39 protein-coding genes, 1 pseudogene and 1 riboswitch (1 of these 41 only partly in view) are annotated in these 55,997 nt (G+C 45.4%); of the genes and pseudogenes, 15 read left to right on the top strand and 25 right to left on the bottom strand.

Annotation, left to right across the window (positions count from 1 at the left end):
• The 3 genes from L865_RS0104470 to prfB all read right to left on the bottom strand — a co-directional run.
• The coding region (locus L865_RS0104470; RefSeq protein WP_028772129.1) for a transposase at nucleotides 1-177 on the bottom strand (177 nt) is incomplete at its 3' end.
• Nucleotides 178-456: 279 nt separating this feature from the next.
• Nucleotides 457-1,959 carry a lysine--tRNA ligase gene (gene lysS / locus L865_RS0104465; RefSeq protein WP_028772128.1) on the bottom strand — a complete coding sequence of 501 codons (1,503 nt, stop codon included), beginning with the start codon at nucleotides 1,957-1,959 and terminating at the stop codon, nucleotides 457-459.
• Nucleotides 1,960-1,971: 12 nt separating this feature from the next.
• Nucleotides 1,972-3,070 (bottom strand): peptide chain release factor 2 gene (prfB, locus tag L865_RS0104460; protein ID WP_211237689.1). Its coding sequence is split into 2 segments (ribosomal slippage): nucleotides 1,972-2,994 and nucleotides 2,996-3,070, totalling 1,098 coding nucleotides; the frame shifts between segments, so codons are not numbered across the junction.
• Between the two features lie 224 nt (nucleotides 3,071-3,294).
• On the opposite strand from prfB, the gene L865_RS0104455 reads away from it, so the two are divergent.
• Together L865_RS0104455 and fdhF are read left to right on the top strand one after the other, a co-directional pair.
• A complete protein-coding gene (locus L865_RS0104455; protein ID WP_028772126.1) occupies nucleotides 3,295-4,278 on the top strand; it encodes a pentapeptide repeat-containing protein in 984 nt (327 codons plus the stop codon).
• Between the two features lie 247 nt (nucleotides 4,279-4,525).
• On the top strand, nucleotides 4,526-8,755 hold the full coding sequence (gene fdhF / locus L865_RS0104450; RefSeq protein WP_028772125.1) for a formate dehydrogenase subunit alpha: 4,230 nt from the start codon (nucleotides 4,526-4,528) through the stop codon (nucleotides 8,753-8,755).
• Nucleotides 8,756-8,823: 68 nt separating this feature from the next.
• Here fdhF and L865_RS0104445 read toward each other — a convergent pair whose 3' ends face one another.
• Nucleotides 8,824-10,491, bottom strand: coding sequence for a methyl-accepting chemotaxis protein (locus L865_RS0104445; RefSeq protein WP_028772124.1), 1,668 nt, complete (start codon nucleotides 10,489-10,491; stop codon nucleotides 8,824-8,826).
• Between the two features lie 117 nt (nucleotides 10,492-10,608).
• A complete protein-coding gene (gene chrA, locus L865_RS0104440) occupies nucleotides 10,609-11,757 on the bottom strand; it encodes a chromate efflux transporter (protein WP_028772123.1) in 1,149 nt (382 codons plus the stop codon).
• Nucleotides 11,758-12,138: 381 nt separating this feature from the next.
• On the opposite strand from chrA, the gene L865_RS0104435 reads away from it, so the two are divergent.
• Nucleotides 12,139-13,617: an FG-GAP repeat domain-containing protein gene (locus tag L865_RS0104435; RefSeq protein WP_028772122.1), complete on the top strand. Its 1,479-nt coding sequence runs from the start codon at nucleotides 12,139-12,141 to the stop codon at nucleotides 13,615-13,617.
• 194 nt (nucleotides 13,618-13,811) lie between these two features.
• On the opposite strand, the gene rlmC is transcribed toward L865_RS0104435, so the two are convergent.
• The 3 genes from rlmC to ohrR all read right to left on the bottom strand — a co-directional run bounded on the left by rlmC (nucleotide 13,812) and on the right by ohrR (nucleotide 16,714).
• The gene (gene rlmC, locus L865_RS0104430; protein WP_028772121.1) at nucleotides 13,812-14,951 is read right to left on the bottom strand and encodes a 23S rRNA (uracil(747)-C(5))-methyltransferase RlmC; all 1,140 of its coding nucleotides are present in this window, start codon (nucleotides 14,949-14,951) and stop codon (nucleotides 13,812-13,814) included.
• Between the two features lie 69 nt (nucleotides 14,952-15,020).
• Nucleotides 15,021-16,187, bottom strand: coding sequence for a glycerol-3-phosphate dehydrogenase/oxidase (locus L865_RS0104425; RefSeq protein ID WP_028772120.1), 1,167 nt, complete (start codon nucleotides 16,185-16,187; stop codon nucleotides 15,021-15,023).
• A 68-nt stretch (nucleotides 16,188-16,255) separates the two neighbouring features.
• A complete protein-coding gene (ohrR, locus tag L865_RS0104420; RefSeq protein ID WP_051484436.1) occupies nucleotides 16,256-16,714 on the bottom strand; it encodes a transcriptional regulator OhrR in 459 nt (152 codons plus the stop codon).
• A gap of 322 nt (nucleotides 16,715-17,036) precedes the next feature.
• On the opposite strand from ohrR, the gene L865_RS23125 reads away from it, so the two are divergent.
• The 3 genes from L865_RS23125 (at nucleotide 17,037) to L865_RS0104405 (ending at nucleotide 19,479) form a co-directional block, all read left to right on the top strand.
• Nucleotides 17,037-17,465: a hypothetical protein gene (locus tag L865_RS23125; protein ID WP_051484435.1), complete on the top strand. Its 429-nt coding sequence runs from the start codon at nucleotides 17,037-17,039 to the stop codon at nucleotides 17,463-17,465.
• Between the two features lie 243 nt (nucleotides 17,466-17,708).
• A complete protein-coding gene (locus L865_RS0104410; RefSeq protein ID WP_028772118.1) occupies nucleotides 17,709-19,121 on the top strand; it encodes a TlpA family protein disulfide reductase in 1,413 nt (470 codons plus the stop codon).
• A gap of 160 nt (nucleotides 19,122-19,281) precedes the next feature.
• Nucleotides 19,282-19,479 (top strand): hypothetical protein, encoded by a 198-nt coding sequence (locus tag L865_RS0104405; RefSeq protein WP_028772117.1) that lies wholly within the window; start codon nucleotides 19,282-19,284, stop codon nucleotides 19,477-19,479.
• 55 nt (nucleotides 19,480-19,534) lie between these two features.
• Here the strand turns inward: L865_RS0104405 and L865_RS0104400 are convergent, their stop codons facing one another.
• The 5 genes from L865_RS0104400 to L865_RS0104380 all read right to left on the bottom strand — a co-directional run bounded on the left by L865_RS0104400 (nucleotide 19,535) and on the right by L865_RS0104380 (nucleotide 25,030).
• A complete protein-coding gene (locus L865_RS0104400) occupies nucleotides 19,535-20,668 on the bottom strand; it encodes a GGDEF domain-containing protein (protein WP_028772116.1) in 1,134 nt (377 codons plus the stop codon).
• Between the two features lie 114 nt (nucleotides 20,669-20,782).
• Nucleotides 20,783-22,348: an alkyl hydroperoxide reductase subunit F gene (gene ahpF / locus L865_RS0104395; protein WP_028772115.1), complete on the bottom strand. Its 1,566-nt coding sequence runs from the start codon at nucleotides 22,346-22,348 to the stop codon at nucleotides 20,783-20,785.
• 151 nt (nucleotides 22,349-22,499) lie between these two features.
• Entirely contained in the window at nucleotides 22,500-23,069 is a 570-nt protein-coding gene (ahpC, locus tag L865_RS0104390; protein ID WP_028772114.1) for an alkyl hydroperoxide reductase subunit C, read from the bottom strand.
• A 232-nt stretch (nucleotides 23,070-23,301) separates the two neighbouring features.
• On the bottom strand, nucleotides 23,302-24,045 hold the full coding sequence (locus L865_RS0104385; RefSeq protein ID WP_028772113.1) for a spermidine synthase: 744 nt from the start codon (nucleotides 24,043-24,045) through the stop codon (nucleotides 23,302-23,304).
• A 247-nt stretch (nucleotides 24,046-24,292) separates the two neighbouring features.
• Nucleotides 24,293-25,030, bottom strand: coding sequence for a dienelactone hydrolase family protein (locus L865_RS0104380; protein WP_028772112.1), 738 nt, complete (start codon nucleotides 25,028-25,030; stop codon nucleotides 24,293-24,295).
• Nucleotides 25,031-25,268: 238 nt separating this feature from the next.
• Here L865_RS0104380 and L865_RS0104375 point away from each other — a divergent pair, with 238 nt between their 5' ends.
• The 3 genes from L865_RS0104375 to L865_RS0104365 are packed head-to-tail and all read left to right on the top strand — an operon-like array spanning nucleotide 25,269 to nucleotide 26,526.
• The gene (locus L865_RS0104375) at nucleotides 25,269-25,679 is read left to right on the top strand and encodes a hypothetical protein (protein WP_028772111.1); all 411 of its coding nucleotides are present in this window, start codon (nucleotides 25,269-25,271) and stop codon (nucleotides 25,677-25,679) included.
• On the top strand, nucleotides 25,639-26,199 hold the full coding sequence (locus L865_RS0104370) for a class I SAM-dependent methyltransferase (RefSeq protein ID WP_245608390.1): 561 nt from the start codon (nucleotides 25,639-25,641) through the stop codon (nucleotides 26,197-26,199). The genes L865_RS0104375 and L865_RS0104370 overlap by 41 nt, the downstream gene beginning before the upstream one ends.
• A gap of 33 nt (nucleotides 26,200-26,232) precedes the next feature.
• A complete protein-coding gene (locus tag L865_RS0104365; protein WP_028772109.1) occupies nucleotides 26,233-26,526 on the top strand; it encodes a hypothetical protein in 294 nt (97 codons plus the stop codon).
• Nucleotides 26,527-27,067: 541 nt separating this feature from the next.
• Here the strand turns inward: L865_RS0104365 and L865_RS0104360 are convergent.
• Together L865_RS0104360 and L865_RS0104355 are read right to left on the bottom strand one after the other, a co-directional pair.
• Complete coding sequence (locus L865_RS0104360; RefSeq protein ID WP_028772108.1) at nucleotides 27,068-27,319, bottom strand: hypothetical protein; 252 nt, start codon at nucleotides 27,317-27,319, stop codon at nucleotides 27,068-27,070.
• A gap of 429 nt (nucleotides 27,320-27,748) precedes the next feature.
• Nucleotides 27,749-29,887: a winged helix-turn-helix domain-containing protein gene (locus tag L865_RS0104355; RefSeq protein ID WP_028772107.1), complete on the bottom strand. Its 2,139-nt coding sequence runs from the start codon at nucleotides 29,885-29,887 to the stop codon at nucleotides 27,749-27,751.
• A 191-nt stretch (nucleotides 29,888-30,078) separates the two neighbouring features.
• Between L865_RS0104355 and rluA the strand changes: the two genes are divergently transcribed.
• Nucleotides 30,079-30,756 (top strand): bifunctional tRNA pseudouridine(32) synthase/23S rRNA pseudouridine(746) synthase RluA, encoded by a 678-nt coding sequence (gene rluA / locus L865_RS0104350; RefSeq protein WP_028772106.1) that lies wholly within the window; start codon nucleotides 30,079-30,081, stop codon nucleotides 30,754-30,756.
• 136 nt (nucleotides 30,757-30,892) lie between these two features.
• The gene (gene asnC / locus L865_RS0104345; protein WP_028772105.1) at nucleotides 30,893-31,354 is read left to right on the top strand and encodes a transcriptional regulator AsnC; all 462 of its coding nucleotides are present in this window, start codon (nucleotides 30,893-30,895) and stop codon (nucleotides 31,352-31,354) included.
• 86 nt (nucleotides 31,355-31,440) lie between these two features.
• Here the strand turns inward: asnC and L865_RS0104340 are convergent, their stop codons facing one another.
• From L865_RS0104340 to L865_RS0104325, 4 genes and pseudogenes are all read right to left on the bottom strand, one after another.
• On the bottom strand, nucleotides 31,441-35,241 hold the full coding sequence (locus L865_RS0104340; RefSeq protein WP_028772104.1) for a S8 family serine peptidase: 3,801 nt from the start codon (nucleotides 35,239-35,241) through the stop codon (nucleotides 31,441-31,443).
• Nucleotides 35,242-35,601: 360 nt separating this feature from the next.
• Nucleotides 35,602-36,709: pseudogene (locus L865_RS23120) on the bottom strand (succinylglutamate desuccinylase/aspartoacylase family protein).
• Nucleotides 36,710-36,712: 3 nt separating this feature from the next.
• Nucleotides 36,713-38,092, bottom strand: a complete 1,380-nt coding sequence (gene lysC, locus L865_RS0104330) for a lysine-sensitive aspartokinase 3 (protein WP_028772103.1) — start codon at nucleotides 38,090-38,092, stop codon at nucleotides 36,713-36,715.
• A gap of 132 nt (nucleotides 38,093-38,224) precedes the next feature.
• Nucleotides 38,225-38,403, bottom strand: a riboswitch (Lysine riboswitch).
• 143 nt (nucleotides 38,404-38,546) lie between these two features.
• Complete coding sequence (locus tag L865_RS0104325) at nucleotides 38,547-38,975, bottom strand: DUF3293 domain-containing protein (RefSeq protein ID WP_028772102.1); 429 nt, start codon at nucleotides 38,973-38,975, stop codon at nucleotides 38,547-38,549.
• Nucleotides 38,976-39,553: 578 nt separating this feature from the next.
• Here L865_RS0104325 and arcA point away from each other — a divergent pair.
• Nucleotides 39,554-40,273 carry a two-component system response regulator ArcA gene (gene arcA / locus L865_RS0104320; RefSeq protein WP_028772101.1) on the top strand — a complete coding sequence of 240 codons (720 nt, stop codon included), beginning with the start codon at nucleotides 39,554-39,556 and terminating at the stop codon, nucleotides 40,271-40,273.
• A 130-nt stretch (nucleotides 40,274-40,403) separates the two neighbouring features.
• Here arcA and L865_RS0104315 read toward each other — a convergent pair whose 3' ends face one another.
• The gene (locus tag L865_RS0104315) at nucleotides 40,404-42,653 is read right to left on the bottom strand and encodes a S9 family peptidase (RefSeq protein ID WP_028772100.1); all 2,250 of its coding nucleotides are present in this window, start codon (nucleotides 42,651-42,653) and stop codon (nucleotides 40,404-40,406) included.
• 262 nt (nucleotides 42,654-42,915) lie between these two features.
• Between L865_RS0104315 and L865_RS0104310 the strand changes: the two genes are divergently transcribed.
• The gene (locus L865_RS0104310; protein ID WP_028772099.1) at nucleotides 42,916-43,905 is read left to right on the top strand and encodes a class 1 fructose-bisphosphatase; all 990 of its coding nucleotides are present in this window, start codon (nucleotides 42,916-42,918) and stop codon (nucleotides 43,903-43,905) included.
• A 198-nt stretch (nucleotides 43,906-44,103) separates the two neighbouring features.
• Here the strand turns inward: L865_RS0104310 and L865_RS0104305 are convergent, their stop codons facing one another.
• Nucleotides 44,104-45,891, bottom strand: coding sequence for a flavocytochrome c (locus L865_RS0104305; protein ID WP_028772098.1), 1,788 nt, complete (start codon nucleotides 45,889-45,891; stop codon nucleotides 44,104-44,106).
• 416 nt (nucleotides 45,892-46,307) lie between these two features.
• On the opposite strand from L865_RS0104305, the gene L865_RS0104300 reads away from it, so the two are divergent.
• Both L865_RS0104300 and L865_RS0104295 read left to right on the top strand, forming a co-directional pair.
• Nucleotides 46,308-48,284 carry an ATP-binding protein gene (locus tag L865_RS0104300; RefSeq protein ID WP_028772097.1) on the top strand — a complete coding sequence of 659 codons (1,977 nt, stop codon included), beginning with the start codon at nucleotides 46,308-46,310 and terminating at the stop codon, nucleotides 48,282-48,284.
• The gene (locus L865_RS0104295) at nucleotides 48,285-49,661 is read left to right on the top strand and encodes a sigma-54-dependent transcriptional regulator (RefSeq protein WP_028772096.1); all 1,377 of its coding nucleotides are present in this window, start codon (nucleotides 48,285-48,287) and stop codon (nucleotides 49,659-49,661) included.
• A 70-nt stretch (nucleotides 49,662-49,731) separates the two neighbouring features.
• On the opposite strand, the gene L865_RS0104290 is transcribed toward L865_RS0104295, so the two are convergent.
• The 4 genes from L865_RS0104290 to L865_RS0104275 all read right to left on the bottom strand — a co-directional run.
• On the bottom strand, nucleotides 49,732-50,991 hold the full coding sequence (locus tag L865_RS0104290) for a dicarboxylate/amino acid:cation symporter (RefSeq protein WP_028772095.1): 1,260 nt from the start codon (nucleotides 50,989-50,991) through the stop codon (nucleotides 49,732-49,734).
• A 478-nt stretch (nucleotides 50,992-51,469) separates the two neighbouring features.
• A complete protein-coding gene (locus L865_RS0104285) occupies nucleotides 51,470-52,690 on the bottom strand; it encodes a hypothetical protein (protein WP_028772094.1) in 1,221 nt (406 codons plus the stop codon).
• 1 nt (nucleotide 52,691) lies between these two features.
• Nucleotides 52,692-53,345, bottom strand: a complete 654-nt coding sequence (locus tag L865_RS0104280; protein WP_028772093.1) for a condensin complex protein MksE — start codon at nucleotides 53,343-53,345, stop codon at nucleotides 52,692-52,694.
• On the bottom strand, nucleotides 53,345-55,997 hold the 3' portion of the coding sequence (locus L865_RS0104275) for an ATP-binding protein (RefSeq protein ID WP_028772092.1). Its footprint extends 1,022 nt past the window's final position; 2,653 of the gene's 3,675 nt are visible here — the last part of the coding sequence; its start codon lies beyond the right edge, outside the window; its stop codon occupies nucleotides 53,345-53,347. The genes L865_RS0104280 and L865_RS0104275 overlap by 1 nt, the downstream gene beginning before the upstream one ends.

Genomic DNA, 55,997 nt, shown 5'->3' with positions numbered 1-55,997 from the left:
TTGATTATCAATGGTGACGTGTTGCTTTTCTGGCTTATCAAACTTGTTAATCCAGTTGTGCAAACTTTTGGGAGTAACGCCTAATCTCTCTGCCACATCGGCGATCTGGTGACCACGTTCTGTAACTTGTTTAACGGCTTCGATTTTAAATTCGTCGGGATATCGCTTTCCGCGCATGTAACACCTCATATTTTTGGTTCATTATAACTCTATGAAGTGTCTACTGTTCTAGGGGCTTACCAAGGCTGGTGCATTAAGCTTTGCGCTGAAAACTCTGAAGCGACAAGTAAAACATATATAGATGGAAAAGAAACCCCACAATTCCCCATCCATATAATAGAGAAATCAGTTGCAAGTATAAAAAACAGAATAGCTTGATAAACCAACTTCACAAAAAAACCAGCCCTGAGGCTGGTTTTTTTTATGTGATTCTTAAGCCAACGGCTTAATCAATCATTACCCTTGTGGGCGCATCGCAGGGAATAGGATCACGTCACGAATTGTGTGAGTGTTGGTGAACAACATCACTAGACGATCGATACCGATACCTTGACCAGCGGTTGGTGGCAGACCATGCTCTAGTGCAGTGATGTAGTCAGCATCGTAGAACATGGCTTCATCATCACCGGCATCTTTAGCATCAACTTGCGCTTTAAAGCGGTTGTCTTGATCTTCAGCATCGTTAAGCTCAGAGAAACCATTAGCCACTTCGCGGCCACCGATGAAGAACTCAAAGCGGTCGGTAATGAAGTGGTTTTCATCGTTACGACGTGCTAATGGTGAGATATCTGCTGGGTAACCCGTAATGAAGGTAGGTTGCATTAGCTTAGGCTCAGCGGTTTCACCAAAAATCTCTTCCAGTAGCTGACCGCAAGTCCAGAACTTCTCGATGGTCATCCCAATGCTTTTAGCAAGGTTGCGCATGAATTCAACGTCTTTAACTTCTTCGTAAGTCATAGACTGAATTGTTTCGTTGTCTGGATTGTACTTCTTAATCGCATCTAGCATGCTCATACGGGCGTATGGGCCACCAAAATCAACCGTGTGCTCGCCATATGGTAACTGTGGAGAACCACAAAGTTCGGTTGCAATTGAACTTAGCATCTCTTCAGTCAGATCCATTAGATCGTTGTAATCTGCATACGCCATATAGAATTCCATCATAGTGAATTCTGGGTTATGACGAGGTGATAAGCCTTCGTTACGGAAGTTACGGTTAACTTCAAATACGCGCTCAAAGCCACCGACAACCAAACGCTTAAGATAAAGCTCGGGTGCGATACGCAGATACATTTCGATATCTAGCGCATTGTGGTGAGTAATGAATGGGCGAGCTGAAGCACCACCAGGGATGCTGTGCATCATTGGGGTTTCCACCTCCATGAACTCTTTTTTCACCATGAAGTTACGAATAGCGGTAACCACTTTAGAGCGCATAACAAAAGCTTCGCGCGAATCTTCGTTAACGATGAGGTCAACATAACGCTGACGGTAACGCGTCTCTTGATCTGACAGACCGTGGAATTTCTCTGGTAATGGACGCAACGCTTTAGTCAGCAGTTGGTAGTCTTCCATGTTGACATATAAGTCACCTTTACCTGAAAGGTGAAGTTGACCGGTTACGCCAATGATGTCGCCAATATCAAGACCTTGGTATGTCGCTTTTAGGTCTTTCTGCACATCTTTACCAGCATAAGCTTGGATGCGACCAGAGACATCTTGAATCACTAAGAATGGACCACGCTTAGCCATAACACGACCAGCGATTGAACGCTGGATGCCCATGCCTTCAAGCTCTTCTTTTGAGAAGTGGCCATATTCTTTCTGAATGTCCGCTGCCTTGTGTTTTCGATCGAAGTTATTTGGGTGACCGTTAGCTGGGCAGTTCGCACGAATGTGCTCTAACTTAGCACGGCGTTCTGCAATTAACTTGTTCTCATCTTGTGTTTGTTCAGTCATCTTCTTCTCTCGTTAAAGGCCAGATTTCAGGCTAGCTTCAATAAACTTGTCCAGATCGCCATCAAGGACGCTCTGGGTATTCCGGCTTTCTACGCCGGTACGTAAATCTTTAATACGGGCATCATCAAGTACGTAAGAACGAATTTGGCTACCCCAGCCAATATCAGACTTAGCGTCTTCTGCTGCTTGCTTATCTGCATTTTGTTTGAGCATTTCTAGCTCATACAGTTTTGCTTTTAATTGCTTCATCGCCGCATCACGGTTTTTATGCTGTGAGCGGTCATTTTGACACTGCACAACCGTATTGGTCGGTAAATGGGTAATACGGATTGCCGATTCTGTTTTGTTGACGTGCTGACCACCCGCCCCTGAAGCGCGATAAGTATCGACGCGCAAATCGGCAGGGTTGATATCAATCTCAATCGAGTCATCAATTTCTGGGTAGACAAAAACCGAGCAAAAAGAGGTATGGCGTTTACCCGACGAATCAAATGGCGACTTACGAACTAAGCGGTGTACCCCGGTTTCGGTACGCAGTGAACCAAAGGCATACTCACCGGTAAATTTAACGGTCGCACCTTTAATCCCCGCCACATCACCGGCGGTCACCTCAATAAGTTCAGGCTTGTAGTCGTGGGCTTCACCCCAACGCAAGAACATACGCAATACCATATTGGCCCAATCTTGAGCCTCTGTACCGCCTGAACCCGATTGAATATCAAGATAACAATCTGACGCATCATGTGGGCCTGAGAACATACGACGAAATTCGAGTTCTTCAAGACGTTTCTCTAAATCTGCCAATTCACTATTAGCATCATTAAATGTCTCTTCGTCGTTTTCTTCTATCGCTAACTCTAACAAGCCTACAATATCTTCTAGGCCGCTATCCATGTCATTGATGGTTTTCACCACGGCCTCAAGCGATGCTCGCTCTTTGCCTAACGCTTGGGCATTGTCAGGGTTGTTCCACACTTCCGCACTTTCTAGCTCTCGGCTAACTTCTTCTAGACGCTCACTTTTAGCATCGTAGTCAAAGATACCCCCGAAGAAGTTGGGTGCGATCAGCCAGCTCCTTGATTTTAAATTTAACCGGATTTACTTCAAACATGACTCTAATCTACTTTTGGTTACGTTAGGCAAAATTACAAACCGCGTATTTTACCCCAATCGAGCCTGCACGCCTAGAGAAGATGAACACTAATTGAGCCCCTAAGATATGCTCTATAGCCAGCATGGTCTAAAACCTCGCCGTTAGGCCTATTAACTAGGCTAACAAAGATTTTTAAAGCGCTTGCTTTCACAAATCTTCTTGCTGCTGTCTATACTTTTTTGATGAACGATAAAACACCAACATGCTGCTATCACGAAGATGAAGGGTTTTCATGCCATGAGCCGGCTGAGCCATCTGGCTTATGCTATTGGCACGACCCTAAAATAGTTAAAGACCATCCCGACGACGCTGCCCGCCTTGAAGCCTATGCCCGCCAAGGGGGAATGCTGCGGGGGATTGCATTAAAAAATGCCAAGCTTGCAGGCATAGACTTAGTGCGCCACCATCAAAAAACCGGCTTTGATATGAGCCATGCAGAGCTGTACCGTGCCGATCTACAAGGTGCGCACTTATTTAACCTCAACCTCCAAAACGCCAGCTTGATGAAAGCAGATTTGCGAGATTCCAATCTGCACTGTGCCAATCTTATCAACTGCAATCTGCTCGGAATAAAGTGGAATGGCGCTCGCATCGAAAATATCAATGTTGGTAAAGTTATCAAGCAAGAGCGCATGGCCAAAGAAGCCGAAAAAGTCGGTGAAGCTGAAATTGCCAAAGACTACTTTGAGCAAACAGAAGAGATTTACCGCGATCTACGCAAAGCCGCTGAACGAGAAGGGCTATTTGCCATGGGAGGCCACTTTTTACAAAAAGAGCTCACCATGCGCCGTCACTTAATGCCCAGATTTAGCAGCCAACGTTTCATCTCTAAAGCCATTGATTTGTTTTGTGGTTATGGTGAAGCCCCCATGCGGGTGATTGGCTTCTCTTTGGCATTGATTTTTATCTGTGCCATTTTGTATATGTTCACCGGGCTAAATTACAGCGATGAAGTGCATATTTTCAATTTAGACAACGGCCTAAAAGCCAATTTAGTATTGCTGTTTAACTGTATTTATTACTCCGTCGTCACCTTTACCACGTTGGGATATGGTGACTTTACTCCCATTGGACTATCTAGAGCCATTGCCGCCATTGAGGCCTTTACCGGCAGCTTTACCATTGCCCTGTATGTGGTGGTATTTGTAAAAAAAATGACCCGTTGACGACCACAACGTTAGCAACAGCCAATCAACCCTCACACTAAAAAACAACCACCAGCCGATAACAAGCCTGTGAATTTTGTGACTCCGACAGCAAATTTATCGATCCCTACCCGTCCACCGCACAGATGTACGCCCGCTTATGGTTATACTGCTAATCAATATCAAAAAGTGACCCGCTAATAATGTATTGACTCAATGTGATGGAATGCCGAGTAATCTCTTCAGGGTCCAACTAAGGGCAATTGCAATGATTACATTCACTCTTGATGGGCAAGCAGTAGATGCTGTACAAGGCGAGTCGATACTCACCTGTGCAAAACGTTTAGATTTCGAAATTCCCAACCTTTGTCATCATCAAGGTGAAAAGCAACAAGAGTGCGGCCTATGTGTGGTTGAGGTGCAATCAGCTGACGGCAACACTGCCGTGGTCAAAGCCTGCCAGACCCTAGTATGCAGCAATACCCGTGTCATTACTCAGTCGAGCCAGCTAACTGAGCTTAGGCAACAAGCACTTAATCACCTGTTAGACGATCACTTTGCAGACTGCGAAGCCCCTTGCCAGCAGGCTTGCCCAGCCGGTGTCGATGTACAAGCCTACTTGCACCACATTGCTCAAGGTAATCATCAGCAAGCGGTTAAAATAATTAAGCAAACCTTGCCATTACCCCAATCAATTGGTCGAGTATGTCCCGCCTTTTGTGAAGATGCCTGCCGACGCTCGGCGGTAGATTCCCCAGTGGCAATTAGGCAACTCAAGCGCCATGCCGCCGATCTCGATGCGGCAAAAAGCCCTTATATCCCCGAGCGAGCACCACTCACACACAAGAAAATTGCCATTATTGGTAGTGGTCCAGCGGGGATAAGTGCTGGCTTTTATTTAAGCAACAATGGCCATGATGTCAGTATATTTGAAGCCATGCCCCAAGCGGGAGGTTGGCTCAGGTATGGCATCCCTGAATATCGCCTGCCCAAAGCCATATTGGACCAAGAGATAGATATCCTTTGCCAAAATGGCTTGAGCATATTGCTCAATCAGCAGCTAGGACGCGATATCCACTTAGAGCAACTAATCAATGATTATGATGCGGTTTGCCTCGCAATTGGTGCCCAAAAAGCCGTACCGATGACCTACCCGGGTAGCGATTTGGCGGGCTGTTTTCTGGGTGTCGACTACCTTAAAGATCATTGCACTGAACAATCACTGCAGTTGGGACGTAAAGTGGCTGTCATTGGTGGCGGCAATACTGCAATTGATTGCGCCCGTACCGCCATTCGTCAAGGGGCGGCAGTGACACTGGTCTATCGCCGTACCCGTGAAGAGATGCCTGCAGAAGTGTACGAGATTGAAGAGGCAGAGTTCGAAGGTGTGGAGTTTTACTTCTTAACTAATCCGATTCAAAACCACGGCGACAGCAACGGACGGGTTAATGCAATTACGTTCGAAAAAATGGCACTTGGCGAAGCCGATAGCTCGGGACGGCGCCGCCCTGTCAGCACCGGAGAGACTTTCACTGAGTGCTTTGATACTGTCATTCCCGCTGTTTCGCAAACACCTGATATGACATTTCTTAACCACCCACAAAGCCAATTATCCACTGGCGAAGTGGCCCTCACCCGCTGGAATACTTTTCAAGGTTGCCAACACACCATGTCCGCTGGGGTTGAAAAGCTATTTGTTCTGGGTGACTCCCGCACAGGCCCAGCCACAGCGATTGCAGCTGTCGCCGATGGCAAGAAAGCGGCCGATGCCATCGAAAAACTGTTAAATGGCCAATTAAGTTGCCAGCTCAATCAGCAAGTGTTCAACTCAGTTAAGGCCGACAATGGGCAACTTTCTGCACAACATTTTGCTGATGTTACCCCGGTACCACGAGCCAAAGCCGTGGAGCTGAGCGCCAAAGCACGACAGCATAATTTCAACGAAGTGGAGCTGGGACTGAATAGCGATAGTGCAATCGCGGAGGCGCAACGCTGTTTAAGTTGCGGTTGCCAAGCTAATACCCAGTGTGGCTTGCGTGATTACGCCACTCAATATCAGGTCTCAGTTGATCCAGCCAAAAGCGCGGCCAGACAGTTTACCCAAGACAGTAGCAGTCCATTTATCGAGTTTGATGCTAACCGTTGTATAAGCTGTGGTGCGTGTGTAGAGGTTTGTCATCAACAAGCTGGGCACAAAGCAATTAGCTTTGAAGCCGATCATTTTCACGCATTGCCGCAGACCGACTCACAAAGTACTGCGACAAATGCGCCACAACGGCGTGCCCCGCGAGTCGGTTTTAGAGCCTCGATGGCCGACAGCCAATGTGTACAATGCGGCGGTTGTGTGCAGGTTTGTCCGACCGGTGCATTGAGTGACCAGCGCGCGCAACTTCAAGGCCAAACAACGCCGTTAAAAGTGACCTCAACAATTTGTACCTATTGCGGCGTGGGCTGTAGATTGAACCTGCACGTCGATGAAAACCTCAATAAAGTCATCCACGTCACGGGCGATGATGACTCACCGGTCAATCAAGGGATGTTATGTGTAAAAGGCCGGTTTGGATTTGATTTTATTAATGACCAGCAGCGCCTACAAACACCGTTAATTCGCAAACAAGGTCAACTAGTGGCAGCCAGTTGGGCAGAAGCGGTCCGTTACATCGCCACTAAGTTAAGCGAAATTAAACAAGCTCATGGTAGCGATGCCATTGCAGGCCTAGCCTCTGCAAAAGCCACCAACGAAGATAACTATCTATTCCAAAAGTTTTTCCGCAGCGTTATTGGCACCAACAACATTGATCACTGTGCTCGACTCTGCCATGCCTCTACCGTTACCGCGTTATATGATGTGCTAGGCAGTGGTGCAATGACCAATGATATTGCCAGTATCGACCATGCCGATCTGATTTTCATTATCGGATCAGACACCACCAATGCGCATCCGATCATCGCCTCTCGTATTAAACGAGCGCTAACCCAACACGGCGCCCGCTTGGTGGTGGCCGATCCTAAGCGGGTTGATATTGCCGACAGTGCTGAGCTTTATGTCGCGCAAAAGCCCGGTAGCGACGTGATGCTACTTAATGCTGTCATGCAGCAAATCATTATCAATGATTGGCATGATCTGGATTATCTAGCTGAGCGAGTAGAAGGCTATAGCGAACTATATGAAGAAGTCATGCAGCCGAACTACAATCTCGCTAACGCCGAGAAAGTGACCGGCATTGCCGCAGCTGACATTGCGAAGCTTGCCAAAATGATAGGAACAGCGCAGAAAACAGCGGTCTTTTACGCCATGGGGATCACTCAACACACCTCAGGCCATGACAATGTTACCGCTATCGCGAACTTACAACTACTGTGCGGTAATATTGGCATTGAAGGTGCTGGCATTAACCCGCTCAGGGGACAGAGCAATGTACAAGGTGCTTGCGATATGGGCGCGTTGCCAAACTATTTTAGCGGCTATCAGAAAATTGATGACCCACTAATCCAAATGCGCTTTCGCCGAGCTTGGAACAAAGAGGAGCTACCCCACAGCATTGGGCTAGCTGCCACTGAAATGATGCATGCACTTTACCATGGCGAGCTTAAAGCCCTGTACGTAATGGGTGAAAACCCCGTGCTTAGCGATCCTGATCAAGCTCATGTGTTACGTGGGCTGCAAAACGCTGAACTGTTGGTGGTGCAAGATATCTTTTTAACCGAAACGGCCCAGTTGGCAGACGTGGTGCTTCCGGCATTTAGCTTTGCCGAAAAGCGCGGGCACTTTACTAACACTGAACGACGCGTGCAGCAGCTGCAAGCGGCGGTTGAGCCGCCAAAGCAAGCCAAGGCGGATTGGCAAATTATCAACGACCTCGCAATGCAGATGGGCGCAGATTGGCATTACCAGAGTGAACAACAGATATGGCATGAAGTTACCGCAGTGACCCCACAGTACCGCGGTATCAGCTGGGCAAACATGGACCCCAACACCAGTAATGGCCGTATGGGGATCCAGTGGCCCTGTCCAGCGGATGGTCACCCAGGTACGCCGATTTTACATACCCGAAAATTCACCCGAGGCCTTGGGAAAATGCGCCCGGTTAGCTACCGACAAAGTGCCGAAACACCATGCCAAGAATACCCATTAACCTTATCGACGGGTCGCTTGCTGGCGCAGTTCCATACCGGAACCTTGAGCAGAAAAACCCAAGGCCTGAATGAAATTGCTACGCCTAAAGTGATGATCTCGGTGATTGATGCACAAAGCTTAGGGGTAAGTAATGGTGATATGCTCAAGCTGACCAGTCGACGCGGCAGTATTGAAATCCAAGCCTTTGTGACTAAACGTGCCCAAGTCGGCGTGCTATTTTTACCTTTCCATTTTGCCGAAGCTGCCGCTAACAAGCTCACCAATAACGCCTTGGATCCTGTTGCGAAAATTCCTGAGTTTAAGGTGTGCGCTGTTAAAGCTGAGAAGCTTACACAGGCGGTCAATCACAGCATGATTTAAGCTGCGCTGCTAAAAAGGGAGGCCTGTTAGGCACTCCCTTTATTTTACGCTCATTAAAAGCCGCGTCGCTATTGAGTTTTAAACTGACTCACCAATCGACCTAAATTCTCGCCTTCTTCAGCAAGGTTAGCGCTCACCTGCTCGCCGTTTTCACTGGCACTGAGCAATTCATTGACGATATCTTGGATAGCAAACACGTTGCGATTAATCTCCTCAGTCACCGAGCTTTGCTCAGTAGCAGCAGTGGCAATTTGGGTACTCATATCGTTAATAGAGGTCACCGCTGAGGTTACCGCACCTAAACTGTCTGATATGGCCCGTGATGAGGTCACCGATCGATTACAGCCTTGTTGACTCGATTCCATTGAACTCACCGCTAACGACACTAAATTATGCAGTTCATTAAGCATGTCACTAATTTCTAAGGTGCTACTTTGGGTGCGACTCGCTAAACTACGAACCTCATCAGCAACAACGGCAAATCCACGACCTTGCTCACCAGCACGGGCTGCCTCAATAGCCGCATTGAGCGCAAGTAAATTAGTCTGCTCGGCAATGCCACCAATCACAGTCAGTACGCTATTAATTTTTTGGGATTGCTCGCTTAAGGAGTGAATATGGCCCGCTGCGGCGTCGATTTCTGCCATCAGATTTGACACTTCACTCAATGAGCTATCAACACAGAGCTGCGCATTAGCCACATCATCAGTCGCGGCGCTGGTCGCCTCAGCAACTTGAGTGGTACTTTGCGCGACTTCACTGGCGGTTGCCGACATCTCCGTTATGGCAGTCACCACTTGGTCAGTCTCGTTATTATGGTTCACCAACTGCGCAGCAATATGTTGAGTTTGGCTCGAAATCGTATTAGCGCCTTGTTTCACCTCGCCAGTCACATTGGTAACTTCGACAATCAACCCCTGCAACTTCTCTACAAAGGTATTAAATGCTGCGCCAAGTTGCGCAATCTCATCTTTACCTTGTACCTTCAGTCGCTTAGTTAAATCGCCTTCACCTTTGGCTATCTCTTCAAGGTTGGTCAACATTGAGCGAATAGGGTTAACGATAGTCTGCGACAACATCAATACCGCCACAGCAGTGATAGTCAGCATCACCACCGCAATCAGCAAAATGGTTATCGCTTTATCAAACATATGCTCGGTAGCGATACGCCTAAAGTCAGTCACTTCGGCTTCAATATCATCAAGGTAGGCACCGGTACCAATCATCCAATTGGTACCAGGGATCATCGCGGCAAAGCTTAATTTCTCAATCAGCTCACTGGCCCCAGGCTTTTGATAGTGGTAGCTAAATACCCCATCGCCATGCCTAGCGGCATCAAGTAACCCGACGATAATCTTTTTACCATTGGGATCGGTTAGGTCTATCTTATTGCTGCCATCAATATCTGGGCTAAGGCCATGGAAAATACTCATGCCTTGCTCGTCATAAATGAAAAAATACCCTGCTGTACCAAAGCGTAAGTTACGCAGTGCCTTATTCACACTGCCCTGCTCACCTAAAGACAACTGGTATTCAACCACCTGCTTGCCAATTTCGACCTCTTCTGCAAGCTGGTGCTGGCGCTGTTGAAACAGTTTTTCTCTGAAAGACTGAATATCATCCTCTAAATAGCTCATCTCAATGTTATAGGCGATAACCATTAGCAAAGATAAACTCACTACCAGCGGCAGTAGCGCAAACATCAGTAGTTTGCTCTTCATTTTTAGATTCTTCATTGACCCCGATCTCCAGCACAAAAAAGCAATACATGCATATAATATAGCTGATTATCGCAAGAAGTTAGCTCAGGGTTGTATTTATGCTACCTAGCGCAACAAATACCTAAAAAATCATCAACCAACATATGACAGCAACATGCCGACCGATGCCGCCGCCAACACTAAAAGCAAAATGTTGGGTTTAAATTTTTGTAGCCAGATGAACCCGCCAATGACTAACACAACATCGAGCCAGTTTAACAATGCCGATGTCGCCACAGGGCTGTAGAAAGCCGCCACTAAGAAGCCAACTACACAGGCATTGATGGCGATCAAGGCGCCATTAATTCGAGGCTGCTGACTTAAACTACGCCAGCGATTAAGTATGCCCAACAGCAGTAATAACCCGGGTAAGAATATAGCTAAGGTAGCAACAAGCGCCCCAAGAAATGGTGAGCTTGGATTGAGCTCTGCGCCCAAAAATGCAGCCAAGGTGAACATAGGCCCGGGAACGGCTTGAGCCAGTGCATAGCCGGTTAAGAAGCGCTCAGCACTCATCGCTTCGCTGACACTCGATTCAAGTAATGGCAGCACCACGTGGCCGCCACCAAATACTAAGGTGCCAGCTTGATAGAAATCGGCAAATATTCGCCCAAGGCCGCTTCCGGTCAACAACAGTAACGAGCCCAGAACTAAAAGCACAAAGCTCGCCAACGCCATAATATTCAGACGACCTTTGGCCACCGGCTCTGCGCTAGGGGCTTGTTGTAACACCGTTGCGCCCACAAGCGCCGCCACCAGCAGCAGTACAATTTGTGTAATGCTACCGGTAAAACTCAATGACACCACTGTGGAGGCAAGCAAAATGATTTTACTTTGCCACGACAAACAAAACTGGCGATACATGGTCAAGATGGCATCAGCAACCACAATGACGGCTAACAACTTAAGGCCATGGATCAGCCCCACAAATAGCGATTGCTCTAGCCAGGCTTGGCTGGTAACCGCAATAAAATACAACAGTAAAAATGACGGTAAAGTAAAACCAACAAAAGCAGCGATTGCCCCGCCGATTCCGCCTCGGTGATAACCAATTGCAAACCCAACCTGACTCGAACCCGGACCTGGTAGAAACTGACTCAGCGCCACATAACTGCCATATTCTTCGGGTTTAACCCACTGCAGTTTATCGACAAATGTTTTTCGAAAATAACCAATATGAGCAGCTGGCCCACCAAAACTGACTAAGCCTAACAGCAAGAATTGAATGAATATATTCAGCAAAATTACCACCCTAATTAATGATGAGCCCAAAGAGTATGACAAAAAGATGACAAGTTGATGACAGCTTAGTTAGCCACTTTTTGCTATACAAAGCGCACGGCTATTGAGTCAAGATAAACAGTAATTCAACCCATGCAGGGTCGCTATTTCCTCTGGCTGCATATATATCCTTTGTTTATGCTGCAAGCTCTTAGTCACCAACGAACCACTTTACCCACCAGTTAGCGAGCTTAGACTAAATAGGCTAATTTCTGGACAGTCTAATGTGACGATGCCTATACTCATTTGGGCATAGTATCTGCAAGGCTGAAGCAATTTCTGAAGGGTCTACTTTGCTGTGTATAAAAATAAAAGGAATATAAAAACATAAGGATAATCTATATGAGGATATTGCTATTAGCGCTTGCAGTGATGTTTATGACGGCATGTGGTGGGGGAGGAGGTGACTCAAGTACACCTGCCAGTAATGACACTCCCGCGCCAACACCAGCTCCGACACCCACTCCAACCCCAACCTTAGAAGCTAGCATCCTACCTGGACCATTTTTGAATATTGATGATGAAGTGATTGCAGAACTTGAGATCATAGATATCAACAATGACGGCTTACAAGACGTACTGATGTCTGCGACTAATTACAGCAGCAACAATACGTTCAAGGTATTAGTCAATCAAGGTGAGAAAGTTTTCGTTGACCAAACCGCCAACCTGTTTCCAGCAGGCTCAAACCCCACCCAAAATAATTTGCCCTATTGGGTTTCACAATTTTACTTCGTCGACCTCAATAATGACGGTATGAAAGATCTCGTTGCCGGCGCATCTAACCCGCAAACAGGATCATTTGACCAAATTTTTATTCAACAAGCGGATGGCACCTTTGATGAGCTACCCACCTCGACTTTTGACCCCTTTGATTTCACCTATAACAATGGTGAATATGACCCAGGACACGGTCTAGACGGAATGCTACTACCTGTTGATGTTGACGGTGATGGTGATGTTGATTTGGTTAATCTCGATAATAGTCATAGCGTCCTATATGACAATGATCTGGCTACAACTGATACCATTTTTGAAGTGCGTGTTTACAGGAATGATTCACTGAACGGAGCAACAATATTTACCAAGAGTTCCGAGGCACGCTATCAAGACATCAATCCAGAGAAGGCCGCATTTGTAGACAACCCAGCGGTGGTTGATATTAACCACGATGGATTTGATGATATCGTTTATTTTGGACCTAAATGGAAAGGTAGCTTTGTTAATGAGGCTGTCGAGCTTAAGGTACTGCTGAGCAATGGCATGGGTAGTTTTACAAGCGGAGCAGCACAAGTTATCAGTGGTGAAATACCGACACTTATCCACGGAAACGCTCATAGTGTAGGTGACTTTAATAGCGACGGCTATGTTGATATTGTTGTTGGCGGTAGCGGCTATGATGCAGCGCCGTTCGATGGCGAACGTAATGTATTATTGTTATCTCAACCCGATGGCAAATATACCGATGCCAAACAGCAAGCCTCTGCATTTATTGACAACCCTATAATGACTCACTCATCAGCTGTTGGCGATTTGGACGGCGATGGCAGCCTTGATATTGTTTTTGCCGACATAGCCAAGGGAACTGTCGCAGACCACGTCAAACTGTTACTGAACGACGGTAACGCTAACTTTCAAATCCAAGCTGATGCCTTCCCAAACGGCGCCTCATACGGTGATGAAGCAGAAGGCAATGCATGGACATCTGTTCGCATTGCCGATATGGATAATGATGGCCGTGCCGATATTATTCTAGGCGCTCAGTTTACCACCACCAATTCAATTATTTACTGGAACGATGGCTCTGGGACGTTTAAATAATTTAAAATCCAACTAGAAGAAAAAGCCGAGTGACTTTTTGGTACTCGGCGCTATTTTATCATGCTATGAGCGGTGTAACCTATTAGGTGGTAACGCTTAAACTAATCATCACACAGTAAACTAAGCACCAACGCAGTCACATCATAACTAAGCGCTATTATATCGCGATAGCGTCAGCCACAACGGCCAGCAATCTAATTTGCCACTTTTTGCAGCAGGACTAGCACTTCAAAATGATCCGTGTGGGGGAACATATCAAATAGCTGCACTTTGCTTATCTGGTACCCTTCTAGCTTGGGTAAATCTTTAGCCAAGGTTTTTGGATTACAACTTGAATAGAGTATTGCAGCAGGTGCAAATTGACTCAATTGCTCACACAACTGCTCGCCAATACCGCGCCTTGGGGGATTAACAATCACCACATCAGGCGTATCTTGTGCATGACGGCCAGTGGCAAAGCCGGTGGAATCCAGTGCACTAAATTCAACTTGAGTTAAACCCAATGCCGCTGCCGACATTTTTGCGCACGCAATCGCTTCAGCCTCAATTTCAATCCCTGTCAGCGCCACCTCTTTGCTCGCACAATGCAAACCAAATCCACCTACACCACAAAATAGATCCCACAATGAATTAGGCTGCAATTGAGCAACCCAATCTCTTGCGGTTTGATAAAGCTTGGCAGCTACCTCGGGATTAGTCTGAAAAAAGCTTTTAGGTCGAATATACAGCGGCACCTCATTGAAGCACTCTTCCAGGCGAGTTTCATCGGTCAAAAATATTTCTTGCTCGCCCTCTAATATGGCCATATGTACCGGCTGGATGTTGATAGATACCACTTTTATTTGCGGATACTCGGCTAGCAGCTTAGGCAGTTCTCGCTCGATACGACTTTGACTATTATTACTATTTAGCACAAAGCGCAGCAGGTACTCACCGCGCACTTGGCTACGGGTGAGCAAAATAAACTTCAGCTCCCCCTTGGCTTTGTCAACGCGATACGGCGGTATACCTGCTTGGCGCACAAAATCGGTCAGCCGATATAGGAGTTGCTGCATGTCTTCAGGGTATAGCTGACAATCACACAGACTAACTGCCTCCCCTTGCGGACTGACAATCCCCAGCACCGGCTCGTGCGCGGCGCCTAGGACAACCATTTTAGCTTTGTTGCGAAAATGGCTTTGCGAACCATATACAGGTGCCAACCACTCGTTCACAGTTAAACCCTGCAACAACTGTTTTAATTGCTGATCTTTAGCCTGTAGCTGCACAGATTGCGGTTGGTTTATATGCCGACAGGAAAGGCATTGCTGAGTATTAAAGTGGTCGCAGTTCACGGGTTAACAGCTCTGAAATTAGAATAGAGGCTAATTATAACACTGCCCTTGCACGGGCTAAACCGCCATCTACCGCAAAATTAATTGCTCCACATCTGCTATAGCTTGGCGAGGCCCCAACACCATACTGAGTTGCTGCAACGTCTGCTGAGCGGTGTGCTTGTAGGTGGTCAGCTTACCACCATACACAGAAAGTAAGCGTGGATGTGATGGCTTAATATGAAGTAAGGTTTCCCTTGATTGTGAGAATGCCTGGCTATCAAACGCTGGTAGCACTCGCACTCCACAAAACTGGCCGGAAACTTTCTCAACCAATTGCTGCTCACTCATATTCGCGGAAAAATAGTGACGGTAATTTGCCAATAAATACTGTTGCTCAGCAGCAGTAATACCTTTTTGCTCAATCGATGCTATTGGCGTCTCGGTGGTGCCTACCAAGGTTTTTCCGTGCCAAGGCATGACAAAAATAACCCGCTCATCAAAGATAGATTCAATATAGAAAACACCGGTCGGTGCGGCAATATCAAGAACTAAATGGCTCCCTTGTACTAGCGATAGTGGTGGTGGTTTTAAAGGCGGCGTCACCCGCGAAAGTAACTCAGTTACCCAAGGGCCCGCCGCATTAACGATCATTTGTGATCGTACTTGTTGGCGCTGTCCCTGGTGTTGATATTGCAAACTACAGCCATCAGCCAAATGCTCGATAGATAACACTTCAGCCTGACTCAATACCCTAGAGTCGAGCGATTGAGCACTGTTGATCACTGCCTGAGTTAGTGCTTTATCATCGGTTTGTGCATCCCAGTACTGAAAAACTCTATTGAGCCCCGACTGTTTCAGGCCACTTAATTTAGGCCACTTGGGCCGAGCAATCGTGGTAAAACGTCCCAACGGATCGAGCTCGCTAAGTAACGCGTAGGCACTAAGGCCCGCGGCAATGGTTAATGCGCCACGTCGACTATGCTGATAAATAGGAATGTAAAACTTAACCGGTTTAACAAGTGATGGCGCAAGCTTGAGGAGGCTTTGCCGTTCCCGCAAAGACTGACGCACTAAATCAATTTGGCCCGACTCTAGGTAACGAAGGCCACCATGAATGAGCTTGCTAGAATTGCGAGATGTTTGCCCGCCAAACTCGCCACGCTCTAGCAGTAGCGTGCGATAACCTGCCGCTTGGGCCGCTTGTGCGATACCCGCGCCATTGATGCCTCCGCCGATAACTACAATATCCAACAAAAGTTATCGCTCCTTATTTCATCCTTAAAACCAGCATATTGAAAACCAGCTGTAACGAGCTTTATTATCTAACCATTGTTGCTCATTTGATTGAGATGCTTCAATGCCTGTTCACACAGTTGTTTGAGCTGCAATAAATCTTGCGGTTCGCCACCGACTTGGCAGCGCATATTGGCGGGAATACTCAAGGCCTGCTCATGTAAGGCTTTTCCCGCCTTGGTAATATGTAGCACTCTGACACGCTCATCACTCTCGCAACGACCACGAATCACCAACCCCTTACCTTCAACTCTTTTAAGCAATGGCGTCAAGGTCCCTGAGTCTAAATAGAGCTGCTCACCTAAGGTTTTCACGCTAATACCTTGATTGCGCCATAACACCATCATTGCTAAATACTGAGGATAAGTTAGATCGATGGCATCAAGCAGCGGCCGATAGGCACGTATCATGGCGTTGGTTGCGCTGTATAAAGAAAAACACACTTGGTTTTCGAGTGCCAAAGGATCATTTGGGTTTTTATCGGTCATTTGATGATTCAATTAAATTGCACACAACTTATAACTATAATAACCTAAATTAAATTAATTCATAATATTTTTTAGCCTACTGTTTTTAAAGCCATTTTATTGTCACTTAGGTTAATCAGAGTATTTAACTGTATCTAATTGGTTGATATCGCAAGCAAACACCCTGTGTCTAGATTTTGGCGTAGAAACCTGTGAACAATTCCGCACTGTGTATTACCGGCAACAAGCTGTAAAGCTTATTGATTTTCCGTATTTATCGCTGTAAATTTGCGCATAACGAGTGCGGATGCACAGGATAATATTTGGATAGGGATGACGAAAAATGCGAATTACTTTGCTGCTACTGAGCTTTTTAGCAGGCCATGCTATCGCTCAATGTGACGAGCCTAGACACATGGCAGACATTCCCTACCCGCAAAATAGCTCTTATTTTAATAGCCAATACATCAGCCAACTGCAGGCAATATTGCAAGCACCAACTGACAGCGATGGATATCTGCTACTTGAGTTTCCTGTCACCAAAGTTCAGAAAGATGAAACAACCCGCCAATACAATATGTGGCTTGCGGAAAAACGCTTAACAAGAATCAAACAATTTCTTACTGACGCTGACTACCCACATCCGGTAATTACCCGCATATTAACTGCCAGTACTGAAGAGCTTCGCCAAGTCAGTATCAATTGGTGCGCGACATCTGATGCACCGCAATTAGCCAATACTCATCCCGTTAATATTCCGCAAAACCACTAGTAGTCGACGTTACCCCATAGGCCTGTTTGCTACAAATCTGCGACAACATTAATTAAGAGATTACTGTTTCGCAGAAAAGTTTCAAAAAATTATGGGTTATTAGTGGCAGTTAACAAATCAATTTTTATCGCGATTGAGTTAGCATTTTCGAAACATAATATTATCGCTGCAACGCTATAGCGGTAGAATATTGTTAAGAGAATACCGAGATCAGCCGATCTTACCTGCCCCCTAGGAGGGAAAATGTTGAGGACTATCCTGATTAGCCTAATGCTCATGTTTAGTATATTGAGCCCTTACGCTAACGCACAAAACCAGACCGATAACAACCCAATGTGGCATTACGTCAATGACCAAGGTGAGCTAAAAGTTAAGCTTTACTTTTTTTGGTCCGAAACCTGCCCCCACTGTGCCGAAGCCCACCCGTTCATTGACTCGTTACCAGAACATTACCCTTGGATTGAACTAGAAAGCCATTTAGTTTCAGCTGATCGCACCATGGACAAATGGCAACAGATCGCCGACGCCACTCAGGTACCCGCGCGCTCAGTCCCCTATATTGCAGCCTGTGACAGTGCTACGGTCGGTTACAGCAGCGAGGCTGTCACCGGTAAATACCTGTTAAATAAACTCAAGGCCTGTTACCGCTCCCTGGGCGGCACGATTGTTGAAAACGATCCTATTGGCTCCGCAGCCGGCTCAAGTGATGCACCGCTATTTGGCACCTGTAGTGAAAGTGCTGACGAAGGAACCTGCGATTTAGGCTTAGACAGTACCGCAGATGAGACTGCTATAAGCTCAGTGCAACCGGTAGAAATTCCACTTATTGGTGTCGTTGCACCGGAAAAGCTATCGTTACCTCTGTTAACCATAGTGCTTGCCGGTGTCGATGCCTTTAACCCATGCGCTTTCTTCGTTTTGCTATTTTTGCTGAGCATCATGGTTAATGCGAAAAGTCGAACTCGCATGCTGATTGTCGGCGGTATATTTGTATTTTTCTCCGGCTTTATTTATTTCCTCTTCATGATTGCTTGGCTCAACATATTCAAGTTGTTGGGCACGGGTAGTGATGGCGGAATAATCATCTTAGGGGCAGGAATTTTGGCGCTCATCGCCGGTGTGATCAATGTTAAAGACTACTTCTTCACCAAAGGGGAAGTCACACTGTCAATGTCTGCCGAAAACCGCACCGGATTGATTAAGCGTATGGGTAAGCTCACCAGCGCCAGTTCAATGGCTGCAATGATAGGCGGGACCATCGTATTGGCGATTCTAGCAAACGCTTACGAGCTGCTGTGCACCGCGGGTTTCCCGATGATCTATACCAGTGTGCTATCGATGCATGACCTGCCAGATATAGAGCGCTACATGTATCTAGTGTTCTACAATGTGGTCTATGTCATTCCGCTTGCCATCATCGTCATTGTGTTTAGCGCGACCTTGGGCAAACGAAAGTTAACTGAGAAAGAGGGCCAAACACTGAAGCTAATGTCGGGCATTATGATGATTGGCATGGGTATTATGCTAGCTATTGACCCCGTCTCTTTGCAAAACCCCGGGTTAGCGATTTCGCTTATTGCCGCATCTATCGGTCTAACCTTTATCATTACCTTTGTACGTAAGCGCATGAACAAGCTTAGTTCAAAGGCTAAATAGTAGAGTCAGCAGCTCATTAGCTAAGTCTTGAGCAGTAGGCCGCCTATAACATGGCGGCCTTTTTTGTTTACTAAACAACCAAAAAAATAACTGTAAAGTTTCGCTAAACAAGGCCGATAGTTATATAGTTAACCGAATAGTCATATGAAATGGGGTAGTAATGGCAATTACAATTGGTACAGCAAATTTAGATCCGAATCTAAGTAATGGCAGTGTGGGCGTAAAAGTCGCGCAACTGGCTAAAGATCAGCAACAAGCAGAAGGTGATATCGCCCTGCAGCTTATTGAAGCTGTTGATGCCGCACCACAAAGCGCCCCAGTGGGTAATAGTGGCCACAATATCAATACCAAAGCTTAAGCGATAAAATTCAATCGTATAGATTCTATCTAAGCCTCGCTAATCGCGGGGCTTTTTATTGCTCATCTACCACAAATTGATCTCTGCCAGCTTGCTTGGCTTGATACAGCATTTTGTCAGCATTAGCAGTAAAGTCAGTGGCACTCATGCCATTTCGCCACTGGCATACCCCTTGAGAAACGGTAACAAACTCGCCGTTCTCGGAGTCAGGATGGGGTAACTTCAATGCTGCAATATCTGCTTTAATATTGGCAGCAATTGCGCCAGCGCCGGCAATATCAGTCTCTGGCAACACAATAACAAACTCTTCGCCGCCATAACGCGCAGCCAGATCTCTTGGCCGCATGGCAGACTGCGCGAGCAATTGGCCTAACTGGCTTAAACACTCATCCCCAGCCTGATGACCTGCTTTGTCATTGAGCCTTTTAAAATAATCAACATCTAACATGATAAGGCTAAGCGGCCGATTATTTCGCTCGGTGACTTTGATTTCTTGCAATAAAATGTCATCAAAATGGCGACGATTGCTTAAATTGGTTAGCCCGTCAACCAAGGCCAAGCGCTTGAACTGTTGCAATAACTTCTTGTTTTCTAGATTCCGTAAGATGGATTGTACAAACCAGCTAGAAAATACTTGTTGGCCAGTATAGAGAATTACGGCAAAACAGAAAAACTTGGTTGCGGGGAAAATGAAATTATTAGGAATTTCATCAAGTCGAATCATCACATTGAACGCCATCAAAGGTAGTACCATCATCAACATTATGATTCGATTTGGGAATAGGGCTATTGCAAAGGTCAATATAAGAATATCAACGACTGACTCAATGCCTGCAATTGCTGCGGCTCCCGATGCATCAACTGTGGCTGCTTCGGCTAATCGGCTGATAATGATCAACCAAGCAAAGTTAAGTAGTACTAGATAACAAACTAGGAATGATCGCAGGTGTTTGTGACTAACAACATTAGAGAAAAAGATATGTCCTGCTAACCCAATTGCAAAAACTGGTGCGGTAAACAACATGGCTTCAATCAGGCTTATCACCGGCTCTGGATGGCTGTATATAGTGAGATAAATAGCCGCAATGAGAAAAAATGACAATAACGTCGCCCATTTGACTCCCATCACACTATAACTTAGGCGCTCTCGTTCAAGTAGTTGGTCTGCTGAAGGCAGCGGCGTATACATGTCACATTCCCTATTTTACCTGCTGATTTAATAAGGAATTATAGGGTACAGAAACAAAACAGCCAGCAAAATATTGCTGGCTATTTATCTTAGTGTACTGCGAGACTGATTAAACTATGCAGCTTGCTCTGCTTGTGGCACTTCATTGCGAATGAGGTAATCAAATGCCCCTAGTGACGCTGTCGCACCGCTGCCCATCGCAATTATAATTTGCTTATAGGCAGAGTTGGTGACATCACCGGCTGCAAACACACCAGCAATTGAGGTTTCACCTTTGTTATCTACAACAACTTCGCCTCGGCCATTCAACTCAAGCGTGTCAGTTAACCATTCCGCATTAGGAATTAGGCCTATCTGCACAAAAATACCCGCTAACTCCACATGGTGGCTTTCACCTGTCGCTCTATCAGTATAGTTAAGTCCATTGACTCGCTTACCGTCACCAGTGACTTCCGTCGTCATCGCTTGGGTGATGATATCAATATTACCCATTGAGGCCGCTTTACGCTGCAGTACTTCATCGGCACGCAGTTTCACATCGAACTCAAGCACTGTCACATGCTCAACGATATTAGCTAAATCAATTGCGGCTTCAATGCCCGAGTTACCACCACCAATAACCGCTACACGTTTGCCCTTAAATAGTGGCCCATCACAATGTGGACAATAAGCAACACCGCTACCACGATACTCTTTTTCACCTGGCACGTTCATCTCTCTCCAGCGTGCACCTGTCGCAATGAGTACCGTTTTACTGCGCACTTGAGCGCCACTTTCTAATGTAAGCTCAAACAGTTCACCAGACTTAAGGCTCAAGGCACGTTGATTGTCCATAATGTCGACATCATAATCATGCACATGGGCTTCTAAATTGGCGACTAACTTCGACCCCTCAGTCGACTTAACAGAAATGAAGTTTTCAATACCTACAGTTTCAGCAACTTGGCCGCCAAATTTATCGGCAACAATGCCAGTCCGTAAGCCCTTACGTGCCGCATAAATTGCGGCGCTCGCGCCTGCTGGACCACCGCCAATGACTAACACATCGAAGGCTTCTTTCTGGCTAATTTGTTCAGCTTGTCGGCCTGCGGCATTGACATCAAGCTTGTTTAAAATCTCTTGTACACTGATGGCGCCAACAGAGAAAGGTTCGCCATTGAGGTAAACAGATGGCACAGCCATAATGTTGCGCTCATTCACTTCATCTTGGAATAATGAACCATCAATCATCACATTGGTGATGTTAGGGTTTATCGCCGCCATCATGTTTAGTGCTTGCACCACTTCAGGGCAAGTTTGGCAACTTAGCGATACGTAAGTTTCAAATTGATATTGACCTGGCAAGGCGCGGATCTGTTCAATAACATCATCGGCAAGTTTAATCGGGTGTCCACCTGAATGCAGTAATGCCAATATCAATGAGGTAAATTCGTGTCCCATCGGTAAGCCAGCAAAACTAATTGCGGTTGCTTCGCTGGGGTTGCGCACGGTCATAGAAGGTGTACGAACACCCTGTGTTTGAGTGAGGCTAATATGCGTGCTCAATGAGTCTATATCTTTAGCTAAACCCAGTAGCTCTTGCGCCTTTGGACTGTCATCTGCTGATACGACAAGTTCAACTGGGCGTTTTAGGTTTTGCAGGTAGGTTTTCAGCTGAGTTTTTAGGTTCGTATCTAACATGGTGACTCCCGAAAATTCGATGAATAATAAAAATTTGGCAATAAAAAGGGTCCAGACCATGCAGGGGAAGCCCGGACCCTTATTTGGAGATGAATTTTAGGTAAAGCGCCGGAGATGGAGCTAACTTTACCTTTTAACTCTTAAGTAGAGTTTAGATTTTACCTACTAGGTCTAGTGATGGTGCTAGTGTTTCTTCACCTGGCTGCCATGCTGCTGGACATACTTCGCCGTCGTGAGTAGCAACATACTGTGCAGCTTGAATCTTACGAACTAGCTCTGATGCACTGCGACCAATACCCAGGTCATGTACTTCAGCAACTTTAATTTGACCTTCTGGGTTGATAACAAAAGTACCACGTAGTGCCAGACCATCTTCTTCAATCATCACACCGAAGTTACGGCTGATAGTACCGGTTGGGTCACCAATCATTGGATAGTTGATTTTACCGATAGTGTCTGAGCTATCGTGCCATGCTTTGTGAGTGAAGTGAGTATCTGTAGATACTGAGTACACTTCAACACCCATAGACTGTAGCTTTTCATAGTGGTCTGCCATGTCACCTAGCTCAGTAGGACATACAAACGTGAAGTCAGCTGGGTAGAAAAATACCACTGACCACTTACCTAGTAAGTCTTGCTCAGTTACTGGAGTGAAATCACCATTGTGATATGCAGTTGCTGAAAATGGCTTGATTTCTGTGTTGATGATTGATTGTGTCATGTGTTACTCCAATAGGGTTATTAACTAATTAAACAACATATACATCACGATGGTTTGGATGACTGCGTGTTGTCGATGTGAGAATAATAGCGCTACTGGATAATTAAATATAACGGGTAAATCCTATTATCCTAATCGGTTTTTCATATCAGAAATGACAAACTTGTAAAAAACCGATTAGCAATAGCTTGGCAATAGTGTGAGTGGGGAAATAACATTACTTACCAGCGAGTTAAGACCAGACATCAAAACGGGTCAATAATCGAGCAAGCGGAAAGTCTAGCTGTTGAGATAATTGTTGGGCTTTGTTTTTTAGACCGGAAATCGTCATCTGTTGATCGCGCTTGGTGGCAAAGATAACCCAATTGCCGCCGCCCGTTAAACACGCACTCACTTGGGCAAAATGCTGCTGCAATCTAGCAAGCAAAGCACGGTCTTGGCTATGCTCTTTCCAACAGTTAAGAACTAACACGCCTTCAGCTTTAAGCATCGCTGATGCGTCGGCAATAAATGCTGCAGATAACTGTTTATCATCAACGCCTTCAGCGCTATAGATATCGGCAAAAATGATATCCACTTTTTTATGTTGCTTAGCAGCAAGAAACTCGGCGGCATCCGCTTGTTCTATCGTGAGCTTTTTACTCATTGGCAACTGAAAGTAGCGCTTAGCAAGCTCAATCACCTGTGGACGCAATTCAACGGCAGTCATTTTAATTCCGGCGTCAAAGTGTTTTAGCGCGTGAATCAGCCCACCGCCACCCAAGCCTAACACCATGACGCGTTTCGGCTGTTGGAACAGTAACACCAGCAGCATTGCTTGCAGGTAAGTATGCTGTGGGATATGAGGTTGTAATTTAAGTAACTTACTTTGCTCGTCATTATCGCCAAAAGACAAAGTACGGGTTGTTTTTGAATCCAACACGATAAGCGGACCCAAAGCGTCACTTGATTCATAGAGAACTTGAAATTCAGACATAATCACTCCAGTTAAGTCTGCAGCATTATGCGCATTTGTAGACTCAGGTACAGCACTAATCACTCAGCCTGTGTGGCAACCAATCGATTTTGTCATTCACTGGTTCGCTAGATTGATGTGAATATCTAAGCCGTGTGGATAGGCACTGCAGTGGATGTGTTAGGCGGGCATAAGTCAATTATCGACCTAGCCCGTGCAGAGAAGCGGGATACAAGACTGCAAGTTTTTTCCCGCGGGCTGGGTCAAGTTAACGCAAGGTGCGTTGGAAAAAGCTCACGGCCTGCAGATACATTTGCAGTGCCAAAGCAGGATCGTAACGCTCTCCTTCATCACGCATAAACGCGTGCTGAGCATTGACCTCAAGCCAAGTAAAACGCCTTTTGGTCTGCTCAAGCTGGTTAAATATCAATTTGCGACCTTCAGCAGAAACATGCGGATCTTGTTTGCCAAACACCATGACTGATTCAGCCTCGATATCAGCAGTACGAGTTAACGAATCATTGCCTTCTTCGCAGGGAAGAGTATTAGAATGGATATCGGTGGCATATAAACAAAATGCCCCAAGTACATTACTGTTTAGCGCTGCTCGATATGCTAAATGCCCACCTATGCAAACTCCCATCACCCCAACATGTGGCGTACAGAACGTTTGTGCTTGGGCAAACTCGACTAATGCTTGGGTATCTGAATCATGGTGCTCTAATGGCTTGGTGAATTTATCGCTATTGCCTTTATCTTTGCCAGCATCATCATAGGCAAGTACGGTACCGATTGGATTTAGCTCATGAAACACCTCGGGCACTAACACAACAAATCCGTGACCAGCTAATATGCTCGCAGCGCGTGAAATTGGGGCGGTTTGCTGAAAAATCTCAGAATAAAAAATAATGGTAGAAAACTGACCTGTACAATCTGGGCGATACAAATAGGTACGCATCGTCCCGGTAGGCGTTGAAATATCATGAACTTCCTGTTTTACCATCATAGTGCGTGTTCCTTAATAATCAGACTACGGCTAATTTACCAGTCAACGCAACCGATGTCAGGTTATTCCACCGCAACACTGTCATCATTTGCTGAAACAATGATGTCGACAATTGCTGTACGCATTTGGGTTATACGCCGCTAGCCAATCGATTAATTCCTGAAGATATGATCTGACGCCACTGCAACACGATGGTAATCCTGCTAAGCTGCTAACAAATGTAAAAACTATCTTCACCATGGCTAAAAAAACTCTATCTGAAGCACAATTTTGGGCTCAGCGTTTAGGTAAAACCAGCTTACGCGCCATTCATATTCTCGGTGTTACTGGCGCAGGCGGTGGCATACTGCTACAGGTCCCCCAATCAGAATGGATATTTTATTGGTGCGCAGCCATGACAACAGGTAGCTTATTGATGCTATGGGAAATCATCCGCGACTGGCGCTGGTTAATCCAACTAAAAGGGGTATTGACCTTATTCAAGTTAGTGCTACTCACCCTATTCATTCCATTTGCCGAATATAAGCCAGAGATTCTAGTGGCTGTGTTATTGTTGTCTGTCATAGTATCCCACGGTCCCGCAGGGTTACGGCACTTTTCGGTAATACATGGAAGACGAATTGATGGAAGAAAAGAGATTAAAGGCTAGTCAAGCTTCAGCTCTAATCACTCAAAACAGCGTTAAGTTAGCACCAGGTACTAAGGTGCTGGACCTAGCCTGCGGCAGTGGTCGCAATGGGTTGTGGTTTGAGCAACAAGGCTGCCATGTAACCTACATGGACAGAAATCTCGATGGATTGCTTGAGCAGAAGCAGTCAAACGCCGGTACCCAATTCGAGTTAGTGGCTATTGATTTAGAAGATGGTAATAGCAATAAGCTGCCAACGGCTACATTTGATATTGTACTGGTGTTTAACTATTTACATCGGCCAATTCTTGACGATATAGCCAACAGTCTCAAACCGGGAGGCACGCTATACTACGAAACATTCATCAGCCAGCAAGCTGAAGTCGGCCGCCCCAAAAACCCTAATTTCCTGTTAAATCCACTAGAACTCCAAAATAGGTTTGCTCAATGGCACGCTTTCCACTATTTTGAAGGCAATGTAGGCACGCAATTAATTCCTTGTTATAAAGCTCAGTTAATTACTAAAAAGCCTACAATTTGATTTAGCCGCGGACATGAACAGAAGGAATTAGCCGTGTTTCCCTATCCAGAACAGTATCGTCTCGCCGCACCGCCATTAATCACCGCATTTATGGTGTTATGGACACTCATTACTCGCCCTTTACTTGGCGATGCTAGTCCGTTTGCACTCTATCCGTTGTTTATGTTGTTTCCGCTAGTTATCTTACTTCATCTACAACTTATTTGGCATGCAAAGGACGGAATGGATCGCCTCGATCAAGCGACCTACGCTCTCATACACCTGTGCCTATCATTTGTCGTATGGACCTTCGCGATTATGAACAGCAATGGCACCGCTTTTTCATAACTAAGCACGCCAATGCACTCCACATTTAAAAATCTAGAGTGAAGCTTGATTGATACAGATAAGTCGCCAATCGCTACATACATAAAAAAGGCCTACAAAAAAAGCACTGAGACAAAGTCACAGTGCTTTTCAATTCATCGTCAAAGCCACCTTTAATTGGCGCAATAACAGCTAAACCGCTTTAGGCACATCAGTAATAGAAGGTCTTCCCCTCGAATCGATGAACCTTGACATGTCATGTGCTCAAATGCGCTGAATCTGTAAACCACAGCAACAGATATCACCTCCCCAAACCAAGATGCCTTTATATAAATCACATCGTTACATGGGTAGGATGGTCATTGAAGCCAATGCTCAATAAAAAAAAGAGCATGCCCACTTAGGTGGCACGCCCTTGTCTGAAGGGAGATAAAAATATCCTGACTACATGTAAAACTAAAAGCCATACGCAACAATTAATTAAATATAGTCAAATTTTTAAAGCCATTTAAAGCAAGGATGGCAACGACAAATTTCACTCAAAATCTGTATTAACTAAATCCTAGTAGGTAAAAGATGTTTGTGGCTGATGAAGCTCACATTCAGGCCAAGGTTTACAATGTAATATTACAGGTCCATCATCTTTAGGAGAGTTTAAGCTAAACTTATCCTCCAATTGCTTGTGTATAAAGCTAGATGCCTCAACGTCTATATTCTCATCTAATGTAGCGACATGTTCCGGAGATGCATTCGCTGCAGAGAATACAAGAGCTAGCCCTGTGATTTTCAAAAAAACCATTATTGAATTAGTCATATTAACCTCTATTATTCTCTCTATTTTTAAGAATCTTTGCTACTGAAACAAATAAATAAAGCAAACATTCTGATTTAGTTAGCTTAGTTTTTCTCATCAATAAGGGACAAAAAATACAAAGCCATTAATGAATTTGGAGACAGGTTAATAAGTGCGACACTTATCAGCTTTTGGGGCTAGACAAAATTTCACTACAAACGATATTAGAGAGCTAGGAGCAATACTCTAATTTCAACAGTATGGACCAGATACTGCAGGAGCCTGTAGATTCATTGTCTGGCATTAATGAACCCAGGGTAAAGTTCATTGTGCCGTGTGTTAATTAAAAAGCACTTAATTAACCCGTCTGCAACAAAAACTAACGTTCGATTCGACCTCGAGCCATAACGCAAAAGTGATAAAAAAGTGATAAACAATAAAAACAATTACTTAAGAGCCTCCAAATTCTATTCCAACTACATCCATTGCTCCCATAGACACCTTATTTACCAGGATTCCTCCATCTGAAGTAACCGACAGCCCATTCATTTGAAAGGGCTCGCTGGCCAAATCAATAGATTGTATCTCACCCGTTTCAAAATCTAATCGTTGAATAACTGAACCACTCAATGTGGCGTTGACTCTATAAACAGCCTGATGATTAACTAACCAAGAAGTTGCGTGAGTTATTTTGAAGTCGGGGTGAACTAATTTTTTTTCGTCACCTTTAAGCTGCCAAAGGCTATTATCATTTTTCTCATTATAAAAATAGCTGTTTGATTCTGGATCATACCGCCCATAAATACCATCTTCAGAAAGTGCCCGTACAACTTTATTTTCTTCAATGTCAAAAATCTCCAATGACCAATTGCCAATATTCTCTCGAGAAACAATAATCTGCGAATCAAACTCTCCCCATGAAACTCCAAAAACATTATCTAACCCTTTTACAAAATTCAGCTTTTTAGAGTCAAAATCATAGATAAAAACTTCAGAATTGAAGGTCCCCAGTAATCTATTACTTTCATTAGAAAAACCTATCTGTCTGATAATACCGTATCGCTCAAAATTACTGATCTGTACCTCACTACCGCTTTGTCTTTTCAACCATACTTGCGGTATCCCGCTTCGACTAGACAAAAAAGCAATATCGCCTTTTGAGCTAGCTACCCCGCCACTATCACTGCTACTCGAATATATAAAACGTGCACTCGTTATTTGGTCATTCAGAGCTTTAAAAGGGTTGTCAATCTTCCAGATTTCAGAAGAGTAATAGTTTCCAGCGACAGCAACTACCTCACCCATAAGATTAGACATGGGTCTTGATATCCTCTGAGAAACCAATGCCACCTCAACGTCCTCTTTGGTATTTAAATCAAACTGGTTTAAATGGCCCGACATAGACCTATAAGTCAACGTATCGCTATTGCTACCCCACATAATACTATTAAGAGGGTAATCCACCGTAAATAACGTTTCCCAACTACCTTTATCTAAAGAGAACAACATCACCACACTCTGAAACCACTTTACATTACGTATTACCGCAAGTTTTTTTCCATCTGGCGAAACCGATATCGCATAATCTCCACGACCCACATTAAATGGCTGACTTAATTGCCGCTTATCCTTACCGTTAATTGATATAGAAAATACCAGTTTAGCCGACATATGCTTATTTGAAGCATCTTCATCGGTGTAATAAAGGCTCATGCCTGAAGGGTGCCAAGCAATGCTTGAACCCACAGAGTTTTGTTTGCATTGAGTAACAGTTCTCGATTCTGCAAAGTATCCATTCTCAATAGCGACTATGCGGATTTCACATTCCCCGGAGGAATTGAACCCTATATAGGCGACATTTTTTCCATCTGGGCTAAAAGAAGGATAATTTGCATTCTCAAAGGTACCTGATAAAAAGCTGATTTCTCTGCTATTCATATTCATCAACCCCAAACGCCAATCGACTTGCTCTTCCGTTCTATGGGAAAAAACTAAAAACTCACCATCCGGTGATAGAGATGGGGCAAATTCCTGCCCCTCCAAAAAAGTCAAAGGTAAAACTTTCGCAACGACTGGGGGCATTGAGCTCGGCGGCATACTTGCAAGTACATATACGATAGATATTACAAATGCGGCTAACAAGCCAACATAGAGGCTTGTATGTTGATATAACGAAAAAAATACACGATTCTTCCAGCTCTTTACGTGGCTATGTTGTGACTCCTTTTGTGAAAGCTTAGTAAGCACTCGTTCTTTTTCAGTTTCCTCGACCTCACTGACATGGCAAATCAAAACATAGCCGACTTTCGGAACGGTTTTTATGAACTGGGGAGATTTGGCATTATCACCAAGTTGATTGCGCAGAAGACCAATAATGCGGTTAATGGCATTGTCAGAGATATGCCCACCTCGCCACACAGTTTCGATCAACATATCACGACTAACAGGTTTGCCGGCATGCTCAATCAAGCACAGCAATACCTGCATTGCACGCAGTTCTATTTTGTTGACCGCATCTGCAAAAGAGATAGTGCAATGATTAGGATCAACAAGACGATCTGACAGTAAGAAACGCTTTTCGGGTAACATGGGGCGCCATTTATTAATATGTATCTAGCTAATATGACTAATAGAGCAATATAAACCTATGAAATCAATAGAGGATGCGTATTATTCACATGCTTTTACGATTTCCTTTCACAACACAATATAATTCACTACTTGCATAGAGAAAACTTTGTAAGTATCTTGGCAGCCGATTATTTCAACAGCAAACTACTATGACAGACTTTATCTACCGCCCACCAACTACTCCTTGGCTTGAAATACTGTATCAAGATAAAGATATCATAGTGCTTAATAAACCCTCTGGCTTACTCTCAGTTCCTGGTCGAGCGGCAGAACATAAAGATAGTCTTTATCAACGCGTTCTCGAAACGCACCCCAATGCACAGGTCGTCCATCGATTAGACATGTCGACCTCTGGCATCATTGTTGTTGCGCTTAGACGCAGTGCTGAACGAGAATTAAAGCGCCAATTTAGTGAGCGTGAAACCCAGAAAACCTATTACGCACGGGTTGCCGGTCACGTTAAACAACAAAACGGTAGTATAGAACTACCACTTATTTGTGATTGGCCTAATCGTCCAAAACAAAAAGTCGACCACATTAACGGTAAGTCCTCTACTACGCACTATGAAGTGATTAGCTATGGTCAGCGCTCGACCTTAGTTAAACTGACCCCTATTACTGGCCGTTCTCACCAACTAAGAGTGCATATGATGGCACTTGGCCACCCTATTCTTGGTGACAACTTTTATGCTGACCCTTTAGCTAAGGGATTATCACCACGCCTGCAATTACACGCTCAATCTTTGACAGTTAAGCAACCCTTTAGTGGTGAGACCCTAACCTTTTCCACAGATATCCCATTTACTCAGCTGCTTAAAGACCAATAGCAGCTTTATCGAGTTAGGCTTATCAAAATTTCACCTCAAAACGCTGTTTTCTCATTATTTTGAACATTCAATTAGATTAACTACAGCCAATTGGGTAAATTAACCTATAAGTCAATTTATTAATAACTAAATTACTATGGAAACATCATTTCAGCGAGATCAGCTAGATAATCAGATTTTGTCAGCACTAATGGAAGAGGCTAGGACACCATTCGCCGAACTGGCTAAACGATTCGGCGTCAGTGCTGGGACCATCCATGTTCGAGTAGAGAAGATGAAACAAGCGGGTATTATCACTGGTGCGCAAATAACGGTGAACCCCAAGGCATTAGGCTATGATGTTTGCTGTTTTATTGGAATAAACTTAAAAAGTGCCGGCGATTACCCGGCGGCTTTAGCCAAGTTAAATGCATTAGAGGAAGTGACCGAAGCTTATTACACAACTGGGAATTATAGTGTATTTGTCAAAGTCATGTGCCAGTCAATTGATGGCCTGCAGCATGTGCTCATCAATCGAATCCAATCGATTGATGAAATTCAATCAACAGAAACATTGATAAGCCTACAAAACCCAATCGTTCGAGCAGTAAAGCCTTAAACATTACTGTCCAAAAACGCATGACTCAAAGTAATTGGCGAAAAAAAAGGCTAACTTACGTTAGCCTTTTTATTAGCGGTTGGATATTAAGCTTTAAGCTTGCGGCGTAACCAAACTAATGGCAATAACAATGTAGTCATCCATCCAGTAGAGCCACCATCATCGCTGTTATTGGTCTCTACTACTGGAGCGTCTGTAATAGTCATCGATGCTGAAGTCGAGTCACTATTACCATTACCGCCAGCAACCATTAATTCAAACGATAAGATAGTGCCATCCGCATCAACATCTGGTGCTGCAAACGTGATTGAATCACCGCCGTTAGTGAAACCAACTGGCACACCACCCGTTTGAGTCCATGTATAGGTTAACGCGTCATCGTTGCCATCGTATGAAGCTGCGCCACTGATAGTAACATTGCCATCATCATGTGCAGTTGCAGGCATATCCATCATAGCAACAGGCGCGACTTCCATAACACCAAACTTCATCATCTCTTCAACAGTGTCATCACCATGAGTGTTAGTGAACTTCATAGCATAAGCATCACCAGCACGAGTTGGAATAAAGTCAAACCCGACTGACATGACTTCACCGGTGTCAGTTGGTTGCGTTACATTCCAAGTGATTGTATTTCCTTCATGGCTTCCGTCATGGGAAATATTCTCAACCTTATGACCCTCAGAGATTTGAGCAGTGAAAGTGTATTCTCTATCAGCTCCGCTATAGTTTGGCTCAATATCAAAACTAATTGGCGTTGCTTCGCCAGCAACCATTTCCTCAGAAAGGCTAGCCATTAGTGTGACATCATCTTTACGAACGATGCTGTATGGAACTTGCAACATCGCGCTACCATCAGCTGATTCTAACGCCACAATACCAACAGAGTTTGTATCAGTATCCCAATCGAAAGTTAGAGAAAACTCTCCACCTTCTTCAGTAACATCAACCATTAAATCACTACTGAGTGAATCTTCGTCAGTTAAAATCGAAGTAATACGTACCGTTACTTCATCTGTTGCACCAGGAGCTGAAGGTGTATATGCATCTACAACAATATAGTAAACACCGGCTGGCAGGTTAGTAAATGCCACTTCTTCATCTGAATTAGGGCCACCACTACTACCGATATTGGCAAAGTTTGCATCCAGAATACGTAAGTCGACATCTGGTGCCGTAGCTGATGCTGTAGAGAAAACCACATTCGGCATGAATGGGAATTCTAGAGCGATGTAGTCAAAACCACCGTCTGGTACATTCAACGTAGCAGGTTCAATAAGATCAGACTTCTTATCATAAACACCTGCTGTAATATCTGTCAGTTCACTAGACACCATACCAGTGTAGGTCATGCTACCTTCAGAACGACCTGCTGTGATCTCAAAACTCGTTGGCAAGTTATTTCCACTGGCTTTAACTGCCACTGGTAACTTAACTTCTGGTAAACCATCAGCTTCAAGTTTAACATTGGCAAAGTTCCAACCAGCATCTGCACCGCTCACATCTGCTGTAATAGTAAGCTCTTGGCTCGCACCGGCGACCAACTCAAACTCAGCTGGCGATACTGTAATAGATAGACCGTCCGCTACACCCATAGTGCTGGCAGTCCAGCTACCATCTTGCGTGGCTTTAACAGTACGAGTCCAAGTACAAGTACCTACACACTTAGAGTCTGCCATTGTCGGCAGGTTAATGGCCGAAGGCTTCCCACCTAATCCAGGATCAGCTTTTACGTAGTTAACGTAAGTCTCATCCATAACCAGACCAGTTTTCGCTGCTGCTTCTACGTTGGCATAACCAGCACCCATATCAAAAAAGTCAGACGGTGTTACACCATCTTCTTTGAAGGTATCTTGGTCTGCTGTCAACATTAACGCAGATTGAACCTCAGCTGGTGTCCACTCAGGGTGAATACTAGCAAGTAGAGTCAATGCACCCGCTACATGTGGACTCGCCATAGATGTTCCGCTTAAGAAACCATAATCACTTGGATCTGGATTTTCTTTAAATGCGTCAGATTGATCATCTGCATAAGCAGCAAAAATGCTGACACCGGGAGCTGCAATTGAAGGTGCAATCACATCAGGCACGGATTTATTTGGACCACGTGAAGTGAAGCCAGCCGCTACGCGCGCTAAATCTTCATCTTGAATCACTTCGGTACCTGAAATGCTAGCCATATGGCCTTCACCACTTGCAAGCCAAGTACGCAGTAGATCACCTTGGTCCGCATCAATATGGATGGCTGGTAGCACATGTGCATCGGCAACAACACTTGTTGCTCCGCCTTGCAAATTACCTAGTACTAAACCTGCAGCACCGCCGGCTAGTACATTGCGGCCTTTATCTACACGTGCAATCGCACCACGATCACACATAACGATTGTGTTTTCGGCAAAGGTATTTTCAGGGAACGGTTGTAAACATTGCGCTGGGTCGTTATCGGGATCGTTTGCATTTACAAAATCACCAGCATAAACAATGGCACCAGCAAGTTCGCCAGTCATTGCTTTACCGGTTAATTCACCAGGAGCTTCAGTATCACCGCCGGTGAAACCGCTAATGGTTTTGTCCGCGAAATCACGATCATGCGTATAAGCCGCGACGGTACTTAACCAAGGTGCATCACCTGGTGAGCCAACAGTCTCAGGACCTGGGCCATCATTACCTGCAGATGTAGCGACATGTATACCCGCTTTACGCGCAGATAAGAAAGCCAAAGCATCCGCATCATTCCACGGGTTACTCGAACCACCACCAATTGAATAGTTCAGTGCATCAACACCATTTTCAATAGCGTGCTCAACAGCAAGAACCGTCAATGATGGAAAGCAGCCTGAGAAACGAATGGCATCATTTTCACCAGGTAAACAAACCTGATAGGATACGATATTAGCATGCGGTGCGACACCAGAAACATTATCAAAAACAACCCCAGTATCTTCACCGTCTACGTTTGGCACATTGACGTTCATCAATACGTTACCTGCCGAAGTACCGGCAGTATGAGAACCATGACCGTTATGGTCTTCACCATTTGGCGGCACATCTAAATCATAATCTAAATATCTGTCTGTGATTGCTGGCCAGCTGTGAACACCAATGAGCTTATCGTTACATAGCTCTGGGTAGTTCATTGCACAATCACCAGAGTATACCCCTTCACCCCAAGGGTTAGTATGGTCATACTCATCACCGCCAATATCGGCAAATGAAGGGTGGTCGCTATTAATACCAGTATCAATGATACCGACAATCATACCTTCACCTTGACTAGCAACTCCTGTTGCATCGCCACTCCAGACTGAAGGTGCTTTGATTATTGCAGGGCCCGAATCAGTAGTCGGCTTACGTAAAACTTCGCGCTGAATTTGCGCTATACCAGCCACTTTCGCTAGTTTGGCTGCTTGCGCTTGCGTCATTTCAACCACCATACCGTTGTAGGCAAGTGTGGTTTGTTGTTTGATATCTAGCTCACCGAGAATCGATGTTGCTTTTTGAATGACATTGTTTTGGCGAGAGTTAAGGAAAGAGCGGTAAGATTTAACTGCTGCACTGTTAACATCTAACTTTCTACTCTGGCTTGATACCACGTCAGTTGAAGTTGCCTTGTAGCCTTCGATACCACCTTGGTAAAGGGCAACCGGGCTCTCATTCAAACGAATAAAGTAGCGATATACACCATCACCTAAATCCGCTTCCGGCGTGAATACCGCATTGGTTCGAACGACATGATTCTGTACTTTAATTTTAGAATCAACGACTGGTATGTGTGCACTTACCCCGGCTGGCTTAGACAATACTACGTTTGGGCTACTCGTTGCAGCCGCAGTCGCAGACATGCTTATTATTGCAGTCGATACTGCTATAGCGATTTGAGTTTTCACTTGTCAATTCCTTAACACTTTGCTGTGCTTTTGTTATATAACTTCCTGAACAACACCTAACTCAGCCACTCCCTTCCCAGAAGATTCACCAAGCTAAAAAAGGTTCATTAGTACAAATGACTAACGAACCGATATTATTAACACAAAAGAAACAATAAAAAAACAAACAAGAAATAGACGGGTTACACTTTAAACCGATAATCCTTATTAAGCACAACAAAAGTGTAAAGAAACTGTTACTCAACTATGAGAGACTATAGCCGTACTGGCGCTTAGCGCTAGCCTAATCAAAAAAGAATTAATTATTACTAATTGCAACAGCAGAGTATATTTTTCGCACTGTTCACAATATTTAACAGCTCACAGCTCAAACACATTGGTCATCACTTTATAAAGTTCAGTGCCTTGATAAACCGATGCCGAAGCAAAGTGCAAAATAGGTACGCAGTCTTGGGGCAAGGTCAGTGGCGTTAACACCTGATCACTACCGTATTTATCTAAGCGCAGAATGTTGGCCAGTGGCTGGCCTGCACTCAGTTTCTCACCCAATGTTGCTTTATATTCCACCATGCCACCTAACGGCGCATGGTACTTTTTATAATCTTTCAAATAACAGCCAAAACGCGGCATCTCTGCCGGTAAAACTTGCTCACCAATCACCCCTTTTGCACTCAGGTAAGCCATGATGCCATGCGCGTCCTGTTTTGCATCTTCAAGATCAATATGCTCTTGGCTTCCAAGCTCTAAAGTAAAGGCATCAACCGCTACCGCAAAACTACGCCCCCTGGGTCGCCATGTGCTCACTGAGTTGCCACCATGGACAAAAGATAGACTCGTCCATCGCGCCACCAAAATCATTGGGGATTATCAAGGTATAAGGAATAGAGAATTGTTTCGCAAGCTCATAAGCATAAGTCGGACAATACAAATGTTTGCATGATTTAGGCCCAGTGTGCAGATCCAGCACAATATCGGCATCATGAGCCATTTTTTGTAAACTAACCGCAAGTTGATGACCGCTAGTGATCCCCCACTCGCCATCAAGACGAGCCTGACAAGCCGCAATCAAATGGGTGCGAAATGCATGCGTCAGCGCAGTATCGTCTAGATGGTGATGCTGAGCATACCAAGCCTCAACGTCTACCTTATGGTCAAAATACTCCCGATTCCAGTTCACCCCGGTGATCGGATCAAACCGACCGAGTGTAAATTCACCACTCTTTTGATTAATACCTAGCGGGTTAGCCAAAGGGACAAGTACCACGTCACCTAACACGTTTGCAGTCTCTAGGCGTTGCATTAACTGATAAATAACCGCGTTGCCCTGCACTTCGGCACCGTGAACATTGGCTTGAATATAAACACGTGGCGCTTCTACATCAGTACCGCGAAAGCGGAAAATGGGCACATTCAATTCATGGCCCGTGGCTAATTCGCCGACTTTCAATGATGACTGAGTAAATGACATGTTTTATCCTTCAAATAGATTTTGGTGCAATGCTTGAACCACTTGAGCCGCTTCCGATTCGGCCACTAAGACACATAAATTATGCGGACTAGCGCCTTGGCATATCATGCGTACATTATGGGTTTCCAATACTTCAAACACGCGTCGACAAACACCGGCTGTGGAGGCAATTTTATTGCCTACGATAGCCACTAAGGCTAAGTCATCTTCCACTCTCACTCGGCAATGCTGAGATAACTCCTGCAGCAGTGACTCGCTCAGTAGACCATTGCCCGCAGAGTCTGAGCCGGTTTTGTCCAGGGTAAGTGATACGTTAACTTCTGACGTGGTAATCAAATCGACACTGATTTTATGCTTAGCTAAAGTCGCAAAGGTTTCAGCTAAGAAGCCTTGGGCATGTAGCATCTGCAAACTATGCAAGTTTAACAGCGTCTGATCACGTCTAACGGCCACGGCACGGTAAACAGGTTCATCACTGACTTGATGACGAATCCAGGTGCCGCCGCGCTCAGGCTCTTTACTTGAACCGACAAAAACCTGAATTTTTTGTCTTACCGCCGGCAAAATTGTTGCTGGGTGTAGAACCTTGGCGCCAAAGGTCGCCATTTCGGCCGCTTCATTAAAGCTAATTTCTGCAATAGGACGAGCGTTAGGTGCTAAACGAGGATCGGTTGTGTAGATACCGGCCACATCGGTCCAAATTTCTACCGCGTTGGCCCGCAATGCCTCTGCCAATAATGCGGCAGAATAATCGCTACCGCCGCGACCCAATGTGGTAGTTTTACCTGCTTCATCGGCACCAATAAAGCCTTGAGTAACAATACGCTGACTTGCCAGTAATGGCAGCAGTTGACCTTCTACCAACTGAGCAATCGTTTCAACTTGCGGCTCAGCCTTGCCAAAATGACTGTCGGTTCTCAGTACTTGGCGAACATCAAATGCAGCTGCTGATTCACCTTTCTCGCGCAGTACAGCGGCAAACAAAGCAGATGAGCATTGCTCACCTTGTGCCAATAACTCGTCCATAATCTGTTTGCTGCGATTAAGCACTAACTGCTCACTGAGGTTGTCAATTTGGCTTAGTACACTATCTATACGTGCTGCGACATCCTGCGGCCGACCTAGGTCATCCAAAATACGGTACTGAATAGACGCAATTTCTTTAATCACTTGCTTGCGTCTATCTTCTTCTAATGTGGCTTGAGTTAGCTCAACCAGCAAGTTAGTGACACCGCTTGATGCACTGACCACCACAACGCGGGTATTGGGATTAGCCAGAATGATATCTGCGCAACGATTCATGGCAGCATAATCAGCCACAGAAGTGCCACCAAATTTGGCAACAACAATTTCATTCACAACAGATTGGGCAATAACAGACATTAGCTTTCCTCTGAACTAAATTGAGAAAAGGCTACAACATAAGAATTGATTAACATATTTACGCTCCGAACTTACTTCGTTCGAAGAGCCTGGTGTAAAGATTACACACCCTTAAGATAGGGAAAAGCGATCGTCACCAGAAGCTCTCCACCAAAAAACAGGTGACAATCGTTAGGATTCAACCCAATCGACCGATATTGCTGTGAGCCAAACACAATGACAATACCTCGGCGCTAATCTCCCTCATAAACTGTCGTCGGGGTTGGCCCCCCTCAAGCTTACTACCTAGTTAACGCTCCTCTTCTGTATTGGTATGTTTTCCATACCAATGACGCAAAACTAACAAATTTGACTAAATACTGTCAACGCTACAAACCAGAAAACACTGAGTTTTGTTGATTTAATCGTATCACCGCGCCATTAAGGCTGAAAATGAAATGAAAACTGAAGCTAGCTAGCAAGATTCTGGCAGTTCACTGACTAAATTAACCCGACTAGAAAAGCGCCCTATCGCCGTCTCGTCATGCTTCAACAAGCATGGAACTAAACGTAAAGTGTCATTTTCAACAAAATAGATGGCATTTTGTTTAAAAGCTAAACCTAATGCAATCGCCGCTGGTTTATCTATCGCCACAGCCCAACTCTTTTCCATATGGCGCCGATCCGACGAAGTCCCCACCATCGCCCGATAAGGTAGACCCATTTTCTCAATCTCACCTTGTAGCTTTCGATCTAATAAGCGATTTTGACTGGCGCTCAATATTTCACCCTGTGGATTGTGGGCAGTAATAATAGCGAAAGATAAAGTGGGAGAAAGTGATTGAGTAAATAAGAATTGGGTCTGCTGATAACATTGCCAAAGGGGGTGATTATCCGTGCTCATTGCCGTCAAGCTCCAATATTCGATTCGAAATATTATAGCAAATACTGCTAGCTATCTTACAGGTGTGATCCCGTTCACCAAAATGATTTTTTTATGAATGTTAAAAATCAATAACTTAGGTCAAGTCGTGTGATATAGCTCAAAACCCAAAGTAAATTTGTTAACATTTCATTTGTTAACAAATGCCTAAAACGAGTACAATAAGCACCGTTGGTTAGCATTTTAGAACAATAAGATGCACCGCACTTAGTTACTTCGACTGACTGACACGCAAGTAACGAGCAAACCAACTTCCTGTATAAAATGTCGGCGTGACCAGCCAGCACATTTAAAGCTTAAAAATAATTAACTAGTAGGGGGAACTAATCTCTACTATTGTTAATCGAAGTGAATACAGTTCGCGTTTCCTAAAAATATAGAGATACGCATACTTTACTAATCATGAAGTGTGTTGCTGTTTCAGGCTAGTTTTTGAGAGCACCGACGTGGATCAGTAATTGTCAGTAGATGAGATGGGGCGCAGCCGTAGCACGCGCTCATGGTTAGAACAGATTTGAACAAATATTAGGTACTTTAATATGCAAAACCCGCACATTCTGATCGTTGAAGATGAAGCCGTTACCAGAAACACGCTAAGAAGTATTTTTGAAGCAGAAGGATATGTGGTATCAGAAGCTAATGATGGCGCAGAGATGCATAAAGCAATGCAAGAAAACAAGATCAACTTGGTAGTGATGGATATCAATCTACCGGGTAAAAATGGTCTGTTACTTGCGCGTGAACTACGTGAGATCAACAACATCGGCCTAATCTTCCTAACGGGTCGTGATAACAAAGTTGACAAGATCTTAGGTCTTGAAATTGGTGCTGATGACTACATCACTAAACCATTCAACCCACGTGAGTTGACTATCCGTGCACGCAACCTACTGACGCGAGTCAATAGCACTGGTACTGAATCAGAAGAGAAAAGCGCAGTTGAGTTCTACCGTTTCAACGGTTGGAGCTTAGAAATTAACAGCCGCTCTCTAGTTAGCCCACAAGGCGAATCTTACAAATTGCCACGTAGCGAATTCCGCGCGATGCTGCACTTTGTTGAGAACCCTGGCAAAATCTTAACTCGTGCTGACCTACTCATGAAAATGACTGGCCGCGAACTTAAGCCACATGACCGCACTGTTGACGTGACTATCCGTCGTATCCGTAAGCACTTTGAAAGCTTGCCTGATACGCCAGAAATCATCGCGACTATTCACGGTGAAGGCTATCGTTTCTGCGGTAACTTAGAAGAAGTTTAAGTTACTCAGTAAGATAACTAAAAAGCCAGTCTAAAGACTGGCTTTTTTTGTGGCTGCGATTTGATGAGGATTGCCTATAACAATCGGCAATTGCTGCTTCTAGGGCATTATCTCGCGCGGTTAGCTTGCACTAAGGTTTTAGCTGCCTATCTAAAAAGTCTGCTAAGGAGCGATACAAATGGGTGCGTACCTTATGACCACGCATTGAGTGTTTCGACCCCGGGTAGTCAATCAATTGAAATAGCTTACCTTCATCTTGCAGGGCTTTGTACACCCGAGTGCTATTTTCAAACAAGACATTATCATCAGCCATGCCATGATACATCAACAGTCCCGACTGATAGTTTTTCACATAGGGGAATACGCTGCTCGCCTCATAGCCTTGAGCATTGGTTTGCGGGTGACCTAAATATCGCTCAGTATAGTGCGTATCATACAATGCCCAGTCGGTTACTGGCGCACCAGAAATAGCCGCTTTGAAATGCGTAGGCGCTTTAAACAATCCCATTAAGGCCATATAACCGCCATAGCTATGGCCATATAACGCAATATTCTCGCCATCAACAAATGACTGAGTACGCAAGAAATCGACACCGGCTTTCTGATCATTAACCTCAACTTCGCCTAAGTGCTCATGAATAACAAACTCAAACCGAGTGCCACGATGCGCTGAGCCACGATTGTCTAGCTGAAAAACAACATAACCTTGTTGCAATAAGTATTGTGTAAAGTAGTCATGCTCGCTCCAACTGTTCACTACTAACTGTGCATGCGGGCCGCCATACACTCGCACTACCACAGGGTAACGCTGACTTGCATCAAAGTTAGTTGGCTTAAATAGGCGATATTGCAGTGCTTGGCCATCCTCAGCTTTAATCTCGCCAAACTCCGGTTGCTGCCACAAACCAAAATAGGGATAGAGTGGATGAGTCTTGTTGATGGCATTCTCTTCCACCCAAGCTAAACGTTCACCCTGTTCATCATGCAAGCTGATTTGCGGAGGCTGTGACAAGCTATTGAAATAGTCTAAATAGATTGCTTGGTTATCGGCAAACACTGGCATATGCATACCACTGCGCGAACTTAACTGCTCGACATCACCACCTCCAAGTGGCACTCGATAAAGGTGTCTTTCGGTGACCTTGGTTTTACGGCCAGTGAAATATAACCACTGATTGGTCTCATCAATAAAAGAGACGGCATCAACGGCCCACTCACCTTGGGTTAGCTGTTTGGCCAAGCTGCCATCTAAATTAAATAGATAAAGATGATTAAAACCATCGCGCTCCGACGCCCAAATAAACTGCTCGGTTTTCTTTAAAAAATGCAAATCGTCATTGAGGTTTATCCACGCACGGCTACGCTCTTTGACTAAATCGCGACTTTGCTTAATATCTGCTAGATCCACAACCCGTAGATCTAAGGCTTTTTGATCGCGGCTTTGCCATTGAAAAGATAGCTGCTGGCTATTTGGCAGCCATTTAACTCTCGGCAAATAGATGTCCTTGTCGGCACCAAGGTCGACCCATTGTGTCTGCTTTGAAGCCAGGTTAACAACGCCCAATTGCACGGTAACATTGGTTTTACCCGCATAAGGGTAGCGCTGCTCAGTCAGTTTAATGCCATCAGCGTATATTTCATTACGCGTGACCAATTCTACCCCTGACTCATCAACTCGGGTGTAGGCAATTGCAGATTCATCCGGTGCCCACCAGTAACCTGTCATGCGGCCCATCTCTTCTTGAGCGACAAACTCCGCCATTGCATTCTTAATCGCGCCACCACCGTCAGTGGTCATTGCCGTCAATTGGTTGTTGGCAAGATCTAATACATACAGGTTTTGCTCACGAACGAAGGAGACATAATGTCCTTTAGGCGACAAGCGCGCATCTGTTGCAAACCCTTCGCCAATGGCAAGCTGGGTAACTTTGCCAGAATCGATTGCAAATAAATACAAGTTGCCACTGGCTGGGATTAGAATCGTTTGGCCATCGTCAGACCAAAAGTATTCCATGATCCCCTGGCCATAAATACGTTGACGTTCACGCCTTGCCTTCTCTTCATCAGATAGCTCAGCAATGGTGAGCTTTTGTGCATCAAGCAAACGACTTTGTTGACCCGTTGCCACATCCATCTGCCAAAGATCGTAAAAGTGTTGGTCATCAGCACGGCCAGCTAGATAGGTCACCAGCTTGCCATCAGGCGATAGCTTTAACCCTCTAGGGCTACTGCCAGCTAAAGCAGGCGAATCATATAAACGTTCTATGGTTAGCGGCGTTTGGCCACCAACAGATGTAGATTGCGTGCTAAGCGCACTGCAAGACTGAGATAAAAGCATAGGCACCGCCATTAGGGCTAAACTCATCCATTTTTTTGTCATTATTGTGTCCTGGACGTAAGTGAACTGATAAACGTTACAACATCTGCGCCATTGTGCCTTAAAGCTTCACAAAACTAAAACAATCATCGCACTATTGTTGTCACTGAAACTTGTTATAAATTCAGATATAATCAGCGCCAAATTATAAATAATGCACTAGACGAGATAGCCACCGTTAATACCTACTCGGTGATCAAGGTGTCACGTCGCTACCCCATAAGATCTCACGCTGAGCTCGCTCGGCAATGAAATAGGAAACAAGATGCAAACTCTGGCTGAAAATCTGACCTCACAAGCAATTTCTCCTACTCTTGAAAAACTTATTCTGACCCTAGCTAACACCTCAAAAGAGATTAGTCATGCAGTACGCCACGGCGCATTAGCCGGTGTTTTGGGCGCGACTGAGCAAGAAAACGTTCAGGGTGAAACCCAGAAAAAGCTCGATATCATCACCAATGACATGCTTAAAGATGCGTTACAAGCTGACGGCACGGTTCGTGGTATCGCGTCTGAAGAAGAAGACTATGTAGTTGAAGCGGATGCCAATGGCGAATTTTTAGTGTGTTTCGACCCATTAGATGGCTCATCGAACATCGACATCAACTCGCTGGTCGGTACCATTTTTTCAGTGCTACCTGCGACTGAGGGTGAGTTAACAGAGCAAAGCTTCTTACAAGCTGGTCGTAATCAAGTGGCTGCAGGTTATGTACTTTATGGTCCATCAACCATGTTGGCACTCACCACAGGTAAAGGCGTACAGTTATTTACCCTAAACCCAGAAACCAACGAGTTCTTGCTAACCGATGGCGCTATGGCCATTAGCAAAGACACGGGTGAGTTTGCCATTAACATGTCAAATCAACGTTTTTGGGAAGCCCCAATGCAAACTTACATCAGCGATCTATTGCTAGGTAAGATTGGCCCACGTGAAAAGTCATTCAACATGCGTTGGATTGCCGCTATGGTGGGTGATGTGCATCGCGTACTGTCGCGCGGCGGTATTTTTACCTACCCAACAGACAACAAAAACCCTGAAAAACCATACAAGTTACGGTTAATGTATGAAGCAAACCCAATGGCATTCTTGGTGGAACAAGCAGGCGGTAAGGCTTCAACCGGTTATGAAACGATTTTGGACATTCAACCCACTGAAATTCATCAACGTGTCGCAGTGATCTTAGGCTCTGCTAACGAAGTTGATATGTGCTTGGAGTATCACGGCCAAGATTACAGTGAAGAGCCAAGCCTATAAATAGTGATATACGCTGATACATAAACGCCACTTAGTGTGGCGTTTTTTTATTGCGTAAAAAAAGCCACAGTAATAACACTGTGGCTTGGGTTAGCGATGCTTAGCACCGCTTGTCTTTACCTAAGACGAACTTATTAAACATGCTAGTTAAGGAGAGTACTCTGATTTGTATAAGTCCTCTTACTTAGCAACCAGTTCTTATTTGGTTGAATACTTAGCCGCTTCTTCACCCGCAACTTTACCAAAGGTAATGATGTCGGAAATCGCGTTACCACCAAGTCGGTTAGCACCATGAACACCACCAGTCACTTCACCGGCACCGTATAGGCCTGGAATCACTTGCTGTTTGGCATTGATGATTTCCGCTTTAGAATCGATTTTCACCCCACCCATAGTGTGGTGAACACCCGGTGTGACTTCAATGGCGTAGTAGTTACCTTCGTTTAGGGCGCGTGGCAGATTAGGACGTTCAAAATCTGTATCTTTACCCGCTTTAACAAAGCCGTTATAACGTGCAATCGCTTCCGCTAATGCCTTACCATCGATGTTTTCAATTTTACCAAGCTTCTCTGGCGACTCGGCAGACGGCACCACACCAAGGCCAATGTACTTATCAATTTTCTTCAGTGACTTACGTACTGAATCGTCAAAGATTAAGTAGGCTGTCTTGCCCGTTTGTTGCAAAATGGCCGCAGCCGCTTTATCACGAGTGGTGATTTCATTAACAAAGCGCTTGCCTTCACGGTTAACCAAAATGGCACCATTACCACGTACCGCTTCAGTCACCATCACCCCACCTTTAACCGATAGCGTTGGATGAGCTTGAATATATTGTAGATCCTGCATTGCAGCACCTGCATTACCCGCCACGTCAATACCATCACCGGTTGCACCTGGTTGGTTGGTTGATACAAAGCCTTTTAATTTAGGATCAAGCTTGGCCACACGGTCATTATTCTTACCAAAACCACCTGTCGCTAACACGACAGCATCCGCTTTGACCCAGTAGTATCCTGTGTACATGCCTTTAACTAAGATACCGGTCACTTTGCCGTCATTATCTTGCAGGATCTCAATACCACGGGTATTCATGCGCATGTCGATGTTGCGCTCTTTGGCATTATCATAAAGCACTTGGATAACATGAGCACCGACACCTGCACCGCCAGTTGGGCGATGTGAACGGTTAGCTGAAGCGCCGCCCATACGACCGATATCGGTAAGGTCTGCGCCCATCTTAGTCATCCAATCTACAGAACCTTTAGAGTGAGTAACTAAAACATCAACCAAGGCAGGATCGTTTAGGTCACGGCCGCCTTTCATGGTGTCTTTACGCATTGATTCAACACTATCTTCAATGCCTTTGGCTTTTTGCTGATCGGTCCAAGCCGCATTCATGCCGCCCGCTGCTAGCTTGGCATTACCGCCGATAACAGGCTCTTTTTCAATCAGAATAACTTTAGCGCCTTCGTCATGAGCTGCAACTGCTGCAGAGAAACCTGCGCCACCAGAGCCAACAACCACAACATCAACGGTGTCACGAGGAGCGGCCGCAAGTGCTGCTTCGCGGTCAGACTTATCTTTCGCTAGCTCTGCAATTGTCGGTTCGTCACGCTGCCATTTTTTAGTGTAAGGCATGTCGAAATCAAAACTGTGGCAAGAGTCGCAATACACCATCGATTTTTCATGCGCACTGTGACAAGAGGTACAAGCAATATCGCCAGGGAAATGAGAATCATGGGCGTTATAGTGGTCATGCTGGGTTTGCTCAGCAACTTCTTCCATCGTCCCATGACAAGAAACGCACTGTGCATTTTCATGGCTTAGGTTATCGTTAGACAGTTCACCATCTGGCGTATGACAGCTTTCACATTCCATGTTTTCACCATGGAAGTCGGCCAAGTTGTCTGCTGCAGTTGCGTTTGCTGCGATACCAGCACTACCCAATAGTGCTGCTATATAGACCGCTAATTTTACTTTTTTCATTTTTGCTCCCAGTCTCTCTGCTTCTGGCCGTCATTGGCCGCTGCCAAGAGATGCTTTATCGTTTATTCAGGCTTCACACTGAATGATGTCCATCAACTGGACCATTTCATTGCTCTGGATTAATCATTGCTTAAAGCTGGCTTAGCAACAATTAACTCAAGTGGGATATGAAGCCTCAATCACAAGCTGAAAAAACCGCTATGCAATCTTGCATGGGAATACGCGCAGTTATGCAAAAATGCATAATGACGGTTGAAAGCGATCACAATGTCTATACTCTTGCAAACCATCACCATTGGCTGCGGCGACAGAAGTTATCCAAAAAATAAATAACTGAACAAGTAATTATCACCCTTGGTTAACAAAAAACGCCGCTGCGCACAGTTTCACTATGTTGCGACTGCTAAGATGTCCCCATGAGATATTTATTATTGGCATTAGCGCTGCTGTGCTTTAACAGTTACGCTGAACAAAGCATCACCTTTGGCGTTCACTCAAAAACTGCACCACTTGAGTGGCGCAATAACGGCGTCGACCAAGGGTTTAACATTGAACTCATGGACCGCATTGGTCAGCTGACTAACCGCCGTATCATCGTCAGACGCAAGAGCTTTCAAGAGTTAGTCAGCGATGTCCACAACCCCGATAGTGACATCGATGTCATAGCCGTTGTTAGCCCAGTAAACTTAGGTCGGCAGTTGAGTCAGTCCGATCCCATCTATGCCACCCATGCTAAAGCTTATACCTTGCACGGCAAAGGCTATATAAATGATTGGCAAGACCTTATCGGCAAACGCGTCGCGATTAAAAAAGGCGCTTTTGTCGATGTTTACCTATCGGGTTACCCACAAGAATTTGAACGGGTTGATGTCGATTTGTATGAAACAGGCTTTCAACTTATGACCCAAGGCAAAGTCGATGTGGTGTTAGCTGAAAGTTTTGTGGCTCGGCGGCTGCTTCCGCTTTACCCCGCCATTCGCAGCGGCAGTGACGCGCTGATTTATGGTGCGTTTAACTTTGTCGCCAACAACCAACGCAGCGCACTCATGACTGAGATCAATGATGCACTCAGACAACTAAAATTGTCTGGCGAGTATGACGCCTTAGTCAATAAATGGTTTGGGACTGGGCGTGAGAAAGTGGATCTCACTTCCACCCAAAAACGCACCTTTGCGCTGGCTATCGTAGTGAGCATTATCTCCGCAATCGGCATGATTTTTACTGGGTTTGTCAGTATTAGCCTACGCAAACAAAAGCGCGCACTTAAAACAGAACTGGCCCAACGCCTTGATATTCAGCGGCAACTAGTCAGCTTATCTAAACAGTTTCAATCAGTGCTCGACGGTATCCCCAATGGTGTAACTATCTATAGTCATGACATGCAAAAGCTGTGGAGTAATGACAATAATATTGAACTACTGAGTAGTGCTGAGTTTCACCATGAAGATGGCCGCCCGCTTGAACTCCAAGCCTTGGTTACACAGGTATTGGCTAAGCAAAGCTCACAAATTGAAGAGATGGCCTACTTACAGCAGTTTTGGCAGCTACAAGTCCACCCCATCGCCGACAATCAAGTGGTTATCTTGCTTGAAGATACCACCGAGGCTCATCAGTTACGCCAAGCCAACGATGAAGCCAGCCGCTTAGCTTCTTTGGGTGAGCTGTCAGCGGGGATCGCCCATGAGATCAATAACCCAACCGGCCTAATTGTGCACTCAATATCTCAGCTACAGCAAGCAATGGCTGACTGTCAGCCCGCCTTTGATAGCTATCAAAAACAGAACCCCTTTTGGTTGATTACCGGTCTGCCTCCAGAGCAAGCGTTGGCAGAGGCGAGCCACAGTTGCAACACGATCGAAGAAGGGGCGCAAAGAATTAGCCGTATTGTCAGCGACCTTAAACGCTACGCACTACCGACGCTATCGAGCGAACAAGAACGGGTTTCGCTCAATGAAGTGGTCAATGTCTCATTGCGCCTAACCGCGAATCAGATAAAAACCTTTCAAGTGAGCATCCAACTGAGTCAACCTGCTGCTTGGGTTTACGGCGACGCCCAGCAATTACAACAGGTAGTGATCAATCTTATCCAGAATGCCTGTCATGCGTGTGAATCCGGTAAAGGTCATATTGTCATCGAAACCCGCATCATTGCCGATGAACAAGCCATAATCAGTATTACTGACAATGGTTGCGGTATGAATCGCTCGACACTGGCACGGGTCACTGAACCCTTTTTCACTACCCGTCGTTCCGTCGGCGGCAGTGGCTTAGGTTTGTCTGTTTGCAGCCGTATCGTCAAAGCCTATAACGGCGAACTACAGATGACCTCTAAACTCAAACAAGGTACCTGTATAAAAGTACGGCTGCCTTTGGCTAAAGAAGAGAGCAACTAGATGAAATTAGCCCGCAATATTCTTTTGGTTGATGATGAAGCAGCTTGGTTACGCACCTTAGCCAACACCCTTAACCGCCTTGTACCCGAAGCACAAATCGATACCTGTGTTGATAGCCGTCAAGTGGCCAACCGCCTTAATGTGGCCGACTATGCGCTAGTATTGCTTGATCTGACTATGCCGTTTCATTCGGGGGAAGAGCTACTGGCAATGATACGCAGCGAGCACCCTAACACCCGAGTGATCATTGTCACCGGCGTTAATGAGGTCGACACTGCTGTTAGGTGCATTAAAAATGGCGCCTATGATTATTTTATTAAAACCGATGCCGTTGAAGATTTAGCCCGTACGGTCAGGCGCGCGCTAGAGGTGGTTGGGTTAGAGCGCAACTACCTTAAAATCAAAGAGCACTTTTTAAGCCGTACGCTCGAACAACCTCAGGCCTTCAATAATATTCTCACTTGCGAGCCACAACTGCTGGACCAGTTTCGTTACCTTGAAGCCATCGCCCATAGCCCAGAACCGCTGCTAATTTCTGGCGAAAGTGGCACAGGTAAGAGTGAATTTGCTAAATCGAGCCATCAGCTATGCTGTGCTGACGCGCCTTTTATCAGCCTCAACCTAGCGGGTATTAGTGATGAATCGTTTGAGCTGAAACTGTTCGGCCAGTTAAAACACCATGATGATGGCCAAGTCACCGCACAAGCCGGCGTGCTGCATCATGTTAATGGTGGCACCTTGTATCTCAATGAAGTGGGCGCACTGTCAATTGCCAGCCAACTCAAATTGCTCGATGTGATAGAAAGCCGACAATATTATCCCGTTGGCAGTGAGCGCCCTTATCCGGTGAATTGCCGCATTGTGGCCTCTACTCAAGATGACCTACTTAAGCTCAATCAGCAAGGCAGCTTTCGCAGCGACCTACTGTATCGATTAAGAGCCCACAAAATCCATCTACCACCGCTATCCCAGCGCAATTTAGACTTGTCGATGCTCATCAATCACTTTATTGAACTCGCCGCACAAGAAATGGAATTACCACCGCCACAACAACCGCGGGATCTAGCCGCGCAGCTTAGCGAGTATCGCTTTCCGGGTAATCTCCACGAATTAAAAGGAATGGTATTTGATGCCGTCAGCCGTAGCGATGGTGTACAGCTCAATATCAGCCCATTCATGGAGGCAATAAACGAACACCGCACTTTAGATAGCCAACCACAAACGGCAATGGTGTTCCCCAAAGCATTGCCGACTTTGGCTGAAATGAGCCAAGCATTGATCGACGAAGCCATGAGTCGCACTGCTAATAACCAAACTGCCGCAGCGCAAATGCTCGGTATCAGCCAAAGTGCACTCAGCCGGCGCTTAAAGGGCTAGTCCGAGCTCAACATACAAAAAAGCCGAAGCAATATGCTTCGGCTTTTTAGCTTAACCATCTCTTCTAACCCTAAGCGTTACTTTGTAGCGTTTGCGCTTCTTCAGCATCATGGGCTTTCTCAGTCGCATCGACGATGGTCAATACGGCTGTATCACCTACCACATTACAAGAAGTCAGTACCATATCAATCAATCTATCAAGTGCCGCAACAATCACGAACGCTTCAACAGGTAAGCCCATCTGGTGGATAAGCACTCCAATCATCACCATGCCGCCGCCGGGCACACCGCCCGCACCGACTGACAATAAGAAAATACTAAATAGCAATGCTGGCAGTTGGTCCATCGATATTGGCGCACCAAATGAATTGGCGACAAAGAAAATAGCAATGGTGATATAAATCGATACGCCGCCCATATTCATAGTGGCACCCAGTGGCACACCAAACCCGGCCACGGCGCGTTTTACACCAAGTTTTTCGGTTAGGGTTCGCATGGTGACTGGAATCGTCGCGTTAGAGCTTGCGGTAGATAATGAAAATAAGATCTGCTCGCGGGTTTTAGCACGAAACGCCTTAGCAGAAACCGGTGTAAACAAGCTCACTGCAAATGGGTAGACCACAAAAATCCACAATAACAACAAGCCTAAAATTAGTACTAGGTATTCCAGTACACTGAAAAATAATGCTGCTTCAAGTGTTGCACCAAGCTTCAACATCAACGCAAACACACCAATAGGTGCCAGTTGCATCACCACACTAATCAGCTTCATCATTACCTTGTTGCCCTCTTGGAACCCTTGGACCAACAACGGCACAGACTGACTCATTGATTTAACGACACCGCCCACAAGCAATGCCATAAAGATCACCTGCAACATATTGCCTGAACTAAACGCGGCAATCGGGTTGCTTGGTACAATACCCACAATAAGCTGGACTAAATTGGGTAACTCTGTTGCAGTAATCTCCACCCCACTGCCGCCAGACATATCAACTCCACGCCCGGGAGACAGCAGCAACGCCACACAAAGCGCAGCAAAAATCGCCACAACAGTATTAATGATGTAGAAACCAAATGTTTTGCCACCGAGACGGCCGAAACTTCTTAGGTCTTGTAACTCCAAGACACCGCAGACAATGCTGACAAATACCAATGGCACTACCAACATCATAATCATGTTGACGAACATGGTGCCAACACCGCTGGCCAGATCCACGACTGTGCCTGAAAGGAACCCTACCTGAGGCAGAAAATACTGAATGAAGCTACCGAGGATAAGTCCGGAAAATAGACCAATAAAAATCCGGGTCGAAAGAGATTTAGTCATATGCTTGCCTTTTATTTGCACGATTCAACACGTACATTTATCTATTTGTCGACGCCTAAGGATTTAAAAGTATTTTTATTATAAATAAATCAATAAATTAAAATCTATTGACCGTCCTTCCCCCAAGGAGGAAAGCCTTAAAACGCGTTACTCACAAAAGATAGTGAATCATGCTGGCACTAATTTCAAACCCAATTACCTAATTGTTAAAAGCAACAAGATAGAAACATACGAAAAAACAAGCACTAAGTGCCAGTAAGTAATGAAATTAATCCTTAGGGTAGCAAAAAGCAGCGCAGGTAACTTTTACAAACTTAAACCCCCGTTAACAATGAGGGCTTATTTGCTTAAATAACGATAGATATAAGTACCAATCAAAATCAAGATCTTGGCTAAAAACTTCAAAACAGACCCGCAAAACAGCAGGCAACGCCAGCATACTGTATATCACTAGATGCTCATAGCAATACCACTTAGGTTAAGCGAGCCACAACTCAACATCTTTAATAATAAAATTACCATTAAAACGAGGATGAGGCTCACCTATGGGTTCTAGCTCAAAGTACTGGCGATGCTCTTCAGGCAAACCCTCGAAGCCGCAAATCACCTGATAAAGCCAACTTTCAGTGTCCCACTCTAATCCCTGCTGTTGATGATACTGTAATGCTGATTGCCTCATACCACTATCAATGACGGCACAAAAATACTCATCGACAGCCAGCTTGAGCGGGTTGTCTGGTATATCAAAGTCTTCGGCTGCCGCTAAAGACATGCTCACATCATGCTCGCGCGTCGGAGTCGCAACCTGATGACGGGCAATCGACTTGATTTGAGTCACCAGTTGCAACAGCTCATTCTCATGACCCGTATTGAACACATCAACCGATGCCGGTGCAATCAAGGCGTCAGCTTGATTAAACAGATTCGGTACCTGCTTATGGCCAACATGATTGTCGGGGTTATAGTCTGGATGCTGGTCGGTATACAACAGCCAGCCCTTAAGTAGCCGGGTACGGCCTTGGATTTGACGGAATCGGCCAAGCAGTTCCAGTAAACGGCCCTGAACCACGCTCAACTCCTGGGTACAATCACTCAAGGTTTCTTGCAAACGCGTCACTAACAGCTTACGCAGTTCTCTGATATCACCGGCAATATTTGCGAGTTCATCAAACTGCACCATCTCTAAGCCATTAAGCAGCTCTGTCACTTGGCTTTGGGCCAATTCATTTTCTCGAATCTTGGCATTAATCGTGCCCACATAACCAAATTCGTTATTAATACGACTCCAAAGCACACGGATGGAATAACGCAGTCCTTCAGCAAAGGCGTAGACGTGTTCGCTCAGATCCGCTAAATAAGCCTCTGAAGCCGCATAGTCAACCGCATGGCGCGCTTCTTTATAATGATCTGCCAGTGTTTTAATGGTCGCCATTGATGAGCCCACGTTAGCGTCAATTTGACGATTACGCTCATCTTTTAGCGCCTCTTCCAATAAGGCCCGTACCGAGCGTTTGAGCCTAAGCTCCTGCTCGGCTTCTGGGCGATACAAGATATCCGCTTTACGTAGCTTATCTACGATTGCAGCGTTGTCGTTGTTTTCTGCGATAGAGCCGGCCAAATAGACATCCATCACCAACTCAGCATGACGGCCTAGCTGCTTTAGCAGCTTTACCCCCGCCTGATGTAAGTTGTTTCCCATGCTACATCAGCTCCCTTTGGGTCGCCGTTTCCGCTTGCAGCTCTAGGCTTAACCCTTCAGTCTCATCAATAAAGCGAATCACTTCATAAAGGTAATCAAGCTTACCCGTGGCAATGTAGATCTGTTTTTCCTGATTAGGGCGCAACAAGTAACCCAGTTCAACCAAGCGCTTAAACACTAATTTTATTTGCGCATCAACTTGGCTACTGGTTGAACCAAATAAACGATAGTGGCTTATTTTAGCCAGTTGCTCTTTGAACGCTGGTGTATCTTCGATACGGCTTTGTAGCTCGGTTAATCGTATTGCTGCCCCTTCACTTAGCGGGGCATCTTGGCCATTTGCCTCTTGCACTAAGACTAACCACTCCACCAGCGGGGTTAACGCATTGCAAATATCGCGAAACTGCTGTGATATCACTTTACGTTCGCGCTCACCGAGCTGCAGATAGCCACAGAAAAACACTTCGCCCTCACCGGCTTGCGCTAAGGTGCGATTGATTTGATTGAGGTATTGTTCAATATGTTCTCGGGTACTGGCACTTTTAAGTGCACGCCAACCATCTTCATTGGTGGTTTTACAAATAAACTCACCCCGTAATAGGGCTTCAATCAGCGCACCTTGGCCAACTAGCACAGTCTCTGTCATTGCAGTCATTACACCGCCTCCTTAGCCACACGTTGATTGAGTTTATCGGCTATAGGGTTCATCTGCGGTTTCACCACTTGTAGCTTTTTGGTTTGTTTATTGATGATGTAGCGATTGGCAAACAAGTTCAGCACCTCAGACTCTGGATTAGGGAATGCCCCCAAAACACTGATGTTATTGTTCTCACAAGCATCAAAAATCTTTTTCACATTACCGTGGTGCAAGGTTCCAAGCTCATCAATAGGCCAGTGGATAGTCACCGCGGCAGGACCGCGCAATAAACGGGTAAATGCCAATAGGAACTTACATAAAATCAGGTAAGCCATACCGTGACTGGATGATTCATTCAACTGACGGTCAGTGCGGATAACCAGATCGCTATTGCCCTCTTTAAGGCGCAATTCAATTTCTAACAGTTTTGCAATTCCGCCGGTTAGCGCTGCGCGGCCAATAATATCTAACGCTCGGCGCATACTGCTGGTGTAGTGCTCATTGGGTAACTCATTAAAACCATCGGCCTTCCACTGTTTAAAGGCTTTTACAAACTCTTCTAACTCTGGCCAGAACTCCAGTTCGCTGATCCGCGAGCGAATTTTCACCGCTGATTCTGACACACCATCAAGGAATAGCTCTTCACCGACCTCACGAGTAATTCGGGCACTTTGCGAGGCGATACGGCGGTCGATATCGGCGAGCACATCATAAAATGCCGTCAAATCCACGCCAAAAATACGCCCTTGTTCACGCAGTGCCATCATTGACTGTGGCACCATGACATTTAACAGCTGTTCAAGTTGCGGCACCAGTTTACGGTAATCAAGCAAGCGAATACCCTTGTCATTCACCGAGCTCGACTCTTCACGGGCACGCTCCCAAGTTTCAGACAAACTTGAGCCCGACTTGCTGGCAATCACCGAATCAAAATGCTCAACGTATTGCTTGACCGCGGTCAGTAATTGGTCACGACTTAGCAATAACTCTTCGCCCTGTCTGAGGCGCTCGGTCAGCCCACCTTGCGGTTGATCGTTGTTAGCCGGTAACTTGAGTTCAGCTAATTTGCGCATGACACTGCGCAGTTTAGTGAGGTTTTCAGACGCTTCAACTTGGACCGCATCTGATGCTTTGCGAGCCGTATCTAACTCAGTACGACGCTGCTTAATTTCAGCGGCGCGCTGCGCCAGTTGCTGCTCAAGCTCAGAGGTGGCAATTTTCACCGTTGACAGTTCTGATTGCAGCTTAGGCTTACGCACTAACCAAGTATGCTGGTACCAGTCATCAAAACGTAGCACTTCACTACGACGCTGCTCCGCTTTGGCAATGTTTTGCTCTAGCTGCTTGATATCTTGTTTGAGCTTAACAATCTTTTCTTCGTCGACGCCACGTGATTTAAGCTCATTTTTATACCATTGCTCGCAGGCTTTCTGCTCAGCTTTGGCGTCGGTCCGGCGCTGGCTAATATTTTGCTTAACTTGGGCAAGTTGCGCTTCGAGCGCACCGATGACCTCTTGCCAATAAGCTTTCTTTTCCATACGCGCTTCAAGCGCCTGCTCTTGTTGCTCATCGAGCCAGTGTTGATGCTGATGCTCAAGCTGCTTAGTGTCACTCTCGAGTCGAATGAGCCCCTGTTTAGCTGCGGCTTTGCGGGCACTTAACGCTTCATTGATACGCTGTTGCTCACTGCGCTTCTCATCAAACAAGCGACGTAAGTCATCGCGGCTATTTTTGTGCGCAGTACGCGCAACCGTAAGGCTACGGTTAACCTTATCCAATTCACCGTTGATATTTACTAAGTTATCTTCTGCTTCTGCTTTGAGGTTTTTGGCACTCACTAAAGCCTCATCGGCTTGCGCTAAGCGCTGACGCAGCGCTTGCTCTGAATGGGCATATTCAGGAATGTCGATAGACTTAAGGTCAATGTTTAGCCCAAACAGGGTACTGGCTGCATCTGACGAAACACTGGGATGCAGGTCGCTACGGTGCAGTAACTCTGGACTAATCACTTTACCGATGGAACCTTCCCATTCAGGCACTTCTTTGCGCAAATATTCCAGCAGCGTATGCGACTGCGGAAACAGCATGTGGTTAATTTCATCCAGTGCTGACTGACGCTCAATCACCCGCACACCGGCAAGGCGCAACGCTTCATTAGCCTGATCGCGCTTAGCTTTTAGCTTGCGCTCATCACTGCTGATGCGATCGACATCATTATTACAGGCTTCTTGATGTTCATCGGCCAAGCTAATGCGCTCATCAAACACCGCAAGATTCAGTTTTTCCTCTTCGGTATAGGTCACATTGGCCACTTGCATGTTCAGCTCGGCCACTTTCAGCTTTAACCCATACGCTTGCTCACTAAACTGTTTTTCACCCTGTTGACGTTTGTCACGCCACTGCGTTTCTAACGCTTCAAGCTCTGCGCGAGCCACATCTCTTTGCTTGTCGCGCGCTTCACGATGCTTATCTTGCTCTTTATCAAGCTGTTCTAGCTCACGGTTGAGACTCTCACCAATTTTACTACGACGGGCGTTATACGCCGCTTCAATATCTTGGTGCTTCTCAGTTTGCAGTTTATGCCGCTCACTGAGGTTTTCTAAACTGCCGCGCCAATTAGGCAGCTGGTCCAAATCTAGCTTGGCCTGCTCAATGTCAGCATCGAGAAAG

Source organism: Shewanella waksmanii ATCC BAA-643, assembly GCF_000518805.1.
GTDB lineage: Bacteria > Pseudomonadota > Gammaproteobacteria > Enterobacterales > Shewanellaceae > Shewanella > Shewanella waksmanii.
This window is presented reverse-complemented; position numbering and strand designations above follow the sequence as displayed.

Excerpts from the sequence above, each read along its gene's own strand:
- fdhF (WP_028772125.1), top strand. The coding sequence starts at position 4,526 with ATGATTACATTCACTCTTGATGGGCAAGCAGTAGATGCTGTACAAGGC.
- L865_RS0104315 (WP_028772100.1), bottom strand. The coding sequence starts at position 42,653 with ATGACAAAAAAATGGATGAGTTTAGCCCTAATGGCGGTGCCTATGCTT.
- L865_RS0104305 (WP_028772098.1), bottom strand. The coding sequence starts at position 45,891 with ATGAAAAAAGTAAAATTAGCGGTCTATATAGCAGCACTATTGGGTAGT.
- lysC (WP_028772103.1), bottom strand. The coding sequence starts at position 38,092 with ATGTCTGTTATTGCCCAATCTGTTGTGAATGAAATTGTTGTTGCCAAA.
- L865_RS0104405 (WP_028772117.1), top strand. The coding sequence starts at position 19,282 with ATGGCAATTACAATTGGTACAGCAAATTTAGATCCGAATCTAAGTAAT.
- asnC (WP_028772105.1), top strand. The coding sequence starts at position 30,893 with ATGGAAACATCATTTCAGCGAGATCAGCTAGATAATCAGATTTTGTCA.
- L865_RS0104295 (WP_028772096.1), top strand. The coding sequence starts at position 48,285 with ATGAAATTAGCCCGCAATATTCTTTTGGTTGATGATGAAGCAGCTTGG.
- ohrR (WP_051484436.1), bottom strand. The coding sequence starts at position 16,714 with ATGACCGATAAAAACCCAAATGATCCTTTGGCACTCGAAAACCAAGTG.
- L865_RS0104380 (WP_028772112.1), bottom strand. The coding sequence starts at position 25,030 with ATGATGGTAAAACAGGAAGTTCATGATATTTCAACGCCTACCGGGACG.
- L865_RS0104410 (WP_028772118.1), top strand. The coding sequence starts at position 17,709 with ATGTTGAGGACTATCCTGATTAGCCTAATGCTCATGTTTAGTATATTG.
- L865_RS0104290 (WP_028772095.1), bottom strand. The coding sequence starts at position 50,991 with ATGACTAAATCTCTTTCGACCCGGATTTTTATTGGTCTATTTTCCGGA.
- L865_RS0104310 (WP_028772099.1), top strand. The coding sequence starts at position 42,916 with ATGCAAACTCTGGCTGAAAATCTGACCTCACAAGCAATTTCTCCTACT.
- rluA (WP_028772106.1), top strand. The coding sequence starts at position 30,079 with ATGACAGACTTTATCTACCGCCCACCAACTACTCCTTGGCTTGAAATA.
- L865_RS0104375 (WP_028772111.1), top strand. The coding sequence starts at position 25,269 with ATGGCTAAAAAAACTCTATCTGAAGCACAATTTTGGGCTCAGCGTTTA.
- ahpF (WP_028772115.1), bottom strand. The coding sequence starts at position 22,348 with ATGTTAGATACGAACCTAAAAACTCAGCTGAAAACCTACCTGCAAAAC.
- L865_RS0104435 (WP_028772122.1), top strand. The coding sequence starts at position 12,139 with ATGAGGATATTGCTATTAGCGCTTGCAGTGATGTTTATGACGGCATGT.
- L865_RS0104400 (WP_028772116.1), bottom strand. The coding sequence starts at position 20,668 with ATGTATACGCCGCTGCCTTCAGCAGACCAACTACTTGAACGAGAGCGC.
- L865_RS0104385 (WP_028772113.1), bottom strand. The coding sequence starts at position 24,045 with ATGTCTGAATTTCAAGTTCTCTATGAATCAAGTGACGCTTTGGGTCCG.
- lysS (WP_028772128.1), bottom strand. The coding sequence starts at position 1,959 with ATGACTGAACAAACACAAGATGAGAACAAGTTAATTGCAGAACGCCGT.
- L865_RS0104445 (WP_028772124.1), bottom strand. The coding sequence starts at position 10,491 with ATGAAGAATCTAAAAATGAAGAGCAAACTACTGATGTTTGCGCTACTG.
- L865_RS23125 (WP_051484435.1), top strand. The coding sequence starts at position 17,037 with ATGCGAATTACTTTGCTGCTACTGAGCTTTTTAGCAGGCCATGCTATC.
- L865_RS0104370 (WP_245608390.1), top strand. The coding sequence starts at position 25,639 with ATGGAAGACGAATTGATGGAAGAAAAGAGATTAAAGGCTAGTCAAGCT.
- L865_RS0104280 (WP_028772093.1), bottom strand. The coding sequence starts at position 53,345 with ATGACTGCAATGACAGAGACTGTGCTAGTTGGCCAAGGTGCGCTGATT.
- L865_RS0104455 (WP_028772126.1), top strand. The coding sequence starts at position 3,295 with ATGAACGATAAAACACCAACATGCTGCTATCACGAAGATGAAGGGTTT.
- L865_RS0104325 (WP_028772102.1), bottom strand. The coding sequence starts at position 38,975 with ATGAGCACGGATAATCACCCCCTTTGGCAATGTTATCAGCAGACCCAA.
- arcA (WP_028772101.1), top strand. The coding sequence starts at position 39,554 with ATGCAAAACCCGCACATTCTGATCGTTGAAGATGAAGCCGTTACCAGA.
- ahpC (WP_028772114.1), bottom strand. The coding sequence starts at position 23,069 with ATGACACAATCAATCATCAACACAGAAATCAAGCCATTTTCAGCAACT.
- L865_RS0104300 (WP_028772097.1), top strand. The coding sequence starts at position 46,308 with ATGAGATATTTATTATTGGCATTAGCGCTGCTGTGCTTTAACAGTTAC.
- L865_RS0104285 (WP_028772094.1), bottom strand. The coding sequence starts at position 52,690 with ATGGGAAACAACTTACATCAGGCGGGGGTAAAGCTGCTAAAGCAGCTA.
- L865_RS0104355 (WP_028772107.1), bottom strand. The coding sequence starts at position 29,887 with ATGTTACCCGAAAAGCGTTTCTTACTGTCAGATCGTCTTGTTGATCCT.
- L865_RS0104360 (WP_028772108.1), bottom strand. The coding sequence starts at position 27,319 with ATGACTAATTCAATAATGGTTTTTTTGAAAATCACAGGGCTAGCTCTT.